Origin of the sequence: Catellatospora sp. KI3 (assembly GCF_029948125.1) — a bacterium.
In the GTDB taxonomy this organism is placed as follows: domain Bacteria; phylum Actinomycetota; class Actinomycetes; order Mycobacteriales; family Micromonosporaceae; genus Catellatospora.
The window spans coordinates 1-55933 of the sequence record NZ_JASAMB010000033.1 but is presented as its reverse complement, the minus strand read 5'-3'; the positions used below and the strand labels follow the sequence as shown (position 1 = coordinate 55933).

General features: G+C 71.7%; 48 protein-coding genes. 26 read left to right on the top strand and 22 right to left on the bottom strand.

Annotated features, from left to right (window positions below; translation table 11 throughout):
* Positions 1-62: 62 nt before the first annotated feature.
* The 4 genes from QEZ54_RS33405 to QEZ54_RS33390 all read right to left on the bottom strand — a co-directional run bounded on the left by QEZ54_RS33405 (position 63) and on the right by QEZ54_RS33390 (position 3669).
* Positions 63-1175: a S8 family serine peptidase gene (locus QEZ54_RS33405; protein WP_281308761.1), complete on the bottom strand. Its 1113-nt coding sequence runs from the start codon at positions 1173-1175 to the stop codon at positions 63-65.
* The gene (locus QEZ54_RS33400) at positions 1172-2404 is read right to left on the bottom strand and encodes a hypothetical protein (RefSeq protein WP_281308760.1); all 1233 of its coding nucleotides are present in this window, start codon (positions 2402-2404) and stop codon (positions 1172-1174) included. Before QEZ54_RS33400 ends, QEZ54_RS33405 begins: the two co-directional genes overlap by 4 nt.
* Positions 2401-2787, bottom strand: coding sequence for a hypothetical protein (locus QEZ54_RS33395; RefSeq protein WP_281308759.1), 387 nt, complete (start codon positions 2785-2787; stop codon positions 2401-2403). The genes QEZ54_RS33400 and QEZ54_RS33395 overlap by 4 nt, the downstream gene beginning before the upstream one ends.
* 306 nt (positions 2788-3093) lie before the next feature.
* Complete coding sequence (locus QEZ54_RS33390; RefSeq protein ID WP_281308758.1) at positions 3094-3669, bottom strand: class I SAM-dependent methyltransferase; 576 nt, start codon at positions 3667-3669, stop codon at positions 3094-3096.
* A 125-nt stretch (positions 3670-3794) separates the two neighbouring features.
* Here QEZ54_RS33390 and QEZ54_RS33385 point away from each other — a divergent pair, with 125 nt between their 5' ends.
* From QEZ54_RS33385 to QEZ54_RS33360, 6 genes are all read left to right on the top strand, one after another.
* Positions 3795-5081, top strand: a complete 1287-nt coding sequence (locus QEZ54_RS33385; protein WP_281308757.1) for a hemolysin family protein — start codon at positions 3795-3797, stop codon at positions 5079-5081.
* 114 nt (positions 5082-5195) lie between these two features.
* Positions 5196-6794, top strand: coding sequence for a glycosyltransferase 87 family protein (locus tag QEZ54_RS33380; RefSeq protein ID WP_281308756.1), 1599 nt, complete (start codon positions 5196-5198; stop codon positions 6792-6794).
* Between the two features lie 186 nt (positions 6795-6980).
* The gene (locus QEZ54_RS33375; protein ID WP_281308755.1) at positions 6981-8246 is read left to right on the top strand and encodes an Ig-like domain-containing protein; all 1266 of its coding nucleotides are present in this window, start codon (positions 6981-6983) and stop codon (positions 8244-8246) included.
* A 211-nt stretch (positions 8247-8457) separates the two neighbouring features.
* Positions 8458-9258, top strand: a complete 801-nt coding sequence (locus tag QEZ54_RS33370; RefSeq protein ID WP_281308754.1) for an intradiol ring-cleavage dioxygenase — start codon at positions 8458-8460, stop codon at positions 9256-9258.
* A gap of 160 nt (positions 9259-9418) precedes the next feature.
* Positions 9419-10333 carry an MBL fold metallo-hydrolase gene (locus QEZ54_RS33365; RefSeq protein ID WP_281308753.1) on the top strand — a complete coding sequence of 305 codons (915 nt, stop codon included), beginning with the start codon at positions 9419-9421 and terminating at the stop codon, positions 10331-10333.
* A 484-nt stretch (positions 10334-10817) separates the two neighbouring features.
* A complete protein-coding gene (locus QEZ54_RS33360; RefSeq protein ID WP_281308752.1) occupies positions 10818-13433 on the top strand; it encodes a CHAP domain-containing protein in 2616 nt (871 codons plus the stop codon).
* A 375-nt stretch (positions 13434-13808) separates the two neighbouring features.
* Here the strand turns inward: QEZ54_RS33360 and QEZ54_RS33355 are convergent, their stop codons facing one another.
* Positions 13809-17111, bottom strand: a complete 3303-nt coding sequence (locus QEZ54_RS33355) for a S8 family serine peptidase (RefSeq protein WP_281308751.1) — start codon at positions 17109-17111, stop codon at positions 13809-13811.
* 468 nt (positions 17112-17579) lie between these two features.
* Here QEZ54_RS33355 and QEZ54_RS33350 point away from each other — a divergent pair, with 468 nt between their 5' ends.
* Together QEZ54_RS33350 and QEZ54_RS33345 are read left to right on the top strand one after the other, a co-directional pair.
* Positions 17580-18092 carry a hypothetical protein gene (locus tag QEZ54_RS33350; protein ID WP_281308750.1) on the top strand — a complete coding sequence of 171 codons (513 nt, stop codon included), beginning with the start codon at positions 17580-17582 and terminating at the stop codon, positions 18090-18092.
* 127 nt (positions 18093-18219) lie between these two features.
* Positions 18220-19164, top strand: coding sequence for a hypothetical protein (locus QEZ54_RS33345; RefSeq protein WP_281308749.1), 945 nt, complete (start codon positions 18220-18222; stop codon positions 19162-19164).
* On the opposite strand, the gene QEZ54_RS33340 is transcribed toward QEZ54_RS33345, so the two are convergent.
* Complete coding sequence (locus QEZ54_RS33340; RefSeq protein WP_281308748.1) at positions 19148-20170, bottom strand: aldo/keto reductase; 1023 nt, start codon at positions 20168-20170, stop codon at positions 19148-19150. The two genes, QEZ54_RS33345 and QEZ54_RS33340, sit on opposite strands and share 17 nt — an antisense overlap.
* Positions 20171-20282: 112 nt before the next feature.
* Here QEZ54_RS33340 and QEZ54_RS33335 point away from each other — a divergent pair, with 112 nt between their 5' ends.
* A complete protein-coding gene (locus QEZ54_RS33335; protein ID WP_281308747.1) occupies positions 20283-21386 on the top strand; it encodes a serine hydrolase domain-containing protein in 1104 nt (367 codons plus the stop codon).
* A gap of 45 nt (positions 21387-21431) precedes the next feature.
* Here QEZ54_RS33335 and QEZ54_RS33330 read toward each other — a convergent pair whose 3' ends face one another.
* On the bottom strand, positions 21432-21893 hold the full coding sequence (locus QEZ54_RS33330; protein ID WP_281308746.1) for a carboxymuconolactone decarboxylase family protein: 462 nt from the start codon (positions 21891-21893) through the stop codon (positions 21432-21434).
* A 90-nt stretch (positions 21894-21983) separates the two neighbouring features.
* On the opposite strand from QEZ54_RS33330, the gene QEZ54_RS33325 reads away from it, so the two are divergent.
* The 10 genes from QEZ54_RS33325 to QEZ54_RS33280 all read left to right on the top strand — a co-directional run bounded on the left by QEZ54_RS33325 (position 21984) and on the right by QEZ54_RS33280 (position 32967).
* On the top strand, positions 21984-22862 hold the full coding sequence (locus tag QEZ54_RS33325) for a sigma-70 family RNA polymerase sigma factor (protein WP_281308745.1): 879 nt from the start codon (positions 21984-21986) through the stop codon (positions 22860-22862).
* 74 nt (positions 22863-22936) lie between these two features.
* The gene (locus QEZ54_RS33320) at positions 22937-23752 is read left to right on the top strand and encodes a hypothetical protein (RefSeq protein WP_281308744.1); all 816 of its coding nucleotides are present in this window, start codon (positions 22937-22939) and stop codon (positions 23750-23752) included.
* Positions 23753-23938: 186 nt separating this feature from the next.
* Positions 23939-25138 (top strand): glycosyltransferase family 1 protein, encoded by a 1200-nt coding sequence (locus QEZ54_RS33315; protein ID WP_281308743.1) that lies wholly within the window; start codon positions 23939-23941, stop codon positions 25136-25138.
* Positions 25135-26394, top strand: a complete 1260-nt coding sequence (locus QEZ54_RS33310; protein ID WP_348650602.1) for a glycosyltransferase — start codon at positions 25135-25137, stop codon at positions 26392-26394. The genes QEZ54_RS33315 and QEZ54_RS33310 overlap by 4 nt, the downstream gene beginning before the upstream one ends.
* Before the next feature lie 90 nt (positions 26395-26484).
* The gene (locus tag QEZ54_RS33305) at positions 26485-27123 is read left to right on the top strand and encodes a hypothetical protein (RefSeq protein ID WP_281308742.1); all 639 of its coding nucleotides are present in this window, start codon (positions 26485-26487) and stop codon (positions 27121-27123) included.
* A 108-nt stretch (positions 27124-27231) separates the two neighbouring features.
* Complete coding sequence (gene mptB, locus QEZ54_RS33300) at positions 27232-28770, top strand: polyprenol phosphomannose-dependent alpha 1,6 mannosyltransferase MptB (protein WP_281308741.1); 1539 nt, start codon at positions 27232-27234, stop codon at positions 28768-28770.
* On the top strand, positions 28764-30029 hold the full coding sequence (locus tag QEZ54_RS33295) for a glycosyltransferase 87 family protein (protein ID WP_281308740.1): 1266 nt from the start codon (positions 28764-28766) through the stop codon (positions 30027-30029). The genes mptB and QEZ54_RS33295 overlap by 7 nt, the downstream gene beginning before the upstream one ends.
* 49 nt (positions 30030-30078) lie before the next feature.
* A complete protein-coding gene (locus tag QEZ54_RS33290) occupies positions 30079-30984 on the top strand; it encodes a DMT family transporter (protein ID WP_281308739.1) in 906 nt (301 codons plus the stop codon).
* Positions 30985-31039: 55 nt separating this feature from the next.
* A complete protein-coding gene (locus tag QEZ54_RS33285; RefSeq protein WP_281308738.1) occupies positions 31040-31612 on the top strand; it encodes an HD domain-containing protein in 573 nt (190 codons plus the stop codon).
* A gap of 80 nt (positions 31613-31692) precedes the next feature.
* On the top strand, positions 31693-32967 hold the full coding sequence (locus QEZ54_RS33280; protein ID WP_281308737.1) for an ATP-grasp domain-containing protein: 1275 nt from the start codon (positions 31693-31695) through the stop codon (positions 32965-32967).
* 124 nt (positions 32968-33091) lie between these two features.
* Here the strand turns inward: QEZ54_RS33280 and pstB are convergent, their stop codons facing one another.
* The 10 genes from pstB to pstC form a co-directional block, all read right to left on the bottom strand.
* The gene (gene pstB, locus QEZ54_RS33275) at positions 33092-33913 is read right to left on the bottom strand and encodes a phosphate ABC transporter ATP-binding protein PstB (protein WP_281308736.1); all 822 of its coding nucleotides are present in this window, start codon (positions 33911-33913) and stop codon (positions 33092-33094) included.
* Between the two features lie 23 nt (positions 33914-33936).
* On the bottom strand, positions 33937-34791 hold the full coding sequence (locus QEZ54_RS33270) for a sortase (RefSeq protein ID WP_281308763.1): 855 nt from the start codon (positions 34789-34791) through the stop codon (positions 33937-33939).
* The gene (locus QEZ54_RS33265) at positions 34791-35498 is read right to left on the bottom strand and encodes a hypothetical protein (RefSeq protein ID WP_281308735.1); all 708 of its coding nucleotides are present in this window, start codon (positions 35496-35498) and stop codon (positions 34791-34793) included. The genes QEZ54_RS33270 and QEZ54_RS33265 overlap by 1 nt, the downstream gene beginning before the upstream one ends.
* Complete coding sequence (locus tag QEZ54_RS33260; RefSeq protein WP_281308734.1) at positions 35479-36531, bottom strand: DUF916 domain-containing protein; 1053 nt, start codon at positions 36529-36531, stop codon at positions 35479-35481. The genes QEZ54_RS33265 and QEZ54_RS33260 overlap by 20 nt, the downstream gene beginning before the upstream one ends.
* 59 nt (positions 36532-36590) lie before the next feature.
* Complete coding sequence (locus QEZ54_RS33255; RefSeq protein ID WP_281308733.1) at positions 36591-38168, bottom strand: Ig-like domain repeat protein; 1578 nt, start codon at positions 38166-38168, stop codon at positions 36591-36593.
* A 26-nt stretch (positions 38169-38194) separates the two neighbouring features.
* On the bottom strand, positions 38195-39196 hold the full coding sequence (locus tag QEZ54_RS33250; protein ID WP_281308732.1) for a hypothetical protein: 1002 nt from the start codon (positions 39194-39196) through the stop codon (positions 38195-38197).
* Positions 39197-39301: 105 nt separating this feature from the next.
* Positions 39302-41650, bottom strand: coding sequence for a hypothetical protein (locus QEZ54_RS33245; protein WP_281308731.1), 2349 nt, complete (start codon positions 41648-41650; stop codon positions 39302-39304).
* Positions 41647-43224, bottom strand: coding sequence for a phosphate ABC transporter substrate-binding protein PstS (pstS, locus tag QEZ54_RS33240; protein ID WP_281308730.1), 1578 nt, complete (start codon positions 43222-43224; stop codon positions 41647-41649). The genes QEZ54_RS33245 and pstS overlap by 4 nt, the downstream gene beginning before the upstream one ends.
* Positions 43224-44276 (bottom strand): phosphate ABC transporter permease PstA, encoded by a 1053-nt coding sequence (gene pstA / locus QEZ54_RS33235; RefSeq protein ID WP_281308729.1) that lies wholly within the window; start codon positions 44274-44276, stop codon positions 43224-43226. Before pstA ends, pstS begins: the two co-directional genes overlap by 1 nt.
* Before the next feature lies 1 nt (position 44277).
* Positions 44278-45294, bottom strand: coding sequence for a phosphate ABC transporter permease subunit PstC (gene pstC, locus QEZ54_RS33230; RefSeq protein WP_281308728.1), 1017 nt, complete (start codon positions 45292-45294; stop codon positions 44278-44280).
* A gap of 425 nt (positions 45295-45719) precedes the next feature.
* Between pstC and QEZ54_RS33225 the strand changes: the two genes are divergently transcribed.
* From QEZ54_RS33225 to QEZ54_RS33210, 4 genes are read left to right on the top strand one after another with little or no spacing between them, the layout of a single operon-like run.
* On the top strand, positions 45720-47357 hold the full coding sequence (locus QEZ54_RS33225) for a vWA domain-containing protein (protein ID WP_281308727.1): 1638 nt from the start codon (positions 45720-45722) through the stop codon (positions 47355-47357).
* Positions 47358-47370: 13 nt separating this feature from the next.
* A complete protein-coding gene (locus QEZ54_RS33220; RefSeq protein WP_281308726.1) occupies positions 47371-47964 on the top strand; it encodes a hypothetical protein in 594 nt (197 codons plus the stop codon).
* 18 nt (positions 47965-47982) lie between these two features.
* Complete coding sequence (locus QEZ54_RS33215; RefSeq protein WP_281308725.1) at positions 47983-49122, top strand: hypothetical protein; 1140 nt, start codon at positions 47983-47985, stop codon at positions 49120-49122.
* Positions 49123-49150: 28 nt separating this feature from the next.
* Entirely contained in the window at positions 49151-50449 is a 1299-nt protein-coding gene (locus QEZ54_RS33210; protein WP_281308724.1) for a toxic anion resistance protein, read from the top strand.
* A 78-nt stretch (positions 50450-50527) separates the two neighbouring features.
* On the opposite strand, the gene QEZ54_RS33205 is transcribed toward QEZ54_RS33210, so the two are convergent.
* Entirely contained in the window at positions 50528-50866 is a 339-nt protein-coding gene (locus QEZ54_RS33205; RefSeq protein ID WP_281308723.1) for a nuclear transport factor 2 family protein, read from the bottom strand.
* 67 nt (positions 50867-50933) lie between these two features.
* Here QEZ54_RS33205 and QEZ54_RS33200 point away from each other — a divergent pair, with 67 nt between their 5' ends.
* On the top strand, positions 50934-51419 hold the full coding sequence (locus QEZ54_RS33200) for an FBP domain-containing protein (protein ID WP_281308722.1): 486 nt from the start codon (positions 50934-50936) through the stop codon (positions 51417-51419).
* 85 nt (positions 51420-51504) lie between these two features.
* Here the strand turns inward: QEZ54_RS33200 and QEZ54_RS33195 are convergent, their stop codons facing one another.
* On the bottom strand, positions 51505-51969 hold the full coding sequence (locus QEZ54_RS33195; protein ID WP_281308721.1) for a hypothetical protein: 465 nt from the start codon (positions 51967-51969) through the stop codon (positions 51505-51507).
* 9 nt (positions 51970-51978) lie between these two features.
* Positions 51979-52911 (bottom strand): aminoglycoside phosphotransferase family protein, encoded by a 933-nt coding sequence (locus tag QEZ54_RS33190; protein ID WP_281308720.1) that lies wholly within the window; start codon positions 52909-52911, stop codon positions 51979-51981.
* Between the two features lie 80 nt (positions 52912-52991).
* Between QEZ54_RS33190 and QEZ54_RS33185 the strand changes: the two genes are divergently transcribed.
* Entirely contained in the window at positions 52992-53390 is a 399-nt protein-coding gene (locus QEZ54_RS33185; RefSeq protein ID WP_281308719.1) for a YchJ family protein, read from the top strand.
* 182 nt (positions 53391-53572) lie between these two features.
* Entirely contained in the window at positions 53573-53788 is a 216-nt protein-coding gene (locus QEZ54_RS33180) for a hypothetical protein (RefSeq protein ID WP_281308718.1), read from the top strand.
* A 54-nt stretch (positions 53789-53842) separates the two neighbouring features.
* On the opposite strand, the gene QEZ54_RS33175 is transcribed toward QEZ54_RS33180, so the two are convergent.
* Both QEZ54_RS33175 and QEZ54_RS33170 read right to left on the bottom strand, forming a co-directional pair.
* Positions 53843-54316 (bottom strand): hypothetical protein, encoded by a 474-nt coding sequence (locus QEZ54_RS33175; protein ID WP_281308717.1) that lies wholly within the window; start codon positions 54314-54316, stop codon positions 53843-53845.
* A gap of 213 nt (positions 54317-54529) precedes the next feature.
* Positions 54530-55909, bottom strand: coding sequence for a GH1 family beta-glucosidase (locus QEZ54_RS33170; RefSeq protein ID WP_281308762.1), 1380 nt, complete (start codon positions 55907-55909; stop codon positions 54530-54532).
* Positions 55910-55933 lie beyond the last annotated feature (24 nt).

The following is a 55933-nucleotide window of genomic DNA, read 5'->3' as shown; positions in this document are numbered from 1 at the left end:
AAGACCCACTCGACCGAGGCAACCCGGTCATGCCCTATTCGGTCGCGTTTGGGATGACCGGCTCAGCCGACAGTGCGCCGCCGTACCAGCATGATCACGAGCCCGGCCGCCAGCACGACCAGCAGGCACCCAGCGCCGACGACCAGCACCGTCCACAGCGGGAACTCGGCACCCGGCGCCGCGATCCACGTGGGCCCAGCCGCACTCGGCGTCACCGCCCCCTTCGTCGCACTCGGCGCACCGACGTACGGCTCGCTGAGTGCGGCGACCAGATTCGGCACCCCGAACCCGTACATCGAATCCCGCCCAGCGGGCCCCTTGTCCGTCGCGGTACCGGTCAGCCGACGGACAACCTCCGCCGCAGGCATGCTTGGGAACTTGGCCCTGATCAGCGCTACCACCCCAGCTACCAACGCCGTCGAATTCGATGTTCCATCTACGATGACGCGGCGATTGCCCCGGTAAGCGACACTGATCCGTTCGGCAGGCGCAGCTACGGCCACCTCTGGACCGGTGATCGAACCCGACCATAGCTGACCGTTCCGGCCAATTCCGCCCACCGCGACCACACCCGCATAGGCAGCCGGGTACTGCAACCCCGTCTGCTGACTCTTGTTGCCCGAGCCGGCCACGATCACGATGTCACGCGCAACCGCATCTTCGATGGCCTGCTGCAAAACGAGATCGTCGTCGACATGAGCCGCCGAAATGGAGATCACCTTGAGCTCATGATCCACTGCCCATCTGATCGCCTCACCCATATGCGTTGGCGAGCTGGTTAAACCGTCCGCGTAACGGAGGGAGACGACTTTGGCTTTCGGCGCGATCCCCTTGATCTTTCCGTGACCCACAATGAGGCTGGCCATGGCCGTGCCGTGCCCGTCGGTATCCTCCAGCCCGTCGCCGTTGCCGCCGAAGTTGACGTCGACACCAGGCTCGACCGATCCCTCAATGTCAGGATGGTGCGGGTCGATGCCTGTGTCGACAACGCCGATCCGGACGCCTTCGCCCTGGCTTAGCCGGTGTGCAGCGACCACGTTGAGGTAATTCAGATACCACTGGCCATCGGCGATCGAGTCAGCAGCCTGTGCAGGAGTTCCGACACCGACCACCACTGCAGCCATCAGCGTTCCGACCACGAGTGCGGCCGCGTGACGACACCAGTGTTTGTTCACGCTTGCGGGTCCATTCTTCTCATGATCTTCACCTTGAGGTCGTCGGCCCACGGGGTCGCCACGCCAGCGAACCAGTCGACGAACTCCTCGTCCTGCTGCGCCAACTGTTCCCGCGTCACGACTCCCCGCGCTGGTGGCAGCCCTTCGATGATCGGGGCGACACCCTGCTCCACCCGCCAGATCACATCTCGCCGTCCTTCGCGAGCACCGCCCCTACCTGATGGAGAGCCAGTGGCACTCCCTGGAGTCGCGACGGGCATGAGACCCGCAGTGTTAGCACCTTTACCCTGCCCAACCGCCGCAGCCGCAGAACCCGATGCCGACATCGGCGCTATCCATCCGCCACGTCCTACACCCGGACCCGGTAGCACGTACGCGCCGCCGTTGGGTGCGTAGGGACTGCCCGGCGGCACTGGAAGCAGTGAAACGGGCGAACCAGGCACTGCCGGCACGGCCGGAGGAAGGCTCGCCAGGTCAGGCCCCCCGGGAAGAACGGGGTCATAGCCGGGCGTCGGCGGTGGTCCATTCGGCGCCCCCACGTCACGAGGGCTGGGCACGTCACCGCAGTGCGGTCCACCCGTATCATCCGCATCTGTCGCGGCCGTAATGTCCCCGAATATCTCACCTCGATAGTCGAAGACCGATGGCACGATAAAGCGACGCCGGTGGTCCCCGACTGCCACCTCTGCGTCGGTCATCGCCTGGCGCGCCGCATTGTTGAGGTTCTCGGCCGCGTGGTCCCACCACTCCGGCAGCCAGTCAGAGGTGACGTTGTCCCACTGCTCCTTGAGTGGCGCCACCTTATCCTTCGCAGTTCTGAGTGCGGCAAGCACGCCGTCCAGGCCTCGCGCGGTACCCGCCGCAGCATAGGCGTTCTCGCGCATGGCCAGAATCAGCCTGTCGAGAAAGCCGAAAAACTTGTCGGCGGCCTCCGAATGTTCTGGCTGCCAGACGGAGACAAGATTGTTGCGCATCCGCGCAAGTCGATCATGTTGATCGGCGAGCAGCTGGCCGAGACTCTCCCACCCCTGGACTTGGCCCCAGGCGATCGGATCGTCCTCGGTCCGAACCGAGTCCCACATGCGCGGTACGTCGAATGAATTCCAGTTCGTGCAAACGGCCTGCACCTTTGGCTGTGCACTGAACACGGTCTGCACCGGACCAACGAACTCGCCCTTGACCACTGCCGACACGATCGGCACGGGCACCGAACGCTTCTTATCGGTCACTCGAACTCACCCCGATGTGGTGAAAGGTCCGACACGAGGTCCTTGGAGGTGGCGAGAGCACCTAGCAAGATCTTCTCAATGGCATCCAGGTTGGCAGCCGAGAGTTCGTCAGCATTGGTGTAGTTGTCGAGCACCTTCCGCATCGCATCGATTAGCACCTGGGCGGCCCCCACCTGACTGGCGCCGTTTCGCCTGGCCCGATCGAGAGCCATCGCCATCAGTTGCCTGCTCGCCACGACCTCGCCACCGACCGTATGCGCGCCGAAGCGTAAACCGTTCTGCAGCTCCTTCTCGGCGCGAATCACACCTGGCCGTAGACCCTGCTCAACGTCTGCCTCCAGCACCTCGGCGAACATGCGCAGCTCACCGAGGTCTACGGACACCTTGGGACTGTCCCCGCTGCCCATGAAACCCTCCCCGCCTCCATGGATCAGCACGGAGCGTATCGGACTCAATCGGCAGCGTCGATGTTATCCACAGGCAGAAACCCGGTCCGTCGGCGGAACCCCGGGCATGAGTAGGGCAGGACGGCGGCTCAACCGTCCTGCCCGGACCTTCACCTCACTCCAACTTCCGCTCCGTGTCCACCGTTATTGCGGCGACCGGGACGGGCGGCCCCGGGCCAGCAGGCACTTCTCACACAAATGCGCCGACCTTGTCCTCCGCACGGGTGACAAACCCCAGGTCGGTCAGCGCCGAGCAGTCCCGCCGATGTAGCGCGCGTCAAGATCCCACCGCACCGCGGCGTACCAGCGCAGGTCGAGGTGGCTGAAGCCGGCGTCCTCCAGGCTGCGCCAGGTCTCGCGCGCCGGGTCGCACCCGTGCGAGACGCGCCGGCTCAGCGGCGCGAGCAGCTCCTGCACCCGGCGCAGCAGACTGCCCGCCGGTGCCGCGACGTGCTCGAAGAAGACGTAGCTGCCGCCCGGCCGCAGCACCCGGCGTACCTCGGCCAGCACCGCCGCCTGGTCGGCCACCGAGCACAGCACGGTCCGGCCGACGACCGCGTCCACGCTCGCGTCGGGCAGTGGGATGCGCTCGGCGACTCCGGCCAGCACGGGCTCATGCCGCCCGTGCCGGGCGGCGATCCGGGTGAGTTCGGCGCGGCGTCGCGGGTCGGGTTCGAGGCCGAGCCAGCGGACTTCCCGGGGGTACGCCGCCAGCGTGCGTCCCCGGCCCGCCCCGATCTCCAGCACCGTGCCACGGAGCCCGCCCAGCAGCCGCTCCTGCAGCTGCGCGAACTCCGCCCTGCTCCCCACGGTCGTCATGGCGGCAGGGTAGGCAGTCGCCGCAATGAATGCGTGACCGCGACCCTGGTGACCCGCGACACGGCGTGGTGGCGCGGTCCGACTACGGTTGAGGCTTCGTACTTACTTCCGAGGAGTGAACGCCTGTGGGCGGCTATAGCACCCAGATCCTGCTGGTGCTTGTCCTGATGTTGATCAACGGCGCGCTGTCGGGCAGCGAGATGGCGCTGATCTCACTGCGCGAGTCGCAGATCCAGCGCCTGGAGCGCAGCTCCGGTGGCGGCCGGGTGCTGGCGCGCCTGTCCCGGGACCCGAACCGGTTCCTGGCCACCATTCAGATCGGCATCACCCTGGCGGGCTTCCTCGCCTCCGCGTTCGCGGCGACCTCGCTGGCCAAGCCGCTCGTCAAGCCGCTGGGCTTCCTCGGCGAGGCGGCCGAACCGGTCGCGATCATCGTGGTCACCCTGATCCTCACGTTCCTGACCCTGGTCATCGGCGAGCTGGCGCCCAAGCGCATCGCGATGCAGCGGGCGGAGGGCTGGGCGCTGATGGCGGCCCGGCCGCTGGACTGGATGGCGACCGCGTCGCGGCCGTTCGTGTGGCTGCTGGGCAAGTCGACCGACCTGCTGGTACGGATCGCGGGCGGCGACCCGAGGGCGGGCCGGGAGGAGATCTCCGCGGAGGAGATCCGGGACCTGGTGGTGGCTCAGCGCGGGTTCACCGCCCAGCAGCGCGAGATCATCTCCGGCGCGTTCGAGATCACCGAGCGGGACGTACGGGAGATCATGGTGCCGCGCCGGGACGTGTTCATGCTGCCCGGCCGGGTGAGCGCGCAGGAGGCGCTGCGGATGCTCGCCGACTCGGGCCACACCCGGGCGCCGGTGGTCGGCGAGGGCGGCCTCGACGCGACCGTCGGCGTGGTGCACCTTCGCGACCTGCTCAACGCCGAGGGCACCGCCGCCGAGGCGGCCCGGCCGGCGCTGTTCCTGCCGGAGACCCAGTCGGTGTCCGACGCCATGCGCAAGCTGCGCCACCAGCGTGAGCAGTTCGCCCTGGTGGTGAACGAGCACGGCTCGATCGACGGCATGATCACGATGGAGGACCTGGTCGAGGAGGTCGTGGGTGAGATCTACGACGAGACCGACCGCGACGTGGCGGCCGTGGTACGCGAAGGCGACGGGGTGTTCCTGCTGCCGGGCTCGTTCCCGCTGCACGACCTGCCCGACCTGGGCATCGACGACGAGCGCCTCGGCGAGGTCGACTACACGACCATCGCGGGGCTGGTGCTGGACAAGCTGGGCCACATCCCGACCGGCCCCGGCGAGACCATCAAGGCCCCCGGCCTGACCGCCGAGGTCGTCGAGGTCCAGGGCCGCACCATCACCCGGGTACGCCTGCGCGCGGTCGACCGCGACCGCCACGAGACCGCCTGACGGAGATCGCTTCCCGCGGCCGGAACATTGAGTCGGGACACGTGTTCCGGCCGCGAACGTAGATCTTGGGCAAGAGGGGTGCCGAACCGGACGCCGGAGCCATACGGTGACGCCATGGGACGGTGGGGGCAGTGGACGGCCGCGCGGACGGCGTGGGCGATATACGGGCTGATCGCAGCCGTCTCCTGCGCACTCGTGCTGCTTCGCCCCGACCGCCTGTCCGACCTGCACATCTACTACGGTGCGGTGAAGACCGCCCAGTCCGGCGCCCCGCTCTACGGCTACGTCGCCGAGAACGGCGGCCCGTTCACGTACCCGCCGTTCGCCGCGCTGGTGATGTGGCCGATGACCGGCCTGTCCGAGACGGCCCTGCAACTGCTGTGGCTGGCGTCGACCTGCGCCGCCGTCGCCGCGCTGGCGCTGTCGCTGGGCCGGGCGCTGCATGTGCCCGCGCACCGGCGGGCGCTGGCCGTCGCGGCGGTGGCCTGCGCGGTGCTGCTGTCGGCCCCGGCGCAGAGCAACCTGCGCTTCGGGCAGGTCAGCGTGTTCATCGTGCTGCTGGCGCTGGTCGACGCGGCGGGGCTGACCCCGGCCCGGTGGCGGGGCGTGCTGGTCGGCGTGGCCGCCGCGATCAAGCTGACGCCGCTGCTGTTCGTGCTGTTCTTCCTGCTGGCCCGCAGATGGCGGGACGCGGCGCGGGCCGGGGCGGCGTTCGCCGGGTGCGCGCTGGTGGCGGCGGCGCTGCTGCCCGCCGACAGCTGGACGTACTGGTCGGGCACGGTGCTGCAGACCTCGCGGATCGGGGATCTGGCCTCGCTGGGCAACCAGTCGGTGCATGGGATGCTGCTGCGGATCGGGGTCGCGCCGCAGACGCTGCCGCTGGTGTGGGCGGCCCTGGTGGCGCTGGTGTGCGGCACGGCGCTGCTGCGGGCGCGGCGGCTGCGGCTCGACGGCGAGCCGGTGCGGGCCGCGGTGCTGGTCGGCTGCGCCACGGTGGCCGCCTCGCCGGTGTCGTGGACGCACCATCAGTTGTGGACGGTGCTGGCGGCGATGCTGCTGGTCGCGGCGCGGGGCGCGCTGCGCCGAGCGGCCGGGGTGGCGCTGGCGGTGGTCATGACGCTGTCGCTGGGGGTGCTGCTGGGCGAGGTGTCGACGTACCCGGGGGTGCAATTCCTGCTGGAGAACGCCCGGACCCTCGGCGTGGTCGCGACCTGCCTGGCCGGGCTGGGCGGCGCGGCGGCGCTGGCGGTGACCAGCTCGCGGCGGCCCGGGCGGGTGTGGCTGCGCGCGGTCACGGCGACGGCGGCGGTGCTGGCCTGCTTCGCGGTGCTGCCGCTGCCCGCGGGCGCCGATCCGACCTTCAAGGCGTACGCGCAGGGCGACACCGCCAATCCGCGCTACTTCTACTTCTGCCGCACCGAGACCGCCTGCGCGGACGCGGCCCGCACGGCGGCGGCGACCGGGGCGGTGGTGCGGTTCGGCATCGTCCGGGAGCAGACGAAGGTGCGGGTCAACGGGGTGGTGGACGAGTCGGTGGCGCGGCTGGAGTTCCGGTCGGCGCCCGGCGGCGCCCCGCGCGTGATCCCAATCGTGGACATGTTCGGCGAGCGCGGCTTCTCGTTCCGCAGCGCCAACCTGGCCGCGGGCGAGCTCACCGCGTACGCCGAGGACGGCACCGCCCTGGCCGCCTACTCGGCCGAGTTGACGCCGTGAGCTGCGACGGCCTCCTCGGCGCTCCACTGGCGACGGTGTGGCGACCGGCCCGCCAGCGCAGACGACCCGAACAGCCCTCCCGAGACCGTCTCACGTACGGCACCATGTGCGGTTGTGTCGTCGGGGTGCGAGCGTTACGGGGTTGACGTGATGACGGGTCGTTTCAGAATGCGGGCGCGCGGTGCGATGGCGGCCTTGGCGCTGCTGGTCGCGGCGCCGCTGGTGCTGACCGGTTGCAGCGCGGACGCCAAGCCGCCGACGTTCGTGCAGACGGCGCCCTCGGCCAGCCCGTCGGCCGCGCCGGTGCCGCTGACGCTGGCGCTGAGCCCGGCCGTCGACGCGAAGAACCAGCCCGCGAGCACCGAGATCGGCACCAGGCTCACCGGCGGCAAGGTGCAGTCGGTGACGCTGACCGACGCCGGCGGCGCGAAGGTCGCCGGGCGGATGCGCGCCGACGGCAGTTCCTGGGTGCCGGACAAGCCGCTCAAGTACGGCAAGAAGTATGCCGCGACCGTGGTCGCCGCCGCGCCGGACGGCCAGACGGTGACCCAGCAGACCTCGTTCACCACGATGGGCAAGCCGGGCAAGCGCGGCGGCAGCGGCCTGTACCTGTTCGCCGACCGCGAGTACGGCGTGGCCATGCCGGTGGTCGTCGAGTTCACCAAGCCGATCGCCGACTCGGCCCGCGCGGCGGTGGAGAAGCGCCTGTTCGTCACCACCGACCCGCCGCAGCCCGGGATCTGGCACTGGACCGGCCCGCAGCAGGTCATGTACCGCGCCCCGGAGTACTGGCAGCCCGGCACGAAGATCAAGGTGCGGGTGGCGTTCGAGGGCGTGCCGCTGGGCGGCGGCCGCTACGGCGACCAGGACCGCTACGGCGAGGGCAACATCAGCAAGGACCGGGTGGAGCTGTTCGTCGACAACGCGAACAAGCAGATGCGGGTGATGAAGAACGGCACTCTGCTCAAGACGCTGCCGGTGAGCCTGGGCAAGGCGAGCACCCCGTCCTCGTCCGGGACGATGGTCATCATGGACAAGCTGGTAAAGACGGTCTTCGACACCACCGGCCAGCCAGGCGTCGACCACTACCGGGTCGACATCGAGTACGCCCAGCGCCTGACCTGGAACGGCGAGTACATCCACGCCGCGCCGTGGTCGGTGCAGCATCAGGGCAAGCGCAACGTGTCGCACGGCTGCGTGAACGTGTCCATGGCCAACGCCAAGTACCTGTTCAACCTGACCCGCATCGGCGACCCGGTGACCGTGAAGGGCACCGAGCGGAAGCTGAAGTCGGGCAACGGGTTCACCGCCTGGGACCTGGACTGGGACGACTACGTCAAGGGCAGCGCGCTGCCGGTGCCCGCCGACATCGCCGCGCTGGGCGGCGCCGGTGCGTCGCCGGAGCCGTCCGCCTCGGCGAGCGCGGCCCCGTCCGCGTCACCCACGGCGTAGCACGCGTCTTCACAGGGGGTACGGCCTGACCGTCGTCAGGCCGTACCCCCTGATGCTCTTGCCTGGTGGTCCCGTCGGTCGGGATGACCGTTCAACTAAATCGACATTTAAGAATTCCTCGATGGTAAATCGAGCTTGACCTGCTTTGCTCTCCCGCACATGGGTGCCGGTCACCCGGACCGGCACAACCGCTCCCATGGAAGGGGATCCCATGTACGAGAACAACGCCGCGTACGTGCGCGACGTACACGACAAGGGGTTGCTTTTCGACCTGAAGACCATGTCGCGGCGCCGGATGCTCACCGCCTTCGGCGGCGCCGGACTGGCCGCGGCCGTCGGCGGCGCGCTAACCGTCGGCGAGTCGGCCGCGACCGCGGCGTGCGCCGCCGAAGTCGAGTCCGAGACGGCCGGTCCCTACCCGGCCGACGGCAGCAACGGCCCGAACGTCCGCACCGTCTCCGGCGCCGTACGCGGCGACATCCGATCCTCGTTCGGCACCGCGTCGGGCACCGCCGCGGGCATCCCGCTCACGTTCTCGCTGACCGTGCTCAACCTCAGCTGCGTGCCGCTGGCCGGCGCGGCCGTGTACGCCTGGCACTGCGACCGCGAGGGCCGCTACTCGCTCTACTCCAGCGGCGTCACCAACCAGAACTACCTGCGCGGCATCCAGGTCGCCAACGCCGCCGGCACCGTCACCTTCACCAGCGTCTTCCCGGGCTGCTACGCCGGCCGGTGGCCGCACATCCACTTCGAGGTCTTCTCCTCGCTGGCCAACGCCACCACCAGCAACGGCCCCATCGTCAAGACGTCGCAGATCGCGCTGCCGAAGGAGGTCTCGCAGGCGGTCTACGCCACCAGCGGCTACAGCCAGAGCGTCACCAACCTCAGCCGGATCAGCCTGGCCACCGACATGGTCTTCCGCGACGACCTCGCCGCCCGCGAGACGGCCACCGTCACCGGCAACACCACCAGCGGGTACACCGCCAACCTCACCATCACCGTCCGAGCCTGACCGGCCTGACCGGCCTCGTCGCGGTGCCCCGGAGCGCGCGGTCCGGGGCACCGCCGCGGCGATCGCGTTCGGACCGCGACGATCGGCCGCCGCCCGCGCGGACGCCGGCGGCGTGCGTGGAACACTGGCGTGCGCACCGTACGACCAGCGAGGAGAACCGATGCCGATCACCCCGCCGCCCACGCTGACCGCGCTCGCGCCGGGCGTCTTCGCCTACGTGCAGCCCGACGGCGGCTGGTGCGTCAGCAACGCCGGAGTGCTCGTCGGCCGCGACGGCGTCACCCTGGTCGACGCGACCGCGACCGTCCCCCGCGCGCTGCACCTGCGCGAGCACATCGAGTCGGTCACGCCCGCCCCGGTCCGGACCCTGATCGTCACCCACCGGCACGGCGACCACCACTACGGCGCCTGCGCGGTCGCCCCCGACGCCGTGGTCGTCGCCCACGAGCGCACCCGCGAACTGCTGCTGGCCGACGGGCTCAACCTGCCCGGCATCTGGCCCGACGTGACCTGGGGCGACGTGGCGCTGCGGCCGCCGTCGGCCACCTTCACCGACCGGCTCACCCTGTGGGTCGACGAACTGCGCGTCGAGCTGATCCACCCCGGACCGGCGCACACCGCCGGAGACGCGGTCGTCTGGCTGCCCGAGCACCGGATCCTGTTCACCGGCGACATCGCCTTCGCCGGGGTGACCCCGCTGTACCTGATGGGGTCGCTGAGCGGGTCGCTGCGGGCCCTGTCGGCGCTGCGGGCGCTGGAGCCGGAGATCGTCGTCAGCGGCCACGGGCCGGTGACCGGACCGGAGGTGTTCGACGCGAACGAGGCCTACCTGCGCTGGGTGCAGGAGCTGGCCGCCGCGGGGCGGGCCGCCGGGCGTACGCCGCTGGAGCTCGCCCAGGGCACCGACCTCGGCCCGTTCAAGAGCCTGCTCGACTCCGAGCGCCTGGTGGCGAACCTGCACCGGGCGTACGCCGAACTCGACGGCCTCCCCGAGGCCGCCGAACTGGCCGTCCTGCCGATCCTGGGCGACATGGTCGCCTTCAACGGCGGCCGCATCCCCACCTGCCTCGCCTGATCCCTCCCCTCCCTCGCGCGCCGCCCGCGCCGCGGTGACTGCAGTTTCGGGGAAAGTGCAGGAATCCGGCCCAAGATTCGTGCAGTTTCCACGAAACTGCACGCTCCCCCACGCCCCTTCGGCGCGATTCCGTCCCACGCACGGCGGCAACGGGCGCACGCTCGAAGGTGATGGTGGGGACACACCGTCGAACACGTCGTCCGGTCGTGCCCCGCATGTATCCGCTGGCCGAGACGCGCGCCGCCGTCGAGAGCGGCGCCGCCGACCACGCCCCCGGCAACACCGTCATCACCGCCCGCGCACGGGACGGTGGTTTGGAAGGGGCCCTTCTACATCGGATTGCGATAAGAAGGGACCCTTCCTTCGAAATGCTCACAGAGGGTTCCATTTTCGACTGCTCGCGGGGTAGCGTGCGGCGGTCATGTTGATCATATGGCGCGTCGCGCCGCGATCGACAACGAATCCCTCGTAAGGAGCTCAACCGTTGCGTACCTTGCAACGCGTCGTCGGTGGTGCGCTGGCCGCGCTGCTGACCGCGGGCATGGTGGCGGTCACCGCCGCCCCCGCCCAGGCAGATCCCACCTTCCCGCTGTACGGCCCGTACCCGGCCACCACGGCCATCGACGGCCGGGGCAGCATGGACGCGAACAACCGCACCGCCACCGACCTCTACACCACCGGTGAGCAGGTCTACGTGCGCTGCCAGGACTCCGGCCTGTCCGCCGGGGGCAGCACCATCTGGGACTACACCCGCGAGGGCTACTGGATCCCGGACGCCTACATCCGCACCGGCACCAGCGGTTTCGTGGCGAAGATCCCGCGCTGCCTGGCGATCGGCATCAACGGCACCCCGACGGCGGGCGGCTCGAACACCGGGCCGTACCCGGTGAAGTTCGCCGTCGACGGGCGCGGCAGCGCGAATCCGGCCGACCGGGTCCGCGTCGACGCCTACCCGGCGGGCAGCTCGCTCTACGTCCGCTGCCAGGACTACGGCGTCAGCGTCGACGGCTCGACCCTGTGGATCTACACGATCGACGGGTACTGGGTGCCCGACGCGTACGTGACCACGGGCACCAGCGGGCGCATCTCGGGGGTGCCGCTCTGCTCGTCGATCGGCATCAGCGGCGGCGTGGCCACCAACCCTGACGGCGGCACCCAGTTCAAGATCCGCACTACCCTCAACGGCTACTACGAGAAGACGCTGAGCGGTGGGAGCGTCTGGGACAAGTACAGCGAGGGCGAGTACGTCACGATCATGTGCCAGGCGTACGGCCCGGTCAACTACGGCGGCTCGACGATCTGGGACCTGACCAGCGACGGCCTCTGGCTGCCCGACTTCTACGTCATCACCGGCTCCAGCGGCATCGTGCTGCGCCGTTGCGACAGCGACGGCCCCTCCGGCGGCGGCAGCGGCAGCGGCTACCTGGCCAAGACCACCCTCAACGGGTACTACGGCAAGAGCCTGACCTCGGGCAGCGTCACCGACAAGTACCCGGGCGGCAGCTACGTCAGCATCGTCTGCCAGGCGTACGGCGAGTTCAACTACGGCGGCTCGGCGATCTGGGACAAGACCTCCGACGGGCTGTGGGTCGCCGACTACTACATCTCCACCGGCTCCGACGACATCGTGATGTCGCGCTGCGACAGCGACCCGAAGCCGACCGGCGGCCCCGGCAACCCGACCGTCCCGTCGACCCCGTCGCCGGGCAGCGTCGCCTCGGGCAACATCCGGGCCGAGATCGTCAACGCGGCCCGCAGCCAGCTCGGCACGCACGAGTGGGGCGACAACTGCAACCCGTACGGCTACCACGGCGCCACCAAGTGCGGCGACCCGTGGTGCGCCATGTTCGCCTCGTGGACCTGGCAGCAGGCCGGCATCGACGTGTACTTCCCGTACTCGGGCACGTTCGAGACCTGGGGCCGCAACCACGGGCTGCTGCGCTCGAAGAGCAACATCCGCCCCGGTGACGTGGTCATGTACGGCACCAGCTACTACGACAGCCACCACATCGGCGTCGTGGTGGATGTGCTCCCCGACGGGCGGATCACCACCATCGAGGGCAACTACGGCAACAAGGTGACGCAGGTCGGCCCGTTCGACCCGAACCACCCGGCGCCGATCCACTCGTACAGCAACATCTACGCCGTGGTCGCGCCGGTCGCCGACCCGTCCACCGACGTCACCTGGGGCGTCAACACCGTCTCCGACCAGGACGACGAGCGCGACGGCATCGACGGCGACGAGGAGCTGTGCACCGACAACGCGTACTCGGGCATCTACTACACCGCCTGCCTGGAGTACACCGGCAGCCTGGTCCGGTCGCACTTCTACGCCGTACCGCTGAGCACCTTCAAGGCGGTCCGCGGCAAGCTGACGCTGCTCGACTCGGCCGGTGATCTGGAACTGCGGACGTGCCAGGCGTCGTGGTTCAGTGACGACAGATCCTGTGACGGGCCGGTCAACCATCCGACCAGCGGCAACGTCACCGTGCTGCAGACCGACATCGAGGTCGACGGCGGCTGGAAGCACAAGCTGCGCGTGGCCACGATGAACGTCGACGGCGAGGAGCAGAAGAACGGGACGTACTGCGGCCCGACCGCGACGCAGGCCATCCTGAAGTCGCTGGGCAAGAGCCCGCTGGGCTCGCAGGACTACTACGCCGGCAAGCTGGGCACCGACTCGCTGGGTACCAACCCGTGGGACGTGCGCGACGTGCTCAACGCCGAACTGGCGGGCAAGGCGGGCCTGGTGGACTACGTCTACCACGACTACGCGGCCGAGGGCGCGTCCAGCGCCAAGTGGGAGTTCGTCAAGAACAAGCTGGCCCGCTCGGTCGACCTGGGCCAGCCCGCCGCGATCGTGGTCCAGGCCAAGGACATCCCGTGGTGGGACAACGACGACACGTTCACCATGCACTACCTGGTGGTGCAGGGCTACGGCGCGACCGTCGACGACGGCGGCGTCTACACGGTGGACAAGTTCGTCGTCTGGGACCCGGACAGTGACAAGCACTTCCTGACCACGTCCAGCGAGATGTACAGCATGACCAACATGGACGGCATCCCCGGCCAGGGCCACATGATCGTGGTCGCGGAGTAGGCACTGTCGCCAGCTGGCGACAGTTTCGGGGAAACTGCAGCAATCCGGCCTCGGATTCGTGTAGTTTCCCCGAAACCGCACCCCCGACGCGCGGGGTGTCAGGCCCCGAGGACGTTGACGGCCCCCTATCAACGCCAGCACGGCCAGCCCGACCCGCCAGCGCTGCTCGCCCTCGGTGACGCGCCGCCACGCGGGCACGGCGTGGTAGGTGGTGCCCTGCTCCGGCGCCGGTGAGCTCATGTCGCGATGGTGCCGCAGCCGACCGTGACCGCACCAGCCCCGGCCGGTGGCGGATCGCCGCCAGACCCGGCGGAAGAGGACGGCCCCGGCGGGGTGCCGGGGCCGTCCGTGGGAGGTTCAGGGTGCGTCAGCCGATCAGGGCTGGTGACCCGTGCTGCGCGAGGAGTGGGTCACCAGGATGGCCGAGTTGACCACCGTGGTGCCCGGCACGGTCGAGGCGACCATCTCGGTGCTCACCACGCCCACGCCGGTGCTGATCCCGCGCAGGTTCACCGTGTACGTCGCCGTACCGCCCGGGGTCGGGTCGGTGCTGGTGACGACCAGGTCCTCGCCCGGCAGGGTGCCCAGCGGCAGACCCGCGCCGCCCAGGCCGCTGGCGTTCTCGGCGCCGACCAGGAACGGCTGGCCGAGGTTGTTCGGCAGCGCGCCCGGGTCGTACGTGAACGAGATGTCCTGCGTGCCGTTGATCCCGATCCAGACCTGGAAGTGCTGGTTGGCGCTGGTGCCGAACACATCGACCTGCCACTCGAAGACCAGCCAGCTGCTGACGCCGTCGGTCAGGCTGGCGACCCGGATGCCCTCGTCGCCGGTGCCGTCGAGGTCGGTCCAGAACGGGGCGAGGACGTTGTTCGGCCGCGCCGGGTCCGGGATCTGCATCAGGTTGCAGCAGTTGTTGTCCTCGCTGGTGCCGCCGCCCACGACCAGGTAGCCGTTGGAGTCGACGCCGACGCGGTCGTAGGACACGCCGTTGTACAGGAACGCCGGCACGTTGAAGTTGACCATGTCCTCATCGCCGACCGGGGTCGGTGCGATGCCGAACAGCTCCAGCGGCAGGTAGCCCGCCGGGGTCGCACCGGGAGCGATCGCGGGCACGCCCGCGGCGGCACCCGGCAGGGTGACCCCCTTCAGCTCCACCGTGCTGCCGTTCTTGACCGTGGCGCCGGTGGCTCCGATGACCTTGAGGTCGGAGTCGACGGTGGTCTTGAAGTCGGTCGTCGCGTCGGCGAACGAGTTGTTCACCGCGGTCACGGTGCAGCTCGTGGTGCCGTACTTGACGATGGACGTGGCGGCGCAGGTGCTGTCCAGGCTGACGGTGCCCTGCTGCGGCACGAAGGCCACCGGCAGGTGCAGCGCCGGCTGGCCGGCCTTGGTCGGGGTCAGCTTGATCTGGCCGAAGTACTGCGCGGTCTCGGCCCACGAGCTGATGGTGACGGTCAGCTTCACCGACTTGCCGGGGGCGAGGGTGAACGTGCTCGGCGACACCGTGATCCGGCTCTTGGCCGGCGCCGTCGTGCTCACCTTGTAGGTCAGCGTCTTGCCCGAGACGTTCTTGGCGACACGCTGGGTGGTGACGCGGCCCGGCAGGGTCGGCACGTTGATCGACGGCAGGTTGAGGTGCGTCGCGGTCAGCTCGTCGCTGCCCAGCGCGAACATCCGCTCCGCGGTCTCGTCGAAGGTCAGACCCGGGTTGGACGCGCGGGTCAGGTCCAGGCGGCCCGAACCGTAGTCGAACGGGTCGGCCGGGGTGACCGTGTCCTCCTTGACGACCGACGTCTTCGCCGTGGTCATCATGGCCGACTTGATCTGACCCGGGGTCCAGGTCGGGTGCGCCGCCTTGAGCAGCACGGCCGCGCCCGCGATGTGCGGCGACGACATCGAGGTGCCCGCGATCGCCTGGAAGTACTCGCCCGCCGGACCGCCCTCGGGCGAGTCCGGGGTGGGCGTGTTGCCCGCCAGGATCTGCACGCCCGGCGCGGTGATGTCGGGCTTGATGCCCAGACCGCCCGGACCGCGCGAGGAGAACGCGGCCATCACGTCGCCCTGGCCGTTGTGCTTGGCGCCGCCGGTGAAGCTGGCGGTGACGCCGGTGTGGCCGGCCACGAACGCGTTGAACGCGGTGCCGTCGGCCAGGTGCACCGTCGGCAGGTAGTGGTTGTCGGTCTCCACGTCGGCCAGCGTCGCGTTGAACAGGATCATGCCCGCGGCGCCGCCCTGGGAGGCGTGCAGACCCTTCTCCACCCGCGCGTTCACGCCGCGCTGGCAGGCCAGGATCTTGCCGGTGAACAGGCCCGCCGGCGGCGTCGTGGTGCACAGCGCGTCGCTGTACGGCGCCTCGGAGGCCAGCACGACCGGGTACTCGCCGACCCCGGCGGTGATCGAGGCACCGGTCAGGGTCAGGGTGTCCGCGCCGCCCTTGAGGGTCAGCGTCGACACGAACTCGCGCGTCTGGGTCGACGCGGCCACCGTGGTGACCCACGGCGCCACGTGGTCGGTCGTGGCCGAGCCCGGGCCGGAGTTGCCCGCCGAGGCCGCGACGAACACGCCGGCGGCGTACGCGTCGAGGAAGGTCAGCTCGACCGGGTCGGTGTACGGGTTGCTGCCGCCGGAGATCGAGTAGTTGATGACCGACACGCCGTCGAGGATCGCCTGCTGCGCGGCGGCGGCCAGGTCGGAGCTGTAACCGCCCTGCGGGCCCAGCGCCTTGTAGACCGACAGCCACGCGCCCGGCGCGACGCCGTTCAGCGGACCGCGCTCCACGCCGAACACCTTCGCCGAGGCGAGCTTGTTGCCCACCGCGGTGGAAGCGGTGTGGGTGCCGTGCCCGCCGCTGTCACGCGCCGACGGGTACATGTCGTCGTTGTTCTGCGCGTTGTAGGTGTCCAGGAACGCGCCGCCGCCGATGAGCTTGTGGTTGCAGACGAAGACGTCCGACTCGGGCGTCAGCGGGTTGTCGCCGAAGTCGCACTCGCGCGCGGTGCCGTCGGCCTTGGCCGGCGGGGTGCCCAGGTTGCCCTGGTCGGCGAAGGACGGGTGCTCGGGCCAGGCACCGGTGTCGATGATGCCGACGATGATGCCCCGGCCCGCGTTGCGGGTGCCGCCCAGGCCCGGGTAGAGCGAGGTGGCGCCGATGAACGGCGAGCTGGCGTCGGTCAGCGGCTTGCGCAGCTCGTCCTTCTGCACCGCGGCCACGCCGGGGATCTTCAGCAGGTCGGCGATGCGGTTGGCCGGGACGACCGCCGCGACGCCGCCGTACACGGTGCGCAGGCGGGTGCCCGCCTTGGCGCCGGGCACCTTCGCCAGCGCCTTGACGAAGGCGTCCTCACGCTGGGCCAGGTAGCCCTCGTACCGCTTCTCCGCGGCGCTGCCGGACAGCTGGCGGCCGGTCACGGTCGGGCTGGTGGCGGCGTACCCCTGCACGCCGCCGGTGTAGGTCGCCACCGCGTCGGCGTCGAGCTTCACCAGGACCGGCACCAGGGTGCCGTCCTTGCGGCCCAGCAGCGACGGGTCGGTCTGCGCCAGGCGGCTGCTCGGCGTCTTCTGGCCCTTGATGAAGGACGACGCCTCGATCTTCGTCGCGGAGAACCGCGATGGCGACGGTGCGGCGGCACTGGGCGTGGTCCACGTCGCACCGGCTAACGGAACGACGAGGACCCCCACAAACGCAGCTCGTAGCCACTTGGGAGGTCTCATCTGAGCCCCTTTCGGAGGGTGTTGGCAGTGCCCACCGGCATCGCGGAGGCGATCCGATCACGACGGAGCGGGGTGCGCGCGCACCGTGCCCCCGATCCACGTCACCCGACCATCCTTGAAGTAAGGGGTCGTCTGTGGAATCCACCTATCGGACGGGTGCTTCACAGCGGAGCTTCAGCTTCGCGCGCCTGCGTCCATATTGGTGTGTACACAATATCGACACAAACAACTAAAACGACGGCGCCATAGCCGCAACCACGGCAGTTTATAGATGTTAATAGATTGTTTCAACAGTCTCGTCGTATCGATATCCGACAATCGATAGACAGACAACGATCCTTAACATATCGGTGACCGTCGAACAGTTTGCATCGGCGGTCACATCCGTCCCCCTCAGATCGGAGGCCCCTCGTGGTCCGACTCGTACGAGCCGCCATGATCGCCACTCTCGCCCTCGGCGGCAGCCTGCTCGCGGCGGCGCCAGCCGACGCGGCAGTGATCGACCTGACCTGCACCTCGCCGAACAGCACCAACGTCACCACGTTCAACCCCCCGCTGACGCTGGTGAACCAGCCGACCGTCGTCCAGCGGACGACGAAGTACAACCCGTGCCGCGCGGAGCGGGTGCCGCAGCTCAACTCGGGCTACGAGACCAAGACGATCACGATGAACGACGACTGCACGATGGTGCTGCTGACGCTGAACGTCAACTTCACCATCACCTGGAACACCGGGCAGACGTCGACCATCAGCGCGGTGCGCAGCGCCACCATCTCGGGCGGCCAGCTGATCGTGACCTTCAACGGCACGGTCACCGCGGGCCTGTTCGCGGGCAGCCAGGTCAAGCAGGTGTTCACCGCGTCCGCGGCCAACCTGGTCGCCTGCCTCAACGGCACCGCCAAGCTGCCGAGCATCACCTCTCGGGTAACGCTGACGATCTTCCACTGATCGTCGGACCGGGGCGGCGCCACCTCCCACGGGTGCCGCCCCGGCACCTCCGCCGACCGGACCGGGAGAGCAGGGCCCGGACGAGCGCACCCGCGGGATCCGCGCCGCGGCAATAGGATCTCGCTTCGTGTCAGACGACCGCGTTCCGCTTCTGCTCGGCCTCGCCCTGCTCGGCCTCGGCCTTCTTCTGAACTGGTCCCGAATCCGCCGCCGGCTGGCCTCGCGCCGTGCCCGGCGCGTCGACGCCCGGGTGGCGAAGCTGCTCGACCGGGAGCAGCACGCCGAGGCGGTCACCCTGATGCTGTACGAGATCGAACGCCTGCGCCCGGCCGCGGCCACCGACGCGGATCGCGCGCGGTTGGCGGGCATGCTGCGCGCCCGCGCGCATCAGTACCACCTCGCGGGGCGCCTCGGCGACGCCCGGCCGCTGGCCGAGGAGGCCGTCGCCGTGGCCCGGGTGGTCGCCGTCGGCAACCCCGGCCATGCGGCGTGGCCGCTGGTGACGCTGGCTCAGCTGCTGGCCGACCAGCGCGACGACGAGAGCGCCGGGCAGCGGCTGCGCGAGGCGTACGACGACGTCCGCGCCGACCCCGACCGCACCCCCGAGTCGGACGTCCTGCGAGTGCTCGTGGCCGCCAACTACAGCATGGTGCTGCGCCGGCTCGGCGCCCTCGAGCAGGCCGCCGACGTGGCGGCCTGGGGCGTCGACGTCGACCGGGCCACGGCCGCGGGCGGGCTGCCCGAGTTCACCCGGGCCAGTGCGGGCTGGCTGCACGCGGCCCTGGCGACGGCCCGGACGGACCTCGGTCAGGACGGGCGCGAGGACGCCCGCGAAGCCGTCGGGATCTGGCGGACTCTCATCGAGCGAGGGGTCTTCGACGAGCACGAGGGCGAGGGCGCGGCCTACGCCGACTTCGCCATGGCGTACGCGCTGCGGCCGTTCGATCCGGTGGCCGCCGAAGGCCTGGGCCGCCAGGCGTTGGCACGCTTCGAACTGCTTGCCGCCCGCGCCCCGGAGCGGCTGGAGCGCAGGCTGGCGGAGGTGCGCGGGTTCCTCACCGCGACGGCGTGACCGGCGCGGAGCCCTCGGGGACCGGCGCGTCCGGCCGCAGCAGGCCTTCGCCGACCAGTTCGGCCCAGAGGCCGCCGGGGACGGGGCGGTCGAACAGTTCGGCGCTGCGGGTGATGTTCTCGGGGCGGCCCGCGCCGACCACGACCGAGGCGACGCAGGGGTGGGCGGTGGCGAAGGCGAGTGCGGCCTGGGGCAGCGATACGCCGTGGCGGCGGCAGGTCAGGGCGATGGCCTGGGCGCGGGCGAGGATCTCGGCGGGCACGGTGCCGTACTCGTACGGGCGGGTCTCGTCGGGCCAGTCGACGGCGAGCAGGCCGCTGTTGAACACGCCCACGTTGATCATCGAGATGCCCCGGGCGGTGCAGACCGGCAGCAGGTCGTCGAGGGCGGGCTGCTCGAGCAGCGTGTAGCGGCCCGCGACCATCAGCGCGTCCACTTCGGTCTCGGCCGCGAACCGGGTGAGCACGGCGGTGTCCTTGGAGCCGACGCCGACCGCCCCGATCACGCCCTGGGCACGCAGCTCGTGCAGCGCGGGGTACGCCTCGCGCACCGCGCGGCCGGCGTCGGGGCTCTCCTCCGGATCGTGGATGAGCACCACGTCGATGCGGTCGGTGCCGAGGCGGCGCAGGCTGTCCTCGATGCTGCGGCGGACTCCGGCGGCGCTGAAGTCCCACTCGCGGCGCCGGTCGGCGGGCACGTCGAAGCCGTTGGCCAGGTCGTTGGCGGCGGCGCCGAGCGGGTTGTCGACCAGGATGCGGCCGACCTTGGTGGACAGCACGTACTCGGCGCGCGGGTGGGCGGACAGGGCTTGGCCGAGGCGGCGTTCGGACAGGCCGAGGCCGTAGTGCGGGGCGGTGTCGAAGTAGCGGATGCCCGCCTGCCAGGCGGCCTCGACGGTGGCGGCGGCGCGGTCGTCGGGGACGGCCCGGTAGAGGTTGCCGATGGAGGCGGCGCCGAGGCCGAGCGGGGACACGGAGACGCGGGAGCGTCCGAGCTGGTGGGGCATGGTGTTACCTCCGTCGGCAGGGCGGTTGGCATTATCCTATACGATATATGAAATGCCTGGCGGGCGAAATGCGGTCGAGTCCGGACCCGGCCCTCTGGCAGGGTGGACTTCCATGGACGACGACTGGAGCGGCCTGTGCGGCCGGGTGCGGCGGACCGTCGGCGAACTCGTCGCCTCCGGCGCCGAGACGGGGGTACAGGTCAGCGCGTACCTCCACGGCGAACCCGTCATCGACGTGTACGCGGGCGACGCCCACCCCGGCCGACCGGCGACCCCGGACACCCTGTTCCCCAGCTTCTCCACCGCCAAGGGCGTCACCGCCACGGTCGTACACGTGCTGGCCGAGCGCGGCGCCCTCGACTACGACCTGCGCATCGCCGACGTGTGGCCCGAGTACGCCGCCCACGGCAAGCAGGACACCACCCTCGGCCACGCGCTCACCCACGCCACCGGCGTGCCCCACCTGCCCGCCGGCACCAGCCCGGCCGACTTCGCCGACTGGCACCGCATGTGCGCGCTGATCGCCGACGCGGTGCCGCGGTGGGAGCCCGGCACCCGGCAGGGCTACCACGCCTGGACCTACGGGTGGATCGTGGGCGAGACCGTCCGCCGGGCCACCGGCCGGACGCTGGCGCGGGTGCTCGCCGAGGAGGTCGCCGGACCGCTGGGCGTCGCGGACGAGCTCTTCTTCGGCGTACCGGAGCGGGTTCTCGACCGGGTGGCGCGGCTCGGCGAGCACGGCTGGCAGCCCGCGCTGTCGTACCTGTCGGCGAACCTGCCCCACTTCGACCTGGTGTGCCCGCCCGCGGTGCGGCCGGACGCGGCCCTGGGCAACCGCCCGGAGATCCTGCGCGCCGACGTGCCGGCCATCGGGACCTTCAGCGCCCGCGCGCTCGCCCGCATGTACGCGGCCCTGCTCGGCGAGGTCGACGGCGTGCGCCTGATCTCGCCGGAGCGGCTGGCGCGGGTGTCGGCGGTGGCGATGGACGGGCCGGACTGGGTGTTCGGGCAGCCGGTGCGGCGCAGCCTCGGCTACGCCGTCGAGGACGGCTACTTCGGGGCCAGCGGCAGCGGCGGCAGCCTGTCGTACGCGTTCCCGCAGCTCGGCCTCACCGTGGCCGCGACCAAGAACCGGATGTCGTTCGGCGACGGCGACCCGCTGGAGCAGCTGCGCGAACTGATCCAGACAGAGGTAGCCGCCGCCAAGGGCAGTTGATCAGGAAGCCGTGCCCGTGACACGCCGCCGAACCGTGCCACAAGTTCATGATCGACGGGGGGTGACGGCGACCTGGCGGGTGGCGGCGTTGAGGCGGTTCCACACGTTGATGCCGGAGATCGACAGCAGCAGGCCCTGGACCTGCTGCTCGGTGTAGTGACGGTTGACCTCGGCCCACAGCTCGTCGCTGACCGGGTCGGGGCGCCCCGGCAGCAGCGTCACGGCCTCGGTCAGCTCGAGGGCGGCCCGCTCGGCGTCGGTGAAGTACGGCGTGTCGCGCCAGGCCGACACGGTGTCGATCCGGTCGTCACTCTCGCCCTCCTTGCGCAGGTCGGCGGCGTGCATCCGGACGCACACGCTGCAGCCGTTGAGCTGGCTGGCCCGCAGGTTCACCAGCTCCAGCAGGGTCTTGCCGAGGCCGGTCGAGGCCACCGCGGCCCCCAGCCCCTGCAGGGCCTGCATGGCGCCGGGGATGCTCAGCGCGGGGTGCGCCATTCGTGCCTGCATGTCGTAACTCCTTAAGATCTTGGAGGGCCGTCACATCGGCCGCTCCGGTCGGGTCAGTACTTCGACACAGCACGACGGAGGAGTGTGACCGTGGACGGCGAAGAATTTCTGGCACAGCGGTTCGAGCAGCACCGGCCGCAGCTGCGCGCGGTGGCGTACCGCATGCTGGGCTCGTTCAGCGAGGCCGACGACGCGGTGCAGGAGGCGTGGCTGCGGCTGAGCCGCTCCGACGCGGCGGAGATCGACAACCTGGCCGCGTGGCTGACCACGGTCGTGGGCCGGGTGGCGCTGAACATGCTGCGCTCGCGGCGTACCCACCCGGAGGAGCCGCTGGAGGCGCACGTGCCCGACCCGGTGCTCAGCCCGCCCGGCGGCACCGACCCGGAGCAGGAGGCGCTGCTGGCCGACGCGGTCGGGCTGGCGCTGCTGGTGGTGCTCGACACCCTCGACCCGGCCGAGCGGCTGGCGTTCGTGCTGCACGATATGTTCGCCGTACCGTTCGACGACATCGCCCCGATCGTGGGCCGCAACGCCGCCGCCGCGCGGCAGCTGGCCAGCCGGGCCCGGCGCCGCGTGCAGGGCGCGGGCACCACCCCGGACCCCGACCTCGGGCGCCAGCGGGAGGCCGTCGACGCGTTCCTGGCCGCCGCGCGCGGCGGCGACTTCGACGGGCTGCTGGCCGTGCTCGACCCGGACGTGGTGCTGCGCGCCGACTACGGTGCCGCCGGCGGCTCCCGGCTGGTACGCGGCGCGCACGCGGTGGCCTCCGGTGCGGTGCTGTACAACAAGCTGGCGCCCGTGGCGCAGTTCGCCCTGGTCAACGGGGCGGCGGGCGTGGTCACCGTCGTCGACGGCAAGCTGGCCTCGGTGCTGGGCTTCCTGGTCCGCGACGGGCGCATCGTCGAGATGAACATCATGGCCGACCCGGAGCGGCTGGCCGACCTGGACGTGACGTACCTGGACAAGTGATCACACCGACGGATTGGCGACTGTGCGGCGGCGGCGGTGCCGCTACCGTACGGCGCCAACCCCAGGGAGGAAACGTGTCCGTCCGCCGGATCACCGCACTGCCCGTACTCGTGACCGCGCTGCTGACCTCGTTGCTGGTCGCGGCGCTGCCCGGCGTCGCCCAGGCGTCGGTCTCGCTGTCCGACGGCGCGGTCGCCGCCGCGTCCGCGCCGGAGACCTATCTCTACACGACGAGCAACTACTACTGGTCGGTCGCGGCGGTGCAGCCCGCCGTGCCCGGCGGCACCGACCTGACCCTCGACGACGGCACCGGCGTACCGCTGGCCACCAGCGCGATGCCGGGCAGCCGCACCGACTTCGTGGCGGTGAACTCCAACAGCGGGTTCCGGCCGCTGGGCCGCTACCAGGCGGTGGCGACCGGGACCGGGTCGTACTGGGTGCAGCAGCGCAGCGGGGCGAACATCGTCACGCTGCCGCCGATCACGCACCCGGGCAGCACCGGGCCGTCCGACCCGGACCTGGCCTTCGCCGTACTGGTCGACCACGACATCGTCAGCGTGGCCGACATCTGGCTGACCGGCGGCCAGCAGTTCTGGGCGAGCACCCTGTCCGCCGGATCCCACATGTTCCTGGTGTCGAGCACGTCGGGCGTGCCCGGCACGTACGTGCGCAACCGGATGGCCGCCATGAACGGGCAGACCATCGCGTACGTCGACGGGTGCACGAAGTACACGGCCGCGGTCACCGGCTGGCACGCGCTGGTGGTCATCGGCGACCGGGCCCCGGTGACGAACACGCCGACCCAGGGCGTGGCGTACGCCCTCAAGCGCGTCGACCCCGCCACCCCGAGCAGCTGCCCCGTCCGCAACTTCCCCTCCTCCACCCCGTAACCCGCCCCCAGCCGCCCGCGCCCCCGGCGGTTTGGAAGGGACCCTTCTTCTGCGTATTCCGATAAGAAGGGGCCCTTCCTTTCGCGGGGTGCACCCCCGGCGGGTGGGGCAGCGTTCGTGTGTTCTTCGTCTGGGGGACTTCGAGTTGTCGGCTGGGGTCCCGCTGGCGTTCCTAGCGTGGCGGCCATGCGCGTGGCGATCATCACCGAGTCGTTCTCCCCGGACGTCAACGGCGTGGCGAACTCCGTCTCGCGCGTGGCCGATCACCTGCTGGCCAGAGGCCACGAGCCGCTGGTCATCGCGCCCCGCCCGGGACGCCGGACGCGGCAGCTGATCACGCCGAAGCCGTACCCGGTGCTGCGGGTGGGGTCACTGCCCATGCCCGGGTACGGCAACGTCCGGCTCGCCTGGCCGACCCGTCGCCTGCGCGCCGCCCTGCGCGCGCACCGCCCCGACGTGGTGCACCTGGCCAGCCCGTTCATCCTCGGCGCCTGGGGCGCCCGCGCCGCCGCCGACCTGGGACTGCCGGTGGTGGCGATCTACCAGACCGACGTCCCCGGCTACGCCCGCGCGTACGGCGTCGGCCTCGGCGAGGCGGCCGCCTGGCACTGGATCCGCCGCATCCACGCCGGCGCCGCGGCGACCCTGGCCCCGTCCTCGATGACCGCCGCGCAGCTGGTCGCCAACGGGGTGCCGAGGGTCGGCCGCTGGGGCCGGGGCGTGGACACCGAACTGTTCCACCCGCAGCGGCGGGATGAAAGCCTGCGCGCCGAGCTGGCGCCGAACGGCGAGCTGCTCGTCGGGTACGTGGGGCGGCTGGCGAAGGAGAAGAAGGTCGAGCTGCTGGCCCGGACGGCGCGCATCCCGGGCGTACGGGTGGTGGTGGTCGGCGACGGACCCACTCGGGACGCGGTACGCCAGGCGGTGCCCGGTGCGGTGCTGCTCGGCGGGCGGGGCGGGGTGGAGCTGGCCCGGTTGTATGCCAGCCTCGACGTGTTCGTCCACCCGGGACCGTTCGAGACGTTCTGCCAGACGGTGCAGGAGGCGCAGGCCAGCGGCGTGCCCGTGGTGGCGCCCGCGACCGGCGGGCCGCTCGACCTGGTCCGGCACGGCGTGGACGGGCTGCTGGTGCCACCGGTCGACGGTGCCGCGATCGCGGAGGCGGTCGGGCTGCTGCTCGCCGATGCGGGGCTGCGGCGCGCGTACGGGCAAGCTGCCCGCGCGGCCGTCGCGGGCCGTACCTGGGCCGCCCTGGGGGACCTGTTGATCGCCCACTACCACGCCGCCGCCGGGACCGTGCCGGACGCGCTTGCCGCCGCGCCGCCGCCGGAGCCCGCGTCGTCGCTGCCCGCGACCAGCCTGCCCGTCGCGGTGCCGGTCTCGTGACCGCGCCTACCGCCGCTGTCGGCGCGACCTCGACCGCGCCCACCACCACGGACCTGACCGACTCGAACGCCTCGGCGAACCTGGCGTCGACCGCCGACAGTGACGTGACCTCGACCGGGCCCGTCGACGGGCCGCCGCTGCGGATCGTCAGGCTGGCCAACTTCGTCACGCCGAGTTCGGGCGGGCTGCGGACCGCGCTGCGCGAGCTGGGGAAGGGGTATCTGCGGGCAGGGCACGAGCCGGTGCTGGTGATACCGGGGCCGGAGTACCGCGACGAGCTGACCGAGCAGGGCCGGGTCATCACGCTGCCGGGGCCGCGGGTGCCCGCGCTGGGCGGATACCGGCTGCTGGTGCGGCGCCGACCGCTGCTGGACGTGCTCGCGACGCTGCGGCCGGACCGGCTGGAGGTGTCCGACCGGACCACGCTGCGCTGGACCGGCGGGTGGGCGCGGCGCCACGGCGTACCCAGCGTGATGGTGTCGCACGAGAGCGTCGACGGGCTGCTGGGTGTGGTGAAGCTGCCCGCGCGGGTACGGAACCTGGCCGCCGCTGGGCTCAACCGGGCCAGCGCCGCCCGCTACGACCGGATCGTTTGCACCACCGAATGGGCCACCGGCGAGTTCACCAGCCTCGGCGCCGGCAACGTCACGCAGGTGCCGCTCGGGGTCGACCTGGACCTGTTCCACCCGTCGCGCCGCGACGCCGGAGCACGGGCCGGGTTCGCCGCGCCGGACGAGGTGCTGCTGGTCTGCTGCACCCGGCTGTCGCCCGAGAAACGCCCCCAGCGCGCCCTGCTCACCCTGCGTACGCTGCGCGAACGCGGGGTGCCCGCGCGGCTGCTGATGATCGGCGACGGGCCGCTGCGCGGTCGGCTGGAGACCGGGGCGGCCGGGCTGCCGGTGGTGTTCACCGGCTGGGTCGCCGACCGGGTCCGGCTGGCCGAACTGCTCGCCGCCGCCGACGTGGTCGTGGCGCCCGGTCCGATGGAGACGTTCGGGCTGGCGGCGCTGGAGGCCCTGGCCTGCGGGTCACCGGCCGTGGTCAGCGCGTCGAGTGCGCTGCCCGCCGTGGTCGGGGACGCCGGGGTCGCGGTGGCGGGCGAGGATCTGAGCGCCGGTGTGCTGGAGCTACTTGCCCGGTCCGAGGCGGAGCGCCGGGGCACGGCTCGGGGGCGGGCCGAGCGGTTCGGCTGGGATGTCGCGGTCCGCGGCTTCCTCGCCGTACACCAGACGCTCGTCTCCTGCTCGCGCTCCTGACCGGTCGGACCTCCTCCACGGACGGCGCGGTATCAGGCGCGTTCCGCCGCCAAACCGGGCGCCACCTGGTGTGATGGGCCGGGAGGATGCATGGCTGACTGGGCGACGATCGCCGACCTCGGCACGGCGGCCGGGACCGCGCTGCTGGCGGTCGCGACCTTCGCCTCGACGCGTTCGGCGGGCCGGGCCACCGCGACCGCCGAGCGCGCCCTGATGGAGAGCCTGCGCCCGATCCTGGTGCCGTCCCGCTGGGACGATCCCACTCAGGAGATCCGCTTCCTGGACGGCCGATGGCTCCCGGTGCACGGCGGGCGCGCCGCGGTGAAAGTCACCGACAAGGTCTTCTACCTGGTCATGTCCGTGCGCAACGCGGGCCGCGGACTCGCCGTCCTGCACGGCTGGGACATGCCCGCCGAGGAGCACAGCCCGCACCGCGACCCGGCCGACTTCCGCCGCCTGACCCGCGACGTCTACGTGTCCGCGGGCGACCTGGGGTTCAGCCAGGTGACGGTACGCGATCCGACGAGCCAGGAGTTCCGGACCGTGTGCGACACCGTCACCTCCGGGGGCGAGCTGTGGCTGGACATCCTCTACGGCGACGCCGAGCGCACCCAGCGCGTGATCACCCGTTTCGTCGTATCGCGCAGTCCCGTGGCGGACTCCACCGAGCACGACTGGGCTCTGACCGCCAACCGCCACTGGAACCTGGACCGCCCGGACCCCCGGTGAGCGTGCCACGCCTCCGAGGCGCGACTTCCTGACGGCGGTCATACGGCGGACACGGCTGCTTCAACGGGCCGACGCGTTTCGTACACCGGGCACTGGCAGCCTGCCTGGGTGCCCGCCGCTCCACCCTCCCCCGACGCGCGCGGTCTGCGCCTGCTCGGCTTCGCCGGGTCGGTCGCGCTGGCGGTCGGCGGGCTGGCCGCCGGGGCCCTGCCGGTACGCGACACGCTCGCCCCGGTCCTGGGCCTGTCGGCACTGCGCCAGCACGAGCAGGCCGGACTGGTCTGCGCCTACTTCGGGCTGGCGCTGCTGTCGGCGGCCTGGTGGCGACTGGGCCGGGCGGTACGCGGGCCGCGCCCGCCGGACACCCGCTTGCTCCTGCTCACCCTGTCCGCGTGGGCGGCACCGCTGCTGCTGGTGCCGCCGCTGTTCAGCCGGGACGTGTACAGCTACCTGGCGCAGGGCGCCATGGTCGGCGCCGGCATCGACGTGTACGAGTTCGGCCCGTCCCGCCTCGGCGGCCCCCTGTCGGCCGAGGTGCCCCCGATCTGGCAGCACACCCCGACCCCGTACGGCCCGGCGTTCCTCGCCCTGGCCACCGCCGTGGCGCGGGCCGTCGACACCGACGTGCCGCTGGGCGTGCTCGCGATGCGGGCCGTCGCCCTGGCCGGGGTGGTCCTGCTGCTGCTCTGCCTGCCCCGGCTGGCCCGCGCCTGCCACGTCGACCCGGCCGCCGCGCTGTGGCTGGGCGGCCTCAACCCGCTGGTGCTGCTGCACCTGGTCGGCGGCGCGCACAACGACGCGGTCATGCTGGGGCTGCTCGCCGCCGGGCTGACCGCCGCCGCGGCGGCCCGGTTCGGCCTGGCCACCGTCCTGATCACACTCGCCTCGCTGGTGAAGGCGCCCGCCACGCTGGGCCTGGCCGTGGTGGTGTGGCTGTGGCGGGACCGGCTGCCCCGGCACGCGACCCTGTCGGCGCTCGGCTTCACCGCGCTGTTCACGGTCGCGACCACGGCCGCGGTGACGGCGGTGACCGGCACCGGGTACGGCTGGCTCCGCTCCCTCAACACCCCGGTCTCGTCGCAGAACTGGTCGCTGAGCAGCACCTTCGGCCGGATCACGCGCAACCTGCTGCACCTGTTCGGCAGCGACCTCGCCCCGCTGGCGATCCCCGCCTGGCGCTGGCTCGGCCTGGCCGCCGCCGTCGCGGCCACCTGGTACGCCTGGCGCGCCCAAGACCGGTCAAGTTGCCCGGCAATCGGGCACTCGGGGGGCCAAGATACGCCCGATTGCCCGGCAACTCCGATGACCTTGGCACCGGGACCGGGGCGGGGGCGGCGGAGGTTCGGGCCGGTTTATGCGCTGGGGTTGAGTCTGAGCGCGGTGGCGCTGCTCGGGCCCGCGCTGCGGCCGTGGTACCTGCTCTGGGGGCTGGTCCCCATCGCCGCCGCCGCGCCGGACGGGCGGGTACGCCGCTGGGCCGCCGCGGCCTGCCTGGTCTTCGCGGTGCTCGTCTTCCCCAGCGGGTTCACCCCGCGCCTCACCGACCTGGCGGCCGCGCTGGCCGGGGCGCTGCTGGCCGTCCCGGTCCTGGTCGGCCTCAGCGCCGGCCTGGCCGCCGCCCGACGAAGGGAACCCGTCTCGTGCTGACGACCGGTCGTGCCCGGCTGCTGTGCCTGGCCGGGCTGGCCACCGCCGTGGCCCTGTTCATCGCGCTGGTGCCGGGGCACCGGGGGTGGTTCGACGTGAGCGTGTACTACGGCACGGTCGACGACTGGGTGCACGCGGGCGGCGGCATCTACGACTACCTGAAGCCGGGCACGCACTACGGGTTCACGTACCCGCCGTTCGCGGCGGTGGCGATGCTGCCGATGAGCCTGCTGGGCTGGCACACCGTGGTCGTGGTGCACACCGCGCTCACGGCGGCCGCCTGCGCGGCGCTGGTGTACTGGCTGGTCGACCCGATCGCCCGCGAGCACGGCTGGAGCCGGTGGTTCTCGTTCGGCCTGGGGGCGTGCGCGCTGGCGATGCTGCAACCGGCCCGGGACACGGTCAGCTTCGGCCAGGTGAACCTGCTGCTGGTGGCGCTGGTGTGGGCCGACGTGCAACTCCTGGCGCGCGGGGCGGGCCGGTTCGGGCGCTGGGCGGGCGTCGGGATCGGACTTGCCGCCGCCGTCAAGCTGACCCCGGCCGTCTTCATCGTGCTCCTGCTGCTGGCGGGGCGGCGCCGGGCTGCGGCGACCGCCGCCGCGACGGCGGCCGCCGCGACGGCCGTGGCCGCGCTGGTCGCTCCGGCGCCGTCGCTGGCGTTCTGGACCGGCGCGCTGTGGCAGACCAGCCGGGTCGGGGACCTGGCGTACATCTCGAACCAGTCGCTGCTCGGGGCGCTGGCCCGGCTGCGCGACACCCCGCCGGACCGGGTGGTGTGGCTGGTAGCGGTGGTGGCGGTGCTGGTGCTGTGGGCCTGGCGGGTACGCCGGGCGGCGCGCGCGGGCGACCTGGCGGGCGGGTTCGCGCTGACCGGACTCGTCGCCTGCCTGGTCAGCCCGATCACCTGGGTGCACCACCTGGTGTGGGCGGTCCCGGCGCTGGCGGTGACGGTCCGGGTGGCGCTGTCGCGGCCCGCGGCCCGGCGGCGGCGCCTGCTCTGGGGCGCCGGCACGGCGTACGTGATCCTGTGCAGCAGCGTGGTGTGGCTGTGGTGGTACCACCACTCGGGGCTGGGCGGGCTGCTCGGCGGCAGCGCGTACGTCTGGGTGACGCTGGCGCTGCTGGTCCTGATGCCCGTGCGCCCCGCCCCGGCCCCCGTGCCGGTGCCGGTCGTGGCGGGCCGGGAGCGGGTCCTGTCCCCTGCCGTTCACGCGGCGGCGGAGCGGGAGTCGGTCTCCGTACTCGCGGCGCGGCCATGATGCGCACGCCGCCCGGCCCGGCGCGGCGTACAGGGGCGGGAAAAGACCGATGAACCTTGCCAGTATCGCGCTCGGCGTGCTCGCCGCGGCGCTGTTCGCGGCTGCCGCAGCGCTGCAGCACCGGGTGACCAGCGCCCAGCGCGACCGGCCCGCCGACGGCTGGCTGCCGGTGCTGGCGGTGGTGCCGGGCCTGCTGCGGCACCGGGTGTGGCTGGCCGGGTTCTGCTGCAACGTGCTCGGGTTCGCGGTGCACGCGGCGGCGCTGCACACCGGCTCGATCAGCATCGTGCAGGCGCTGCTGTCGGTGCAGCTGCTGCTGGCGCTGCCGCTGGCCGCGGCCCGGACCGGGCGGCCGCCCGCGCCGCGCGACTGGTGGGGCACCCTCGCGGTGGTCGCCGGACTGGTGACGCTGGTGCTGGCCCGGGGATCGGTGCCGCAGACGGTGCGCCACGGCCGGGTGCCGCTGGTGCTGCTCACCGCAGTGCTGCTGGTCGCGGCGCTGATGGTGGCGGTACGCGGGCGGCTGGGGCGCATCGCCCGTACGGCCGCGGTCGGGGTGGCTGCCGGGATCGGGTTCAGCACCACCGCCGTGCTGACCGTGGTGGTCACCGACGAGCTGGCCCGGGGCGGCCCGGCGGCGGTGCCGCGCCACTGGCCGCTGTACGCCCTGGCCCTGTCCGGCCTGGTCGCCGCCCTGCTGGTGCAGGAGGCGTTCCGCAGCGGCGCGCTGCCGGCCGCGCTCACCGCGATGACCGTGGCCGACCCGGTGTTCAGCTGGGTGTGGGGGGCCGTCCTGTTCGACGCCGCCCCGCCGACGAGCCTGTCCGCGCTGTCCGCGCTTACCGCGTCCGGGGTGGCCATCGCTTCCGGGGTGGCCACGCTCGCGTTCTCGCCCACGTTGGCGCCGCCCGCCGACACCCCGGCAGCGCTGGAACACAACGCGAACAGCAGATGAACAAACAGGTCACAGCCCGGATCCCGGTTGGCGCGGTCCGCCGGGCGGATCTAGCGTGACCGCTGTGGCCCTGTCCGCACCGACCCGTCCTGAACTGTCGCACGCCGCGTACACCGCCGAGCGGCTGCTGCGGGACCTGCCGGAGCGCTGGGCGCACTCGGCCGGAGTGGCCCGCCGCGCCCGCGAGCTCGCCGCCACCGTGGCCCCCGCCGAGCGGGAGCTGCTGGTCGCCGCCGCCTGGCTGCACGACGTCGGCTACCACGCCGAGCTGGCCGAGACCGGCTTCCACCCGCTGGACGGCGCGCTGTGGCTGCACCGCCGGGGCTGGCCCGAGCGGCTGTGCGCGCTGGTGGCGCACCACTCCGGGGCCCGGTTCGCCGCCGCCGCGCGGGGCCTGTCCCCGGAGCTGGCCCGCTACCCGTTCGAGGCGTCGCCGCTGACCGACGCGCTCACCTACGCCGACCAGACCGTCGGGCCGTACGGGCGCCCGATGGCGGTCGGCGAGCGCATCGCCGAGGTGCTGTCGCGCCACGGGGCCGACTCGGTCCAGGCCCGCATCCACCACCAGCGCGAGCCGTACCTGCTGGCCGTGGCGGCACGGGTGGAGCGGCGGCTCGCCGCCGCATAGGCAAGAGTTCGCCCACCGTTCGCCGGCCGTACCACCCGGCCGCCCTGCCGCGCCGCCGACGGTCGGTCACAGTTGCGCACATGACCGACCTGTACGACTTCCGCCTGGTGACCGCCAGCGCGTACCCCGGCATGATGGCCCCGCTGACCGAGCACCCGTCGTGCGTGTGCGTCCTGTCCGGTGACGCCGCGACGCTGCCCGGCGCGCCGGTCCTGTCCCTGGAGGGCCTCGACGGGGTACGCCGCCGCTGGCGCTTCGGCGACGTGGCGCGCCTGGCCGACTTCGTCCCCAAGGTGCTGGCCGAGGCGCCCGCCGACGACCGGCCGATCCTGCTGGTGCCGCCGCGCGCCAGCACCGCCTGGGAGGCGGCCGCGGCGGCGTGGCCGGGCCGGGTGCGGCTGGGCGCCAGCCCGCTGGCCGTGGTCGAGCGGCTGGCCGAGGACAAGTCCTACCTGCGCCGGGTGATGAGCTCGCTCGGGGTGCCGGTGCCCGACGCGGTCGTCGCGGTCGCCACCGAGCTGTCGTACCCGGCGCTGGTGGAGCGCCTGGGCACCCCGTTCGTCGCGCAGACCCCGAACGGCGCGGGCGGGCAGGGCACGTACCTGGTGCGCGAGGCGGCCGAACTCGCCGCCGCGCTGGTCGCCCACCCGCACACCGACCGCTGGCTGGTGTCCCGGTTCGCCGGGCACACGACGGTGAACTGCGCGGCCATCGTGCACCACGACGGCGTACGCCTGCTGCCCGCCTCCACCCAGATCAGCGGGATCGAGCAGCTCGGCCTGGCCTTCGGCGGCTACTGCGGCAGCGACTTCACCACCCCGGACCTGGGTGAGGGCGTGCTCGCCCGCGCCTACGACCACACCCGCGCGATCGGGCACTGGCTGCGCGAGCGGGGGCACCGAGGGCTGTTCGGCGTGGACATCGCGGTCGCGGGCGACCAGCTCGCCTTCCTGGAGGTCAACTCGCGCGTCCAGGGATCGTCGTGGCTGCTCAGCCGCTTGCAGCAGCGGCAGGGCGGCACCCCGTGCCTGGAGCAGCACCTGCTGGCGGTGCTCGGCGCCCCACTCGGCGGGCCCGAGTGCCACCCGGACCCCGTCGGTTCCGGCAGCCACCTGCTGGTCCGCTGGCAGGGCCCGGCCGGGGTGGTCCGCGCGCTGCCCGCCACCGGCACCGACTCGGGGATCACCGTCTCCGGACTGCCCGGCACCGGCGTCTCGCTGCTTCCCGGTGCGATCCTCGGCCGGCTCGAATCCACCGGCAGCCTGGCCGCGGCGGACGGCCGCGCCCTCACCCCCGCTGCCGCGGCCGTGGTCGACGCGCTCGTCAGCGGCGTCGAGACGTCCCCGCTGCACTGACCGGGGCGGCCCATGCTGTCGCACGGTCACACCTCATACGGTGTGCATACACCCTATGAGGTGTGACCGCGCGCGCGAGTGTCCGCTCCCGACCAGGGCGGCACACCGCGACAGGGGCCGGCGGTCAGCCGAAGCGGCCGTTGACGTAGTCCTCGGTACGCGGGTCGGCCGGGCGGTGGAACACCTGCTCGGTCGGGCCGTGCTCGACGATGTGGCCGGGGGTGTTCTGCTCGGCCAGGAAGAACGCGCACTGCTGCGACACCCGCTGCGCCTGCTGCATGTTGTGCGTGACGATCACGATCGTGATCTCGGCGGCGAGCTCGGCGATGGTCTCCTCGACCCGGCGGGTGGAGGTCGGGTCCAGCGCCGAGCACGGCTCGTCCATCAACAGCACCCGGGGCCGCACCGCCAGCGCGCGGGCGATGCACAGGCGCTGCTGCTGACCGCCGGACAGGGCCGCGCCCGGCTGGCGCAGGCGGTCGCTCACCTCGTTCCAGAGCCCGGCCCGGCGCAGGCACTGCTCGACCAGGTCGTCGCGGTCCGACCGGCCGATCCTGGTGGCGGTGAGCTTGAGCCCGGCGGTCACGTTCTCGTAGATGGACATCGCCGGGAACGGGTTGGGCTTCTGGAACACCATGCCGATCTGGCGCCGCACGTCGGTGAGCCGCCGCTGCGAGTCGTAGATGTCGGCGCCCGCCAGCAGCACCTCCCCGGCCAGGGTGGCGCCGGGCACCAGCTCGTGCATGCGGTTGAGGATGCGCAGGAACGTGGACTTGCCGCAGCCCGACGGGCCGATCAGCGCGGTCACCGTACCGGCGGGCATCTGCAGCGACACCCGGTCGAGCACCTTGCGCTCGCCGAACCAGGCCGAGATCGACCGGGCGTCCAGCGGAGCGGCGTCCCCGATCGGGGCGTAGGTGTCGACGGCGGTCTCGGTGAGGGTCATCGCGGGGCCTTTCTCGCAGGTCGTCAGAGCAGGTTGGGCAGCAGCCGCAGGGCGGCGTCGGCCGCGCCGAGCCCGGCGGTCGCCAGCGTCGGCACGCCGACGATCCAGGCGTGCCAGGCGCCCAGGCGCGCGCGCACGTACACCACGCCGCAGCCCAGGGCGATGAGCAGCTGCAGCCAGAAGATGAGCGGCACCACGTCGTCGCCCTCGCCCATGGCCAGCTCGCCCGCGGGCAGCTGGGCCACCCCGAACGCGCGGGCCGGGGTCGGCATGACCGGCGTGGTCAGCTTCGCGTCGACGCGCACCACGTCGTCGGGCAGGAACGGCAGGCCGTCGGCGGTGGTCAGGATGAGCGTGCCGGTGCCGGGTTCGGGCGCCTCGGGCTGCGGATCACCGGCGTGGCGTACGCCGGTGACGGCGTACCGGTGCACGCCCTGCCCGGTCGTGACGGTGATCTCGTCGTCGACGCGCAGGTCCGGCACCCGCCCGAACGGGCCGCCGTACCCGGCGCGGCGTCCCATCAGGACGCTGACCCCGGCCTGGCCGGGCAGCACCGTGTCGCGCCGGTGCCCGGGGCCCTCGGCCAGCACCTGGCCCGCCGTCCCCTCGAAGACGACCTCGCGCAGGTCGATGCTGGGGATGGCCAGCAGCGCGACCGGGGTGCCCGGCGCCAGCGGAGCGCCGCCCGGGTCGAGCTGGCTCACCGGCGCGGTGCCCTCGGCCAGGGACAGGCGCAGCTGCCCCTCGGCCACGGTCTGCGTACGCTGGTGCCGCACCGCGCCGAGCACCACCAGCGCCACCGCCGTGCCGAGCAGCACCACGGCGATCAGGGTGAGGACCTGCCCGTACAGCACCCGCAGCGGCGCCCGCCCCGGCATCACTTCGACCGCCTCGGTCCGGCGTCGAGCCAGGCGCGGCGGCGCTGCCAGCCCCAGGCCAGGCCGACGGCGGCCGCGGTGCACACCAGCCAGATCACCCACGCGCCGCCGGCCCGCTTCGGCCGGTCGCGGGCGGCCGAGGCCGGGGACAGCGCCCCCTCGGCGACCGCCGGGTCGCCTGCGGATGGACCGGGTGCGACCAGGGCCGCGCTGGGCGAGGCCGAGGCGGCGAGGGCGGCCGACGGGCTCGGCGGCATGGCCGCGCCCAGCGCCTGGTACTTCGTGGGGCTGCTGAAGCGGATCGAGCCGGTGAACTCGCCCTTGCTCTCCTGCGTGAACTGGTCGATACAGGACAGCGTGATGTCGTAGGTCCCCGCCAGCGCGGTGTGGTGGTCGGCCGCGAAGTCCATCATGGTCAGCGCGAAGTACGCGGCGAACCCGTCGGTGTGCGACAGGCCCGCGTCGGTGGTGGCCACCGCGACCAGCCCGGAGGCCGGGAAGCCGTGCCCGCGCACCTTCACGTAGAAGCCGTCGGCGGCGCTGGGGCAGCCCCGCGAGGTGACCACCTTGATCGAGGCGGTGTCGAGGCTGGCGCCGGGGTGGACGACCAGCCCGCCCAGCCGCTCGGCGTACGCCGGGGTGCCCGGCCAGAGCAGGGTCAGCGCCAGCACCAGCGGCGCCAGCAGGTTACGCGGCGACGGTCGCACGGAACCGGCCTCCCGTCCGCTGCTCGGGCTCGCGGCGGCGGCGCCGTACCGCGAAGAAGATCGCCAGTCCGCAGATCACCAGGACGAGCAGCACCAGTGCGAGTCCGACCCAGGTGACCCAGGTGAACGCCCAGAACGTGGTGTGCCGGACCACCGAGACGGTCGGCGGGTTCAGGTCCGTGCCGACGGCCTGCGGGTCGACCCGCAGCGTCGCGTCCAGCCAGCCGACCGGCGGCGCGTCGGCGACGGCGACGGTGCGCTGCAGCGTCGCGCCGGGCAGCAGCTCGGGCAGGTCGGGCAGGCTGGGCACGGTGATGTCGGCCCACAGCGGCGAGCCGACGCTCAGCTGCTGGTGCCCGGTCAGCCGGACGTTGCCGGTGTTGCGCACCGTGTACGTGATGTGCGCGATGCCGCCCCGGGTCGCGCCCGCGGGCTGGAACTCGCCGTGCAGGTAGTCCACCGACAGGGTGGCCCGCAGCAGCCCCGCCACCCGCAGGTAGACGCGTACGCCCACGCGCTGCTCGACGGCGACCTTGTTGCCGCCGGCGTCGGTCTGCGTGGTGGTCAGCGAGGCGACGATGCCGCCGACGTGGTCGCCGGGGGTCACGTTGGCCGGCAGGGTCAGCGTGAACGGCAGGACGGTGCGCCCGCGCGCGGGGATGGTCACCGCGGTGGCGTTCAGCTTCAGCCAGGCACCCACGTCGACGGGCTGCCTGGCCGCGGCGAGCAGGTCGAACCCGCCCTCGGCGGTGTTGAACGCGTCGCTGGCGTACACGTTGAGGGTCAGCGGCGCGGTGCCGTAGTTGGTGACCAGGACCTGGTCCTTGACCACGGCGCCCTTGGTGGCGCTGTAGAGGAACTGGGCCCGGCTGTCCGGGCCGGTGGGGCTGCCGGGCTGGATGCCGAACGTGGCCGGGCCGGTGGCGGGCACCGATGCGCCGGGCGCGGTGCGCGGCGCCGCCGCGGCGGGCGCGCCCAGGGCGGGCGCCACGGCCAGCAGCGCCACGGCGAGCAGGCGGGCGAGGGGTCTCATCGCGGGGGTCCGTTCTGCGATGGAGCGGGCGGGGCCGGTGGCCCCGCCCGCCCCTGCCATCAGATGGCGGTGAGGGTGAGCGTGGCGGAGTAGGTGCCCGCCACGGTCGAGGTCGGCACGTACAGCGACACGTCGGCACCCAGGTGCGCGGTGCCGACACCGCCCAGCGCCGCCGCGGTCGCCAGCGTCCGGCTCGTCGCCAGACCGACGCCCGCCGGAGCCGAGGCCCCGACAGCGATGGCGTTCGCCGGGGCGATCGACGGACCGGCCGTGATCGTCTGGACGGCGAACTTGTCGATGACCTTCGGCGACCAACCGAGGTTGGCACCGTTGATCGAGTGCGCGGTCCCGTCGCTGAAGTCCGAGACCTGGCCCGCGACGTTCCAACCCACGTTCCCGGCCCGGGTGTCCGTGACGGTGATGGGGTTGAGGCTGCCCGCGGTGGTCAGCTTGGTCGCGTCCGGCGTCAGCTGCGGAGTGGGCAGCGTGACGTTGCTGTTCGCGACGCTGATGACCAGCGCGCCGGGCTCCACCGTGGTCGAGATGTTCTCGCTGGTGGAGACACCGGCGAACGCGGTCACCGCGAGGGCGATCGCGTCCGACTCCGACCCGGCGTAGTTCACCGGGTTGGCGGGCACGAAGCGGGCGCTCAGCGAGTGGGCGCCCACGGCCAGGTTGCTGCTGCTCAGCGACGCGGTTCCGCCGCTGACCGCCACCGGCGCGCCGAGGGCGACCCCGCCGTCGAGGAACTGGACCGCGCCCACCGCACCGGCGGGAGTGACGGTCGCGCTCAGCGACACGGGGCTGTACTGCGTGACGGTCCCGCTCGGGGTGACCGCCAGCGCGGTCGTCGTCACGGTCGCCACCGGGGCGGTGACCTGGTACGACGACACACCCGACTCCGACGCGGTGTACGGCGCCGCCGACGGCGTGAACGCCGCCTTCAGCGCGTGCGTGCCCGTGGTCAGCGCCGCCGTGGACAGCGACGCGACGCCGCCGCTCACGGTGACGGGGCCGCCCAGCGGGGTGGCACCGTCGAGGAACTGCACCGTGCCCGTCGCCGCGGCCGGGGTGACGGTCGCGGTAAGGGTCACCGTGGTGCCCTGGACGACCGGCGCGGCCGGGGCGATGCCGAGTGACGTGGTCGTCGACACCGGGGCGTTGGGGTCCGTGCTCTGGTACGCCGTGGCGCTGGTGAACCAGAACGAGCCCGCGAAGGTGCCCTTGACGTCCCCGCTGAACTGGTCGATGCAGGAGACCTCGTAGGCGTACTGGCCCGCGACCACGGTGGTGCCGAGGTCGGTGGCCACGTCCTTCGCGCTGTTGCCGATCTGCACGTCGAAGCCGCTCGAGGTCGAGAAGCCGACGTCGGTGGTGCTGGTCACCACGGCACCGGCCGCGAACGCGCCCGGACCGTAGACCGAGGCGTAGTAGCCGTCCGCCGAGGCGGGGCAACCAGCCGAGGTGTGCACCTTCGGGGCGGTCACGTCGGAGCCGCTCGCCGGGATGACGGCGACGGTGCCGAGCGTGCCGACCGGTACGGCGGCGAACGCCGGCGTACCGATCAGGATGCCCGCGAGGGCGGTGACGGCGACCACGCCGACACCCACCGGACGCAGGAGCTTGTTGGTGATCATGTTGCTGTTCTCCTTTCGCGCAGGGGTCACGGAGTGGTCAGGGAGGTGTTGCCGCAGTTCGTGTTCAGGCCGAAGCCGTACTTGACGATGACCGCGGAGTTGGTGCAGATCTGCGACGTCGGGCCCACGAAGACGTTCGCGTAGACCGGGTCGCCGAGCTGCGCGGTCGGCACCACGTTGTAGACGGTGCGGACCAGGGTCGAGCCCACGTTGCTCACGAGCGGGGCGATGCCGTCGATCTGGCCGAGGATCGCCTTGCCGTGCACGTCCGGCACCACCGCGTTGATCTGCGACAGGTACGGACCGACCGAGTAGGGGACGATGTGCTTGGGGTCCGTCAGCAGGGTGCCGACGTTCTCCTCGATCGGCGTGCCGGTGGCGTCCACCTGCACGATGCACGTGTGGTTCGGGGTCGACGTGAAGTTGGCAGCGTCGGTGAAGCCGAGCTGGCCGAGGAAGTACGAGCGGGTGCCCGAGCCGAACTGCGGCAACAGCGGCTTGTAGTTGGCCCCACCGGCACAGTTGTAGATCGCGGTGAGCTGAGCCTTGGTCAGCTTCTTGGAGATGGTGCTGTCCGAGCGCACCGCGTAGGCGACCACGTCCGTGGCGAACGGGATGTAGGTCAGGTTCTTGCCCGCGTAGCTCGCCGAGTTGTTGCTCGACGAACGCGCGAACTGGATGCACCCGTTACCGGCCGCGATCGAGTTGACGAGCGCGGTGACGCCGGCGCCCGACCCGCTGGGGCGGGTGAGGGTGCAGGCGGCGCCGGAGGCCGGGTCCTTGGTGGTGATGGTCGAACCCTGCGGAACGGCGTCGTACGAGCCGATCAGCTTGGTCGCGTTGCCGTCGGTGGAGACGACGACCTCGGAGAGGCCGTTCATGACGCCCTGGGTGGTGTCGGAGCCGACGCCGACCAGGGCTCGGTAGGTGGGCGTACCCGTCGGGTCCGCCTGAGCCGGTGCGGACGCCAGCATGAGCATGACGGCCACCCCCGCTCCAGTGAGCGCGAGAAGCGCCTTCTTCTGCACTGCGGGTATCCTTTGCGACGGTGGATCGCACCGGACTTTTGTCCGGTTCGTTCTTTCCCCAGCTGCGATCGGGAGTTGCCGCTCCTGGTCGCAGCGCCTAAGACCTCAGCCGGCACCCCCTTCGGTGGGCCGGGCCTTCGGCCGGCGGGCCAGCAGGGGGCCGACGGCCCCCGCCAGTCCGCCGAGGATCAGCAGGGCCGCCAGCGCGTAGCGGCCGGTGAACCCGGTGGGCTGCGCGGGTGTGGCGCTCAGCGGCGCCAGGCCCACGTCGGTGCGGCTCGGTGACGGCAGCGGGGCGGCCGACTGGCCGGACCCGGTGCCGGAGCCGCTGCCGGTGCCCGCCGGGGTGTGCGACGGCGACGGGCTGCGGCGGGTGGGCGACGGCGAGGCGACCGTACCGGTGCCCGCGTCCTTCTCGATCTTCGCCGCCGCCGTGCGGGTCGCCGTGCGCATCGCGTCAGGCAGCGGCGCGTAACCCTCCGGCAGCTGGCCCGCGCCCACGCCGGGCAGCTGCCCGTCGCCGACCGCGTAGCGCAGGAACGTCGCGTAGTCACGGCCCGCGGCCTTGGTCAGCGCCTTCGGGGCGGTCGCGGCGAAGGACACGGTCGTCAGCGGGTACGCCGCGGCGTCGGTGCTGTTCGGGTTGGGCGACACCACGTTCGGCACCGCGGTCGGGATCATCGAGGCGACCCCGGCCAGCAGCGACTGCGCGGTGGGTGCGACGAACTGCCCGGCCGCGTTGCGCAGCTTGGCCACCGGCAGCCCGTAGCGGGCCGCGCTGGCGCTGTCGGTCACCGTCAGCACCGCCCGCAGGCCGCCGAGCTGCGGCGGGATCTTCTTCCAAGCCACCGGGTCGCTGGTGGTGTCGTAGTAGCGGGCCAGGGTGTCGCCGCGACCGGCGGCCCGCGCCCCGTCGTGGAAGTCGGTCGAGTACGGGTGGGCGTCCTGGGTGCACGGGGTGCCCGGCTGCCCGGCGTCGCAGAACGGGTCCTGCTTCGGGAAGTCGTAGCGCGGCAGGACGAGCTCCTTGTAGTGCGGGTTGACGACCATCCCGTGCTCGTCGGGCGTGCCGTCCAGGAACGCGCGGGCCTGGGCGTCGCCGTTGATCCACGCCCACAGCACCCCCGCCGCGTCGGTGGGGATGAGCGGCATCAGCGCGTCAGGCAGCGCGGTGAGGAACGAGTCCTGCCGGAGTTCCGGGTTGAGCAGCAGGAACTCCTCGTCCTCGGTCATGTCCGGCGGGTTGCCCGCCAGCTCCTGCTCGGCGAAGAACGCCCCGAACCGGTACGACTGCGTCAGCAGCTTCGCCACCAGCCGCGGGGTGAGCTTGAGGTCGGTGATGCGCTCGCCGTCGCGCAGCCGCTGCTGCGGGTCGCCGACCGGGTTGGCCGACCGCTCCACGTTGAACGCGACGACCACACCGGAGACGGCGACCGGCGCGTAGACCAGCGGCCGGGTCGTGTCCACGGTGTCGGGGTCGACGGCCCGGCCCGCGAAGACCATGCCCGGATCGGCGGAGACGACCTGGCGGCGGGCGGTGTCGTCGGAGACCTGCGAGTAGCCGAAGACCGTGGTGGGCGTGCACAGCGAGCGCTGCCAGCGGTTGACCGCCTCGCGCAGCGGCTCGTGGCCGACCATGCGCCGCTCGTTGACGCCGATGGTGCACGCGGTGCCGACCGGCTGGAACGTCAGCCGCACCGACAGGGCGTGGGCGAAGTTGGACGCGCTCAGCGCCGAGGAGACCAGCCGGTGGTCGGGCTGGCTCGCGGCGGACGTGCCGTCCACCTCGGCGTCGGCGCGCGGCACGATCACCAGCCAGCAGGCGCGCGGGTCGCCGCCGCCGTCGGGGACCTCGCCGCAGCCCAGACCCGGCGCCTCGGTCACCGTCTGCACCTCGAAGAACGCCTCGCCGGTGCCGTCGGGCCGGATCCGGGCGTACGGGATCTCGTTGGTGGTGTTGGCGTCGAAGAACTCGTTGCGCGACCCGATCACCTCCGGCGCCCCGGTCGCGGACCGGAACGGCACGAACCGCTTGGTCGGGACCGCGTACACCTCCTCCGGGTCGACGAGGGTGCTGCCGTAGTCGACCTGCCGCGAGTTGGCGAAGCTGCCGCCGCGGGTGTCGGTGTACAATCCGCCGAACTGGCACTTCTCCCGCTGCGGGGTCGCCTCGTCACCCCAGCACTGCATGATCTGCAGGAAGTTCGTGTCGAAGCGGCCGTAGTCGGGCGTGGTCGGGGCGCCGCCGGTCCAGGTCAGGTGCACGGTCTGGTTGACCAGCGCCTCGGTGGTGTCGACGGTGACGGACAGGTTCGCCCACCGGCCGGTGCCGGTGACGGTCACCGCCGAGCCCGCCTCGTCGGCGGCGGCCGGTGCGTCGACCGGGGACGGGGCCACGGCCAGCCCCAGGCCCGCGAGGATGGCCAGGGCGGCCAGGGTCAGTCGGAGCTTCACAGCCGCCTCCGGTTGCGCAGGGTCCGGGCCAGCAGCGGCGGCAGCAGCACCAGGGCGACCAGGGTCGCGGCGGCCAGCAGCAGCATGGTGCGGCGGGTGGAGCGGTCCTGGGCGACCAGGTCCACGGTGGTGGCGGTGACGTCGCCGCCGCTGGCGCCGCCGCCGGTCCCGATCACCTGGCCGGTGTCGGGGTCGACCACGGTGCCGGTGCCCGTGCCCGTACCGGTGCCGGTGTTAGTGCCGGGGCTGGCCGACGCGCCGGGGCTGGTGGTGGCGCTGCCGGTCGGGGCGGCCAGCAGCGGCGTGTTGTACCGCGCGCCGCCGGTGCCGGAGGCACACATGTCGTTGCCCTTGAAGTCGCACTCCTTGGGCTGCGGCGCCTTGTTCGCCAGCGCGTTGGAGCCGTCGGGCGACAGGGTCGGGTTGTTGCAGCTGCGGCCGTCGATCGCCTTGGGCACCGCGCCCGGGATCCGGTCGACCTGCGCCTTGCCGGCCTTGACCAGGTTGACCGGCAGCGGCGAGTAGCCGAGCGACTCGGCCTGCTGCTGGCCCTCGCACAGGAAGTAGTAGGCGAAGGCGGCCAGCGTGCGGCCCTTGTCCAGGCTGAACGAGCCGGACACCTGGTCCACCGGGATGATCATGTAGCTGTAGCTGGACAGCGGGTAGGCGCGCTTGTCGGTGGAGTCGTACACGGCGTCGAGCTTCTGGGTCAGGTCGCTGTTGATCTGCGCGTCGACCAGGGCGACCGCCACGCTGCTGGCGGTGGGCTCGACGTAGTAGTCCTTGCTGTTGCGCACCTTGGCGACCGGGAAGTTCAGGTTCACCGCGTACGAGTACTCGACGTAGGTGATGGTGCCGACGTTGCCGTCCTGCTTGACGTAGCCCGCCACGCCGTTGGAACCGGACTGGGCGGTGAACCCCATGCCCGCCACGACCGGGTAGTTGGACGTGAAGCCGCACGGGGTGGTCCGCCCGGCCTTGCGGCAGTAGTCGTTCCACAGGTTCGGGTACTTCTTGGACAGCCACATCGTGAACTGGGCCGAGGTGCCGGAGCCGTCCGAGCGCACCACCGGCACGATCTCGCGGGCCGGCAGGTTGAGCCGCGGGTTGTCGGCCCTGATGGCCGGGTCGGACCAGTTCGTGATCACGCCGGTGAATATCTTCGCGATGACCTCGCCGGACAGGCGCAGGTTGGTCACCCGGTTGTTGCCGATCCTCAGGTTGTACATCAGCGAGGTGCCGCCCGCGACGATCGGCATGTACGAGAACTTCGTGGTCGGCGGGTAGTCGACCACCCCGCCGTCGGTCAGGCCGTACGGGATCTCGGAGACCGCGTAGTCGACCACGCCGCTCTTGAACCGGTTGCGGCCGTCGGAGGAGCCGGTGTCGGCGTAGCTGACCGTCATGCCGTACTGCTTGACGTTGCTGGCCCACTGGTAGACGGCCGGGCCGCTCCAGGACGAGCCCGCCCCGCTGATCGGGACGTACACCACCGCGTGCGCGGGCGCCGCCGGCAGCAGCACGCCGAGCAGCAGCGCCAGCCCGGCCGCGAACCCGCGTCGGATGCGTGCCATCACTTCCCCTTCCGCGTACGGCCCACGAGCCGTCCGATGACGAACAGCACCACCACCACGACCATCAGCACCGCCGCCGCCCCGTACCCCCGGGTGACCATGCCCTCGTACGGCGAGCGGATCAGGTTGAACGTGACCAGCGGCAGCGACACCTGCGGCCCGTCGAACGGGTTGAGCGCCAGGTTGGTGGTGAATCCCGCGGTGATGAGCACCGGCGAGGTCTCGCCCAGGCCGCGCGCGGTGCCGAGGATCACCGCGGTGGCCAGGCCGGACCGGGCCGTGGGCAGCACCACGTGCCACGTGGTACGCCACGACGACGCGCCCAGCGCCAGCGACGCCTCGCGCAGCGACCCGGGCACCACCCGCAGCACCACGTCGGCGGCCCGGATGATGATCGGCAGCATCATCACGCTGATCGCCATCGAGGCCGCGAAGCCGGAGCTGGGCACGCCGACGGTGAGGATCAGCGAGGCGTACACGAACAGGCCCGCCACGATCGAGGGCAGCGCGGTCATCGCCTCGACCACGGTGCGCACGAAGCGGGTGAACGCTCCGCGCGTCTCGGTCAGGAACACCGCGCAGACCACGCCCAGCGGCAGCACCACGGCCAGGGCCATGGCGATCTGCTCCAATGTGCCGACGACCGCGTGCAGGATGCCGCCGACGCTGAGCGGGTCGAGCTGCTGCGTCACGGCCAGGTCCTGGGTGAAGAAGTTCAGGTGCAGCAGCGACCGCAGGCCGGACCAGATGGTGTAGCCGACGATGCCGACGAGCGTGCCCACCACCAGGTAGGCCAGGCCCCGGATGGCGACGGCGGCGAGCCGGTCGCGCACGGCCGGGCCGCGCTCGTCCAGCGAGACCAGCGTCGCGTACAGGGCCAGGAACAGCACGTAGCCCAGCACCACGAAGCCGATCGGGCCGTCGAACGGGGCGATCCAGGCGAACACGATCCAGGTGAGGCCGACCGCCGCGGCCAGGCTGGCGGTCTCGGCGATGCGGTCGCGGGCGCGACCGGCCCGGGTGTCGCGGCGGACCTCGGCGGGAAGGCTCATCTCACACCTCGCTCTGGGCGCCGGAGCGGCTGCGGGCGATGATCATCGAGGCGCCGAAGTTGACCGCCAGGGTCACCACGAACAGGGTGAGGCCCGCGGCCATCAGGGCGGAGATGCCGACCTTGCCGGCGGCGCCGTACTTGAGCGCGATGAGCGAGGAGATCGAGCTGGCGCCGTTCTCCAGGATGTGCGGCTGGATCACGAAGACCGGCGAGATGATCATGTAGATGGCGATGGTCTCGCCCATGGCCCGGCCCAGGCCGAGCATCGTGCCGCCGATCATGCCGCCCCGGCCGAACGGCAGCACCACCGTACGGATCATGCCCCACCGGGTGCCGCCCAGCGCGTACGCGCCCTCGCGCTCGCCCACCGGCGCCTGCGAGAACACCTCGCGCATGATCGAGGAGATGATCGGGGTCACCATCAGCGCGACCACGATGCCCGCGATGAACGTGGACGAGGTGAAGACCGTCTGCGGCGACAGCGGATCGCCCGGGTCGTACCCGTCCACCTCCAGCAGTGGAATCCACGACCCGTACGTCGCCAGCCAGCGCGAAAGGCCGACCACGTGCGGCTGGAGGAAGTTCACGCCCCACAGCCCGTACACGACGCTGGGCACGGCGGCCATCAGATCCACCAGAGTCACCAGCAGCCGCTTGCGCCAGCCGGTGGCGTACTCGGAGATGTAGAGCGCCATGCCTGTGGCCAGCGGCACCGCCAGGCTGATCGCCACCAGCGCGATCAGGACCGTGCCGATCAGCACCGCCGCGACGCCGAAGTTCTCGTCGTCGGGCTCCCACGCCTCGGTGGTGAGGAAATCACCACCGGCCTTGCGCAGCGCCAGTCCGGCCCGTACCGCCAGGAACAGACCCACCACGGCCATGATGGCCAGCACGACGGCGCCCATCGAGCGCAGGACCAGCCGGAACACCCGGTCCGCACCACCGGGCAGCGCCAGTTCGCGCCGCTGCTCGGCGACGTCGGGCGCAGTCGGCCGCACCTGCGTGCTCGCGGTCACCCCGCCACCTCCGAACCAGAGAAATCAAGTCCGGATAGAGGGAATCCAAATCACCTTGCCGCGTGGCCCGGGTTGCGTGAACTCGAAACGAAGCGCGCATGTGACATGACTCGGTAACGGGCATGTCACACAGTGGCACCGAATCCCGGTGACGACGGCCATCAGTGTCCACAACCGCGCCTGCTCGGCAATAGCGGCTATTGCCGCCAGCCTGTACAGCACGGGACGAGCCGTTGCGCGGGTCGTATGTCCGCCAGCCGACGATAGCCGATCGGTTGACCCGACTCGCCATCCGTCTCACACCACATCGGATTATCCGGGCACAGTTCATCCTTCGTTTACCTCTCCTTCGCCTGTTTGCCCTGGTAGCGGCCTGATACCAAGAGATCGTCCAACGAAAGTGACGATCAACTGAAGGAGACGTCGTGCGTGTCAGGGTGCTCTCGGCGGTGGTGATGGCCGTCGCCCTGCTGGTGACGGCGGGATGCGACGACTCCGCCGATCCGCCGAAGGGGTCGGCGACCTACAGCGGCGACCCGAAGTCGCTGTCCATCGTGGCCGGTTCGGAGCAGCAGAAGGTCCTCGACACGGTCGTCGCACCGTGGTGCAAGGCCAAGGGCTACGACTGCCGGTTCACCCTCAAGGGCTCGGTGGACCAGGCCCGGCTGCTCGCGGGCGGCGACACCGGCTACGACGCGTACTGGTTCGCCAGCTCGGTCTTCTCGCAGATCGGCGACCGGGCCGCGGTGCTCCAGGACGTCAAGCCGATGTTCCTCACCCCGATCGTGTACGCGGGCTGGAAGACCCAGATGCAGCAGCTCGGCTTCGTCGGCAAGCCCGACGTGGCCGTGGCCGACATCCTGGCGGCCGTCGAGTCCGGGCGCACCACGGTCTGGGTGACCAACCCCACCCAGTCGAACTCCGGCGCGACCGTGCTGTTCGGCTTCCTCAACCACTTCGCGGGCAACGGCCCCGGCCAGCCGCTCACCCAGCAGCAGCTCGACTCGGACAAGGTCGACGCGGGCATCACGCGGTTCATCCGGGCCATGGACGCCACCCCGCCCTCCTCGGGCACCCTGATGAACGACTGCATCGCCCGGCCGAACGACTGCCGCACCGTCTTCACCTACGAGGACCTGGTCATCGAGAAGAACCAGGAGCTGGTCAAGGCCGGCAAGGAGCCGCTGTACGCGGTCTACCCGCACGGCGCCCTGGCCATCAGCGACGCCCCGCTGGGCTTCCTGCCGCACGGCAACGACGCCGACCCGGCCAAGCGGGCCGCCTTCGGCGAACTGCAGAACTACCTGCTCACCGACGCCGACGCCAAGGCGAAGCTGCTGGCGCTGGGCCGCCGCCCGGCCACCAGCATCGGCCTCACGCTGGACAGCCCTGACCTGTCGGTGTTCAACCCCGACTGGGGCATCCAGGCCAACCTCAAGGAGCAGGGCATCGCGTACCCGTCGGTCGCGGTCATCCAGTCCGCCCTGGACCGGTACCAGACCCACTACCGCAAGCCCGCCGACATCTACTACTGCCTCGACGGCAGCGGCTCGATGAACGACAACGCGGGCTGGACCGGCGTACGCGACGCCGCGCACCAGATCTTCGACGCCGACCAGGCCGCCCTGAACCTGCTGCAGACCCACCCCGACGACACCACCACGGTCACCGTCTTCAACAGCGGCATCGCCGCGGGCCCGTGGACCGTCGCCGGCAGCGACCCGGCCAAGCTGCACGGCCTCACCGAGTCGATCGTGCGGCACGAGGCGGGCGGCGGCACCGACATGTACGGCTGCCTCATCCGCGCCGCCCAGGCGCTGACCGGCACCGCCACCGACCGCAAGCGCCTGGTGGTGGTCATGTCTGACGGCATGTCCAACACCGACAGCCATGACACCGCCGTCGCCGCGCTGACCGCCGCGAAGGTGCCCGTCATCGCGATCGCGTTCGGCGACGACGCCGACCCGGGCCAGCTCAAGGAGGTCGCCACCGCCACCGGCGGCGCGTTCGTGCAGCAGAACGACCTGGTCACGGCGCTGCGCACCGCGGCCGGATACAAGTGACGGGCAGGCCGTGATGCGCAAGCTCGCCACTCCCCTGGCCCTGGTCACCGCGGTCGCGGTGTTCGGCGCCCTGTTCGCCGCCACCAGCAGCCTGCTGTGGTCGCCGCTGCTCGCGGCGGCGGCCGCGCTCGGCGTCTACCTGATGCTCGACGGCCGCACCGCCGCCCAGATCCGCGACGACGAGTACGCCGACGACGCCGACGCCAAGGTCGAGGCGGCCGTCGAGACCGCCCGCAGGCTGCGCAAGCTGAGCAAGGACGTGCACTCGCCCACGGTGCGCCACCTGCTCCAGCAGTCCGCCGACCACGTGCCCGAGCTGCTGACCAGGGTGAAGGCGACCGCGCCGACCACCCTGTTCTCCAGCGCCAGCGCGCTCGGGGCGCACCTGCAGAGCCTGCTCGGCGTGGTCACTCAGTACCTCGACATCCAGCGCAACCCGACCTTCTACCACGACCCGGCGGCGCTGCTGGCCGGCGGCGAGGCCGCGGTGCAGCGGTTCACCGACTTCACCATCGACAGCCTGCGCCTGGTCAACCAGGGCGACCTCGCGCAGTACCAGGCGAACCTGGCGACCGTCGCCCCGCCGAAGCTTCCCCAGCTGGGATAGGAGAGCACCGAAGTGAGAATGCCGAGCCCCCGATTCCTCATCGGGCTCGTCCTGGTCCTGGTGGTCTGCGTGGCCACCGCGTACGTGCTGACCCAGCGCGGCAAGGACGACCCGGGCACGACCACCACCGCCCAGCCGATCACCGTCACCTGCCTGGGCGGCTCGGAGAAGAAGGAGCTGATGGCCGACCCCGAGGTCCGCCAGCTGCTCAAGGACCGGTACGGGCTGACCGTCGTCTTCAACCCGCTCGGGTCGTACGACCAGGTCCAGCTGTCCGCCGACGAGCTGGCCAAGAAGAAGGCCGACTGCCTGTGGCCGTCCAGCGCCAGCGCGCAGAACGTCTTCGAGAAGCTGCACCCGGGCGCCTACCCGCAGTACCGGGCCGAGAACCTGCTCCAGTCCCCGGAAGTGGTCTACGCCGGGCCGCAGGGCACCGACGCGCTGATCAAGGCGGGCATCGTCACCCAGCGCGACAACCGCTACTTCATCGTCGACATGAAGAAGCTGCTGCTGGACCACGTGCTCAAGCGCACGACCTGGGAGTCGCTGGGCGCGACGAAGCTGCGCGGGCCGATCGCGGTGTCCAGCACCGACGCCGCCAAGTCCAACAGCGGCTTCACCATGGCCCAGCTCCAGCTCAACATCATCGCCACCGACAACGCGTTCGAGGCCCCGAGCCTGGCCCAGGCCAGGAAGGTGCTGGGCACGGTACGCGCCGTCTACGACGCCCAGGGCCTGCAGGCGGCGGGCTCCGACACCGGGTTCCAGCAGTGGCTCACCCAGGGCGCCGAATTCCACTCCCCGCTGTACGCCGGTTACGAGAACCAGCTGATCCAGCTCATGGCACAGCCGGGCGTCGACAGCGCGAGCGTGCTCACGAACGTACGGGTGCTGTACCCCGAGCCGACCATCTACAGCGACCACCCGATCCTGGCGCTGAACGACAACGCGATCCGCTTCCAGGACGCCATGAAGGACCCGCAGCTCCAGGGCATCGCCTGGCGCAAGTACGGCTTCCGCTCCGTCCAGCTCGGTGTGAGCAAGGTGGCGGACTTCCCGAAGCTGCCGCTGGCCGAGAACATCCGCACCACCCAGCCGCCCAACGCCGAGGTCACGCTGGCGCTGCTCGCCTGCGTGAGCGAATCCAAGTGCTCGTGAACGAGGGAAACCCGAGGAAGAGATACCGATGACCGAGCTTCAGATCGACTTCGGCACCATCACCGGCGCCTCGCCGGAGCCGACCGGCAGCGCCGACCGGGCCCTGGCAGCCGTCGCCCAGGCGGGCGACCCGCGCCAGCTGGTCTGCGCCGACCTGCTCACCCCGGCCCAGCGCGAGCAGGCGCTGGCCCTGGCCCGGCAGACCTACCCGCAGATGCTGGCCGACACCGACAAGCTGGCCAACTTCGGCAACGGCGCGATCGACCAGGTCAACACGCAGGTGCAGCGCATCTTCCGCGAGGTCGGCCCGGTCAAGATCCCCGAGCTGACCCAGATCATGCACGAGATCAACGACCGGATGCGCGACTTCCGGCGCAGGTACGACCCGTCCGACCCGAAGGTCCGCGAGACGTTCGACAAGTTCATGGACGCGGTCAAGGGCATCTTCCGCAAGGGGCGCGACCTGGTCGAGATGCTGTTCGAGGAGGCCCGCTCGGTCGAGCAGCAGCTCGACCGCATCGCCGGCACCCTGGTGGAGAAGCAGCAGCAGCTCAAGCGCAACGTGGTGCTCTGCGACGAGCTGTACAAGGCCAACGAGGCCGCGATCGGCCAGCTCGTCGGCGTCATCGCCGTCATGGAGCAGGTCCGCGACCTGGCCCTGGCCGAGGCGAAGTCGATCCAGATCGGCCCGAACGACCTCGACAAGCGGGATAAGGAGGAGCGCCTGGCCCGGGTGACCGAGTTCATCCAGGCCATCGAGGTGCGCATCAACGAGTACCAGCAGCGGCTGTTCGTCGCCTGGTCGACCTCGCCGCAGGTGCGCAACATCCGCTCGCTGCACTACGGCCTCGGCCAGCGCCTCGCGCTGCTGGTCAACCTGACCATCCCGACGATGAAGCTGACCATCGCGCAGTGGGGGCTGCTGCTGCAGGCCAACCAGGCCGCCGCGATGCAGCAGGCGGTGGCCGACGGCGCCAACGAGGTGCTGTCGGCGTACGCCCACGCCGCCGGCACCGCCGTGCCGCAGATCGCCCGGCTCATCCAGACCCCGACGATCCGCCCGGAGACCATCCTGGAGGTCGCCGCCTCGATCGACGCCCAGGCCAAGGGCATCGAGGACGCGGTGCGCTTCGGCCAGCAGGCCCGCGCCGAGGTGGTCTCGGCGATCGTCACCGCGCAGGAGTCGATGTCGGCCAGCTCGCAGCAGCTCAGCCGCAACGTCGTCGACCTGGTCACCCGCGCCGGCAAACCGCTGGAGCTGCCCGCCGCCCCGGCCCTGCCCGCCTCGGTCCTGGAGCAGGCCCCGGCCCTGGTCCCCCGCCCCTAACCCCTGGTCAAGTTGCCGGGCAATCGGGCGTATCTTGAACCCGCTTTCCCCCGATTGCCCGGCAACTCGAACCGGGATTCAGCCCTTCACGTAGGACAACTTCTCGGCGACCAGGCCGTCGCGCACCCGGATGACGTCCACGCCGCGCACGTGGCCGGTGCCCCAGTCGTAGCGCCAGCGCTGCACCACCAGGTCACCGGAGGCGGTCAGCTCCTCGACGTCGAACCGCCCCGCCAACTGCAGGAACACCGGAAGCCAGGCCTCGCGTACCTCGTCGCGGCCCTCGAACCGCCGCCCGTCGGGCGCCGGGTCCGTGCTCTCGAACACGACGTCGTGCGTACACAGGTCCAGTGCCGCCTCGATGTCGTGGCCGTTCCACGCCGCATTGAAGGCGTCCATCAGTCCGAGCGCGTCCATCATTCCTGCCCCTCAAGCGGTTGACGTGCGCAGATAATCGTTTGCCCGCGAATCTAGGGTAGGGCTCATGGAGCCGATCACCGTTCCCGCCATCCGCGCGTGCTTCGTCAACTGCACCAAGGGCGAGGCCCAGCGCATGGCCGTGCCGAAGGATCTGGCCACCCGGCCGTGGGACGACCTCGACTTCCTGGGCTGGCGCGACCCCGCCGCCGAGGACCGCGCCTACCTGGTGTTCCCAGGCGCCACCGGCCTGATCGGGGTGGCCCTGCGCGTGTCCCAGCAGACCGGGCTCGGGCGGCGCAGCGTGTGCTCGGTCTGCCTGACCTCACATGACCGCGACGGCGTCTCGCTGATGACCGCGCGCCTGGCCGGACCCGCCGGACGACAGGGCAACTCAGCCGGCCTCTACCTCTGCGCCGACCTCGCCTGCTCGCTCTACCTGCGCGGGAAGAAGGACGCCGGCCGCCGCATCGAGGAGACCCTCACCCTCACCGAGAAGATCGACCGAGCCACCACGAACCTTGCCGCCTTCCTCGCGAAGGTGGGCGGCTGAGCGCCGCGGAGCGTGCAGTTTCGGGGAAAGTGCACGAATCTCGGCCGCCTTTCCGGCAGTTCCCCCGAAACTGCCGGGTGCGAACCTAGCGGCCCGCGAGTTCGTGGGACATGACCCGGCGCATGGCCGCCACGACGACCTGCGGCTCGAAGCGGGCGGCGGCCGTAGCCTCCGCCTGGAAGAGGGCGTACGCCATGCGCTCCGGCGGGGCGGTGCGCAGCATCGCGATCAGCCACGCCTCCAGCAGCGTCGGGTCCTCGGGCAGCACCAGCGCGGCCGGGTCGGGCAGCTGCACGGTCGGCTGCGGCGGCAGCGGTTCGCCCGCCGAGGCGTAGCCGCCCGGCGGCAACCCCACGCGGTACGGGTGCACGCAGGTCGGCACCCCCGTCGCCACGTCGGCCCGCCACCCCAGCCGCGGCTGGTAGCAGCTCTGCGGGCCGGGACGGGGCGCCACGTCGAAGGCGCCGTAGCGCAGCAGCTGCGCCGGGCAGACCGCACAGGTCGCGGCCAGCACCTGCTCCGGCGGGACGTACGGCTCCTCGGACGCCATCCCGGCAGCCTAGAGCAGCAGCCGCTCACCGGAGGCGAGGAACTCCCGCCCGCATTCGTCGTGCCCGTGCCGCATCAGGTACAGCCCCGACGAGACCCGCTCGACGAAGCCCCACTCCCAGATCCGCTGCGCCTCGATGCCGGTCGCTGCCGCGAGCCGCGCGCAGTAGCCCCGCAGCAGGCCGCGCGGATCCGGGGCGGACAGCACCTCGGCGTTCCACTCGCGGACCACGACCCCCAGGTCGTAGGCCGGATCGTCGAGGAAACCGTCCGGATCCACCAGTACGTAGCCGGACTCCGCCCCGGCCCGGGGCGACGGCACGGCGAGCACGTTGTCCGGGTGCGGGTCGCCGTGGCAGACCACCGACCGGTCCGGGTCGAAGGCGGCTGCGCGGCGGCGCGCGTACACCAGTGCCTGCTCGACCAGCGCCGCCGAGCACGGCCGGTCGAGTTCGACCCAGAGCCCGGTGATCAGCTCGATCAACCCGCTGGCCTTGTCCGCACCCGGCGCCACAGCCATCCCTTCGGCTCGCGGCGTACGCCACGCCTGCGTCAGGACCGCCGCCGACACGTCCAGCACCCGCTCCACCGGCAGCCCGGCCCTGGCCAGCGCCCCGCCCAACGGCTCCAGCAGCATCGCGCCCCGGTCCAGGTCGTGTGCGTAGAGCCGGGCATAACCGTGTCCGTCCGCCGCGGCCAGTGTGCCGGCCTGCGCTGCCACGTCGGGTCCGGGTGGCGAGACCTTCAGCACCGCGTCCGTGCCGTCATCGGCCCGCACCCGGGCGACGAAGGCGAGTGACCCGCCGTCCAGGACCTCCCCCAGCGACAGCGACCAGGTGGCGCAGAGGTGCGCGACGTCCTCCGGCAGCCGGTCGAGCCAGCGCCGACCCTCGGCACCCTTGCTCTGCGCGGTACGCAGCACCCGCTCCGGAAGCTCGATCACGAGCGCCAGGCTCGCACGGGGGCGGTGCCGCACGCCAGCCGATTGCCGCTGGTACGAGCCGGTGCGGCACGATGGGTGCCATGGCCCGCAACCGTCCGCACTCCGCCGACCAGCCCTGCCCCTGCGGCTACGGCCCGCCGTACGCCGAGTGCTGCGGCCGCTGGCACGGTTCCACCGATCCGGCCCCCACCGCCGAGCTGCTGATGCGCTCGCGCTACTCGGCCTTCGCCCTCGGCGACGCCGCATACCTGCTGCGCACCTGGCATCCGCGCACCCGCCCGCGCCGCCTGGACCTGTCCGACAGCCCGCGATACACCCGGCTGGAAGTGCTGGAGACCACCGGCGGCAGCATGTTCGAGACCGAGGGCCGGGTCCGCTTCGCCGCCCACTACGTCGACGGCGGCCAGCCCGGCGTCCTGCGCGAACACAGCACCTTCGTCCGCGAGCACGGCCACTGGCTCTACGTCGGCCCGCTCTGACGTCCGCGCGTCCGCCGCACCCGCACCGCCCGCTCAACCAGTTCGTCCACCGCGACACCATCCACGGGCGGCATGCCGTCCGCTCCGCAACACGGCGGCTTCGTCCGCTCCCCGGTCGGGACGGGGACGCCAGCCAGCTCATACAGGGCCGTGTACACGTCGACCCCGGGGTCCTTCTGCTCATGCGGTCCGATCAGGAGTACGCACGGCTGGCCATCCTGCCGGAACATGACGACGACGCGGAGATTACGGCTGAGGTGCTTCACACAGATGTGATCGAGTGGCTTGGTGCCGGTGAGGCGGTAGCCGAGCGCCGCACATCCGCGCGCATCCAGCTGCCGGGCGAACTCGACCACTTCCCGCCGCTGACCGGCGGGCAGCTCGTCAAACTGCTGTAACGCTCGATCGGTATAGAAGGTCCTCGGAGGCACTTAGACAACCTAGCTGATGTATCACATTCTTCGCGAACGTGCCTCAAGTTCGTCGGCGCCCAACTCTTGACCTGCGCCCGATGTCGCCTGGTCCAGACCTTCCCGAAGGTCTTCGCGTTCAAGCAGCGCGGCGTCTTCGAGCCGCCGCCACACGGTGTCGAGCAGACCGCTGGTCTGCCCGGCGGCACGCAGGTCCTGGACCAGGTGCAGCACATCATGGAAGCGGACCGGCTCCAGTGTCGTCACGGTCGACAGAGGAACGACCTCGAACACACCCTGTCGGGCCCAGGCCCGGATCGTCGGTTCGCTGAGATTCAGCATCTCCGCCGCGATCGGAACGCGGATCGGCCGACAGTGCCCTAGAACACCTCGCACCGCGTCGAGCAACCGCTCCCGGCGCCGGTCGTCGGGGGCGAGGTCGTTCGCGACCTCCTCGATCACCTCGACATGTCCGAGCAGGTCGAGAATCTCGCTCTTCTCCGCTTCCACAGTCACCGCAGACCACCCTTCATCTTTCGATTATGCCTGTCATTCTCGAAAGTTGAAAGGCCGGGCGGCCTGCTCGTGGTGCACGACGGCCAGGAGACGCCGGACTTCGACCGCTCCGCCACGAACGTCAAGGTCCTCGACGCCGGGTTCCTCCGCTGACCGGGTGATGAGCACGTGGGGGAGGGCCGCTCCCCTCCCCCACGTGAGTCCCATACCCCGTCAGTCCAGGCCGTTGCGGCCGATGACGGCGGCGTACCAGCGGGCGCTGTCCTTCAGCGTGCGGCGCTGGGTGTCGTAGTCCACGTGCACGATGCCGAAGCGCTTGCCGTACCCGTAGCCCCACTCGTAGTTGTCCAGCAGCGACCAGGCCAGGTATCCGCGCACGTCGGCGCCCTCGGCCAGGGCCTGGTGCACCGCGCGCAGGTGCCCGTCGAGGAACCCGACGCGGTCGGTGTCGGCGACCCGGTCCCCGACCAGGACGTCGTCGTACGCCGCCCCGTTCTCGGTGATCATCATCGGGGTGCCGGGGTAGCCGTCGGACAGCCACATCAGCAGCTCGTAGAAGGACGACGGGTCGACCGGCCAGTCCATCGCGGTGACGGGCAGGTCCTGGGCCACGTACTCGGCGCCCTCGGTGCCGGGGTTGGCCGGGCCGCCGTCGACGCCGAGCGCGGCGCGTACCCGCGCGGGCTGGTAGTAGTTCACGCCGAGGAAGTCGATCGGCGCGGCGATGATCGCGTCGTCGCCGGGGCGGATGACGTGGTCGGCGCCGAAGCGGCGGAACAGGGCCAGCATGTCGGCCGGGTACGCCCCGCGCAGCACCGGGTCGAGCCACAGCCGGTTGTGCAGGCCCTCGATGAGGTGCACCGCCGCGAGGTCGTGCGGGTCGGCGGGGTCGTCGGGGCGTACGCGGGCGAGGTTCAGCGTCAGCGACACCTCGCGCGCTCCCCCGTCCCGCAGCGCCCGCACCGCCAGCCCGTGCCCGAGCAGCAGGTGGTGCACCGCCTGGAACGCGGCCGTCGGGTCTTCGCGGCCCGGCGCGTGCACCCCGGCGGCGTAGCCGAGGAAGGCCGAGCACCACGGCTCGTTCAGCGTGGTCCACGTGGCCACCCGGTCCCCGAGCCGCGCGACCGCCGCCGCGGCCAGGTCGGCGAAGTAGTACGCGGTGTCGCGGTTGGTCCAGCCGCCCCGGTCCTCCAGCACCTGCGGCAGGTCCCAGTGGTAGAGCGTGGCCATCGGCGAGATGCCCTTGGCCAGCAGCTCGTCGACGAGGCGGTCGTAGAAGTCCAGGCCGCGGCCGTTTACCGGGCCGGAGCCGTCGGGCTTGATCCGCGGCCAGGCGAGCGAGAAGCGGTACGTCCCGACGCCCAGCCCCGCCATCAGCGCCACGTCGTCGCGGTAGCGGTGGTAGTGGTCGCAGGCCACGTCACCCGTGTGCCCGTGGAAGACCTTCCCGGGGGTACGGGCGAACGTGTCCCAGATCGACGGCGTGCGCCCGTCCTCCTGCACCGCCCCCTCGATCTGGTACGCGGCCGTGGCCGCACCCCACCGGAAGCCCTGCGGGAACCGCAGCGCGGCGCCGACCTGGTCCGGAGCCACCGTGGTCACGACTTCACCGCTCCC

Coding starts and splice junctions, on each gene's coding strand:
- QEZ54_RS33390 (WP_281308758.1), bottom strand. CDS start 3,669: ATGACGACCGTGGGGAGCAGGGCGGAGTTCGCGCAGCTGCAGGAGCGG.
- QEZ54_RS33380 (WP_281308756.1), top strand. CDS start 5,196: ATGGGACGGTGGGGGCAGTGGACGGCCGCGCGGACGGCGTGGGCGATA.
- QEZ54_RS33375 (WP_281308755.1), top strand. CDS start 6,981: ATGGCGGCCTTGGCGCTGCTGGTCGCGGCGCCGCTGGTGCTGACCGGT.
- QEZ54_RS33370 (WP_281308754.1), top strand. CDS start 8,458: ATGTACGAGAACAACGCCGCGTACGTGCGCGACGTACACGACAAGGGG.
- QEZ54_RS33365 (WP_281308753.1), top strand. CDS start 9,419: ATGCCGATCACCCCGCCGCCCACGCTGACCGCGCTCGCGCCGGGCGTC.
- QEZ54_RS33350 (WP_281308750.1), top strand. CDS start 17,580: ATGATCGCCACTCTCGCCCTCGGCGGCAGCCTGCTCGCGGCGGCGCCA.
- QEZ54_RS33340 (WP_281308748.1), bottom strand. CDS start 20,170: ATGCCCCACCAGCTCGGACGCTCCCGCGTCTCCGTGTCCCCGCTCGGC.
- QEZ54_RS33335 (WP_281308747.1), top strand. CDS start 20,283: ATGGACGACGACTGGAGCGGCCTGTGCGGCCGGGTGCGGCGGACCGTC.
- QEZ54_RS33330 (WP_281308746.1), bottom strand. CDS start 21,893: ATGCAGGCACGAATGGCGCACCCCGCGCTGAGCATCCCCGGCGCCATG.
- QEZ54_RS33315 (WP_281308743.1), top strand. CDS start 23,939: ATGCGCGTGGCGATCATCACCGAGTCGTTCTCCCCGGACGTCAACGGC.
- QEZ54_RS33305 (WP_281308742.1), top strand. CDS start 26,485: ATGGCTGACTGGGCGACGATCGCCGACCTCGGCACGGCGGCCGGGACC.
- QEZ54_RS33290 (WP_281308739.1), top strand. CDS start 30,079: ATGAACCTTGCCAGTATCGCGCTCGGCGTGCTCGCCGCGGCGCTGTTC.
- QEZ54_RS33280 (WP_281308737.1), top strand. CDS start 31,693: ATGACCGACCTGTACGACTTCCGCCTGGTGACCGCCAGCGCGTACCCC.
- pstB (WP_281308736.1), bottom strand. CDS start 33,913: ATGACCCTCACCGAGACCGCCGTCGACACCTACGCCCCGATCGGGGAC.
- QEZ54_RS33270 (WP_281308763.1), bottom strand. CDS start 34,791: ATGCCGGGGCGGGCGCCGCTGCGGGTGCTGTACGGGCAGGTCCTCACC.
- QEZ54_RS33260 (WP_281308734.1), bottom strand. CDS start 36,531: ATGAGACCCCTCGCCCGCCTGCTCGCCGTGGCGCTGCTGGCCGTGGCG.
- QEZ54_RS33255 (WP_281308733.1), bottom strand. CDS start 38,168: ATGATCACCAACAAGCTCCTGCGTCCGGTGGGTGTCGGCGTGGTCGCC.
- pstS (WP_281308730.1), bottom strand. CDS start 43,224: ATGGCACGCATCCGACGCGGGTTCGCGGCCGGGCTGGCGCTGCTGCTC.
- pstA (WP_281308729.1), bottom strand. CDS start 44,276: ATGAGCCTTCCCGCCGAGGTCCGCCGCGACACCCGGGCCGGTCGCGCC.
- QEZ54_RS33220 (WP_281308726.1), top strand. CDS start 47,371: ATGCGCAAGCTCGCCACTCCCCTGGCCCTGGTCACCGCGGTCGCGGTG.
- QEZ54_RS33215 (WP_281308725.1), top strand. CDS start 47,983: ATGCCGAGCCCCCGATTCCTCATCGGGCTCGTCCTGGTCCTGGTGGTC.
- QEZ54_RS33210 (WP_281308724.1), top strand. CDS start 49,151: ATGACCGAGCTTCAGATCGACTTCGGCACCATCACCGGCGCCTCGCCG.
- QEZ54_RS33205 (WP_281308723.1), bottom strand. CDS start 50,866: ATGGACGCGCTCGGACTGATGGACGCCTTCAATGCGGCGTGGAACGGC.
- QEZ54_RS33200 (WP_281308722.1), top strand. CDS start 50,934: ATGGAGCCGATCACCGTTCCCGCCATCCGCGCGTGCTTCGTCAACTGC.
- QEZ54_RS33195 (WP_281308721.1), bottom strand. CDS start 51,969: ATGGCGTCCGAGGAGCCGTACGTCCCGCCGGAGCAGGTGCTGGCCGCG.
- QEZ54_RS33185 (WP_281308719.1), top strand. CDS start 52,992: ATGGCCCGCAACCGTCCGCACTCCGCCGACCAGCCCTGCCCCTGCGGC.
- QEZ54_RS33180 (WP_281308718.1), top strand. CDS start 53,573: ATGCGGTCCGATCAGGAGTACGCACGGCTGGCCATCCTGCCGGAACAT.